This window comes from Arthrobacter sp. SAFR-179 (assembly GCF_059414945.1).
In genome coordinates this window covers 1-55367 of the sequence record NZ_JBPFDM010000010.1, presented here as the reverse complement: position 1 = coordinate 55367, position 55367 = coordinate 1, and the positions used below count along the sequence as shown (strand labels likewise).

Here is a 55367-nt window from a genome sequence, read left to right as displayed (position 1 = left end):
GCAACGGTGATCCGCACCCCGTCACCTTGGTACGCCCGGACCATGATGCCGGCGGCATCGAACGCGTCCACCAGCGTCGCCAGGAGCGCAGCATCGGCGCGGATCCACAGGAAGTTGCCCTGGCTCGGCTGCAGTTTCCAGCCCTGGGCGGCCAGCTCAGCGGCCATCCGGGCGCGCTCCTGCCTCACTAAGGAAACCCGCGCTGCCATCTCCTCCCCCGCGTCCAGCGACGCGACGGCTGCCTTCTGCGCCAGCGCGCTCACGCCGAAGGGAAGGGCGGTCCGGCGCAGGCCCTCGGCGATGGCCGGCGACGCCACGGCGTAGCCCACGCGGAGGCCGGCGAGCCCGTACGCCTTGGAGAAGGTGCGAAGGATGCAGACGTTCGGGAACCGGCGGTAGAGCGCCAGGGAGTCGGGGCCCGCATCGGCGTACTCCACGTAGGCCTCGTCGATCACCACCAGGACACTGGAGGGCACAGTCTGGAGGAAGGCTTCAAGACGGTCGTGGCTGATCGGCACTCCGGTGGGGTTGTTGGGGGTGCAGAGCAGGATGACCTTGGTGCGGTCGGTGACGGCGGCGGCCATGGCCTCGAGGTCGTGGCCCTCGGCCTCGTCCAGCGGAACGCGGGCCGGCCGGGCTCCCGCCAGCTCCACCAGGATGGGATATGCCTCGAAGGAGCGCCAAGCGAAGACCACTTCATCTCCGGCGTCGCACAGTCCGGTGATGATCTGCTGCAGGACTCCCACGCTGCCGGGTCCCACCGCCACTTCCTCCCAGGTCACGCCCAGGTGCAGGGCAAGCCGTTCGCGGAGTTCGACGGCGGCCATGTCCGGGTAGCGGTTCATCCGGCCGGCCGCTTCGGCCACCGCAGCCATGGCTGAGGGCAGGGGATCGTAGTGGCTTTCGTTGCTGGCGAGGGCGGCGATGTCCGCGCCGGCGCTGCGCCGGCCCGGGACGTAGGACGGAAGGCCGGTCACCGCGCCGCGAAGGATGGGCACCGCAGTTTCGGGAACGGCCAAAAGCTGATCACTGGTCATGAGGTCCGATCATGGAAGTGACCCGGACCACAATGCAAGGTAGGCTCCGGTGCTTGGGACTTCTGCTCAACTTCTAGTACCTCTGGTGAAAATATGACCATCGCAAACTCTCGCACCCTCGATTCCCTCGACGGCCGGATCATCCTCGCCCTGGACAAGGACCCCGAAGCCAGCGCCCTGGCACTCTCCCGGACACTCGGCGTCGCCCGCAACACCGTCCACGCCCGGCTGGCACGGCTGGAGCGCAGCGGCGCGCTCCGCTCCTTCAGCCGCAGGCTGGACCCCGCCGCGCTGGGCTACGAGCTGATGGCCTTCCTGTCCCTCTCGATCAGCCAGACCCGGACCGGCTCGGTGGAGAACGGGCTCGCCGCGATCCCGGAGGTCATCGAGGTGCATGCCACCACCGGGGACGCGGACCTCATGGCCAAGGTGGTGGCCCGCGGCACCGCCGACCTCTACCGCATCACCAACGAGATCCTGGAAATCGACGGGATCGAGCGGACCAGCACGGCCATCTCCATCCTGGAACTCATGCCGCCCCGCTACGACGGCCTCATCAGCCGGCTGTCGGAACAGGAGGCGCGCCCTACGGAGTAATCGCAGGTGATAGGCGCCACAGTTGGGCACATTGTCAGCGTCGGCTCCTCCTGCTGCCAAAAATCCCAATAGCATCCAGCGGTATTGCAAATGTGAGATGCAGGACACACGATGCCTGAATGACTACTCTCACCGTCTCCGGCCGCGTGGCACAGGTTCTCAGCAGCTATGTCAGCGACGTCTTCGGCGTCATGGGCAACGGCAACGTCTACTTCCTGGACGCCGCCGAGAAGCAGGGCCTCCGCTTCACCCCCGTCCGGCACGAGGGCGCCGCCATCGCCGCGGCCGACGCCTACTACCGGGCCTCCGGACGGCTGGCCGTAGGCACCACGACCTACGGCCCCGGCTACACCAACGCGCTCACCGCCCTAGCCGAGGCCGTCCAGGCGCAGATCCCCGTCGTGTTGGTCACCGGGGACGCCCCCACCAGCGGCGCCCGTCCCTGGGACGTGGACCAGGCCGCCATCGCCGCGGGCCTTGGCGCGGCCACCTTCACCGCAACCCGCGACGCCGCGGGCGCCGTCACCCGGCAGGCGGTGGAGTACGCACTCACCCGGCGCACCGCCGTCGTGCTTGCCATCCCCTACGACCTCGCCGCACTCGAGGCCGAGGACCAGGAACTTCCGGCGCCGTCGGCACCCCAGGTGATGCACGACGGCGGCACGGACCTTGGGCAGGTTGCCCGCCTGCTCGCCGGTGCCAGGCGGCCGCTGATCCTGGCCGGCCGCGGCGCGCACCTCGCCGGTGCCGGCCCGGAACTCCGCGAACTCGCCGACCGGCTCGGTGCACTGACCGCCGGAACCGCCCTGGCGCTCAACCTCCTCAATGGCGAGGGGTACCTGGGCGTGGCCGGCGGTTTCGGCACCGACACCGCGGCCGGGCTCATGGGTGAGGCCGACGTGGTCCTGGTGGCCGGGGCCAGCCTGAGCCCGTTCACCCTGCGGTTCGGGCACCTGCTGGGCCCGGACAGCACCGTCATCCAGATCGACACCGCCCTGCAGCCGACCAACCCGCGGGTGGACCTGTTCGTTCAGTCAGATGCGAAGGCTGCTGCTTCGCGTCTTCTGGCGTTGCTCGACGGTGAGGCCGCTGTGGCTGGTTGGCGGGCCGAAGCTGCCAAGCGTCTGACTGCGGGACCGGGGCATGAGGCATGCTCTTTGGAAACTTCGGACGGCCGGCTGGACCCGCGGGCCCTCGCCACCGCCCTGGACGCCGTGCTGCCGGATCGCCGCACGGTGGTGCAGGACGGCGGGCACTTTATCGGCTGGGCGCCCATGTACTGGAACATCCCGCGGCCACAGGACCTGGTGATGGTGGGCACCGCGTTCCAGTCCATCGGGCTGGGACTTGCAAGCGCCGTCGGGGCAGCCCGTGCGCTGGAGGACGGCCGCACCCTGGTGCTGGCCTCGGGCGATGGCGGCTTCCTGATGGGCCTGGCCGACCTTGAATCGCTGATCGGCGCGGCCCGCAGCGCGATTGTGGTGATCTACAACGACGCCGCGTATGGCGCCGAGATACACCAGTACGGTTCGCAGGGCCTGACCGAGAAGCCGATGCTGATTCCCGAGGTGGACTTCAGCGGTGTGGCGCGGGCACTGGGGGCCGAGTCCGCCGTGATCCGCTCACTGGACGACCTTTCGGCACTTCAAGACTGGATCGACGCCGGCGCGAACGGAACCTTCGTGGCCGACTGTCGGATCACCTCCAGCGTCCGGGCGCCGTGGCTGACCGAGTGGATGAACGCCACGCGGGCTGCGAAGGCGGCTGTGGCGGGGTAGCTTCCCTCCCTGCGTCCGCTCCCTCAATCTGCCGAATGGTTAACCAAGGGCTGCTACATGGGCATGGGACGCTCGCGATTGAAGAGGGTGATTGTCAGAGCTTGCTCGGCGGTCGCGTAGGTGATCTGAGAGCAGAGCCGATGACTCTCTGGTTAAACAGAACGGTCCGAGTCTGCGCCCAGGTAGTGGCGCAGACTCGGACCGATGAGACTGGATGAGCCCGTTAGAGAACTTCGCAAGCTTTCAGCTCGACGCCGAGGTCGCCGCCATCCTGAAAAGTGCCCCGCACAGTGATCGCGCTCTCGGGCACGATGGTGGCTGCTCGTGCTGCTGGCACGTCGTTGCAGTTGACGTGCAAGAAGTTGTACTTGTCGCCGTTATCGAGCCGCACGATGTACTGATCCTTATCGAGGAATTCAGTGTCGACCTTATCGACGAAGCCGGTGACCTGCAGAACCTTGCCCTTGTACTTCGCGTCGGCAGCGGCCTCATTGCCCTTGAAGTCCGCCAGAAGAGTACCAGCTTCGACTTGCACCACCTCCGGAGCCGCTTTTGCAGGAGCGGGCGCCGCCGCAGGTGCTGCCGCTGCTGCGGGCGCCGCAGCAGACGCGACTGCTGATGCGTCCGTGGCAGGCGTGGCAGTGGCTGAAGAATTGCTCTTGCCGCCATTCGCCATCGAAGAAACGATTGCAATCACCACAATGATCAGTGGGATTATGAAGCGCTTCTTCTTGAACCAGGGGCGAGTCGCTTTGCGATAGGCCTTATCGGCTGCTGCTTGGGCTTTGCCATCACGCTTTGCCTCGGTCAATGTTGCTTTATCTGTCATTGCAGTTCCCCGTATAACTTCGTTGGCTAATTACTCTGGGTGGCTTGTCTTCTCGCGGTATCACTCAGATATAGCCCTGCGTCAAGCAGATGACAGGATCCCCCCGCTAAAACTATAAACGCACATGAAGACGAAATTGGGGAATTTCACCAGAATCATGACCGTACGAGGTCATAAAATTACATTTCACGGTAATACATCAGTAATTGCTCAAGATCTCCGCAGTTTTGGCCAAGGAACTTCACCTGACTGTCTCCGCATACTTCTGGATTTCATTGCTTCGGTCGCGCGCTTTGTTAGCAACAGATCACCAACGCTGCGTATTGGGCCGAGACGAGCGAGATCGCCCTGCCCGCGGTCGGAGATCATGGAATCCCTATCGCCCCTTTACGCTTGGGCGCCGTAGCTCCAGCGCACAACTATTTGACCCGGACCTGATCCGGGTATGTGTCGAAGTGACTTGATATGCATCTTCCAGTGGGATGGATATTGCTCCAATCGCTTTGCCGGGTGGCACCGGAAGAAGGTCACCTGTGGGCGTGGCGCTGGTCTTCGAGATTCCCGTGGTAGCGTTCAACCACTTGAGCCGCTGGGGGTGCGGGTCAGTACATGACTTGGAACGACACTTGAGCCATCTCATGCACCTCTGGTTCGGACGAATTGATGAGCCGGAGGGAAGTATATTGAAAAGGTTTGCTTGCGCCGCTGTGGCCGGGATCTTGATTGTGGGGCTGTCTGGTTGCGGAGGCTCCTCCAGCGAGGCGGCGTCCTCTCCTTCCAGCCCACCGACACCAACGACAAGCCAAGTGACAACTCCCACACGTACTCAAACGCCCACGCCTACACCAACACCGGTGGGACCTCCAAAGAGCATCAGGGGAAACTTGATTGCGCAAGTCGGGGATACGCTTCAACTCACCAACAGGGGCGTAACGATTGTGACCATCAAAGTCACTGGGATCTCTCCTAACGCCACATGCCAATCGGACATCTTCGCACCGGTTCGGGGTCAAACCGTTGTTCTTGATATGGAGATCACGACAGCCCCTGAGCTGGCTCAGGATCAATTCCCTCAATTCACGACTATTGGCGACTGGAAGGCAGTTGCAAGTGATGGAACGACGGTGAACGGGCGCATCGACAACATCAACTGCATAGTTCCGGCCAGTAGGGTTCCGGCTCAGATCGGTCCGAGCGAGAAGGTCGTTGGCCAGATGGCGTTCGACGTGCCGCCCGGGGCCGGCACCCTCATCTGGACCCCCGGAGTGACCAGTGGATGGGAATGGACCTATCCAGCCCAGTAGCAAGCGAGACTATGGTGATTGCTGTTCAAGGTTGCCATCGGTCCGGCGGGGCTGCGCGGGATACGGCGAACAGCATGCCCAATGGCATTCCTCTAGAAGCTCTTTCCATGCGATCGCCAAGGTGGTGCCGGCAAGGCATTTGGCAGCTACAGTCCAGCTCAGCCCAGGCTCGACCAAAAGCTGCTTAACCCCATTCATCGGCCATTGCCTACGCGCCTCCTGCGTCACCGACGCGCTCGGGCTGTTCGAATCCTTTGCCCTCCATCCAAAGAACAACATCCAGGATACGTGGCAATGAGATCCGCTCCAGCTGAGCTGACCCCCCGAAGTTGCTGTAAGCGATCTTTTTTGCCCCATCATTAGATAACGCGTCATGCCACGCCCGCCAAGTTCCGGCGGAAGTACGGAATCCAGTCACGCAGGCAACAACGGAATCATAAATCGGGATAAGTCCGGGCCGTTTGCGAGCCATGACGCCAGCAGCCGTTTTTTGTCGGAGGACCGGCTTAGGATTTCTTCCATGAGGATTGCCGTTGCAGGGGGAACCGGTACAGTGGGCCGCCACGTGGTGGCCATCGCCAGGGAGCGCGGGCACCAGGTGGTCAGCCTCAGCCGCACCGAAGGAGTGGACCTGGTCAACGGGCGGGGGCTCGACCAGGCACTCCAGGATGTCGACACCGTCATCGACGTCTCCGGCATGCAGACGGTGTCCACCAAGAAGGCCGTGGATTTCTTCACCAATGCCACCCAGAACCTGCTGGCGGCGGAGAAAAAGGCCGGCGTCAAGCACCATGTTGCGCTGTCCATTGTGGGCATCGATAAAGCCGATTCAGGACTGTACGCCGGGAAGCTGGTGCAGGAGGACGAAGTCAGGCACGGCGGCATTCCCTGGACCCTCCTCCGGTCCACCCAGTTCCACGAGTTCGTGCCGATGTCCATCAAGGCCGCCTCAGTGGGCCCGCTGGTCTTCGTGCCCACCATGGTCACCCAGCCGGTGGCGGCAAAGGAGGTGGCCGCGGCCCTGGTGGACGCGGCCGAGGCCGGTCCAAAGGGACGCCTCCCGGACCTCGGCGGCCCGCGGACCGAGCAGCTGAAAGGCCTGGTCGCGGCCTACCTGGCCAAGACGCAGCAGAAAAAACGGATCGTTCCGCTGCACCTTCCCGGCCCCATGGGCAAGGCAATGCGCAACGGCGGGCTGATCCCGGCGCCGGGTTCCGCCGTCGGACGCCAGACGTTCCTGGAGTGGCTCGAAGCCATCGAGGCCGCGTAAAAGCCGACGCTATATGGGGCAGTTGCCCCATGCCCTTGCTGTGGGCCGGTCCTAATCTCGGGACATAGAGAAAAGGAGGCGGCCATGACCACCTACCAGCCGCAATCATCAGCAGCGGCAACACCGACACTTGCCGACCTTCCGCAAGACCCGGCGGAGCATTTCGCCGGCTACGCCGTCCTGGGATTACCTTTCACCAGCGGCCATTACCTGGCGTTCCGGGATTTTCCCGTGAGCTCCGTTGGCCCCGGCTACCGTTCCGTCTGGCACCGCACGCCCGGCGGCGAGTGGACCATCTACGCCAACACCGCGCCGGAGTTCAGCTGCGCACGCTACTTTGGGGCGGCCGTGCACCATACGGTGGAGACCGACGTCGACATCCAGTGGAGCGGGCCGTCCACCGCCCTGATCACGGTTCCGGGCGTCATTGACTGGCGCCTGCAGCTGGGCACCTCCGCGGCCACCTCGATGCTGACCGCCATGGCCGTGCGGATGCCCGAAAGCCTGTGGCGCAGTGAGCCCGTGCTCCACGCCATGGGAGCGTTCGCGGGGCCGCTGTTGAACGCCGGCAAGATGAAGGTCTCCGGGATGGTGCCCAACGGCCAGACGTTCCAGGCCCAGCCCCGGCAGCTGTGGATGGTGACCGATTCCCAGGCGACCATCCTGGGTGAGGACGCGGGACGGCCCGGAGCGTTGGAGGTTCAGGACCACCTGGCGGACTTCTGGCTTCCGCAACGTGGACTGTTCGGAGCGCAGGTGGGCGTGCGGTTCCCGTCCACCGCCCGTGCCGGCGGAGCAGAATCCGCCGGCGTGATCGCCGGAAAGGACAAGACGGCATAACGGCGGCGGGCCGGTCCCTACTGCCCGCCGACCCCTACTGCCCGAGGTGATGGCTTCCCTAGAATGGCACGTGTGAAGCAGCCACCGGCTGGACCCCGACGCAGTGAAGTCCTGGCCGCGCTGTCCCTCGCCATCGACCTGGGCCTGGGGCAACCGATGGAGCACATGCTGCGCTCCTGCCTGCTGGCGTTGCGGATCGCCAAGGCAGCGGGCGTTGACACCGCCGGCCAGGGCAGGCTCTACTACGCCAACCAGGTGGCATGGATCGGCTGCCACGCGGATTCCTTCGAACTGGCAGCGCTGTTCACGGACGACATCGCGTTCCGCGCCGATTACTACAACCGCGACCAGCACGGACTGCCCATGTACGCCGGCATGTTCAGCCATGCCGGCGCAGGCCTCCCGCCACTGGCCCGCTTTGCATACTGGACGCGTTTCGCCGCGACGGGCAGTGCCGCGGTGCGCAACATGATTGCCTCGCACTGCATCTCCGCCGGAGTGTTGGCCACCAATGTAGGGCTCGACGGCGGCGTGGCAGGACTGCTTGCCCACACCTTTGAGCGGTGGGACGGCAAGGGCCTGCCGGAGGGAGTAGCGGGGCCGGACATCCCGCTGGAAATGCGGATCATGCACCTCGCGGACACGGCAGAGGTGTTCCTGCGCCAGGAGGGCGTGGCTGGTGCGGTGGCCATGGTGCGGGCGCGGCGCGGCCGCCAGTTCGATCCGGCCCTGGCCGGGCTGTTCATCGACCAGGCCGGGGCGCTCACCCAAGGACTGCTCGAGGTCGACTGCTGGCAGGCGGCCCTTGACCTGGCTCCCAGCGACGCTCCCCTGTCCGGCCCCCAACTGGACGCGGTCCTCAGGGCGGTCGGTGACTTCGCCGACCTCAAATCTCCCTATACCGCCGGGCACTCTCGCGCTGTGGCTGCCCTCGCAGCCGCCGCCGGCGAGATACACGGGCTGCCGGCCGAGGACGTCACGCAGCTCCGCCGGGCAGGGTGGGTCCACGACCTGGGCCGGCTGGGAGTATCCAACCAGGTGTGGGACAAGAAGGAGCCCCTGTCCCGGGCCGACGTGGAACGTATCCATATGCATCCGTACCTGGGCGAGCGGATCCTCAGCCGCGTACCCGGGCTGAAGGGCGAGGCGGCCCTGACCGGCCTGCACCATGAGCGGCTGGACGGGTCCGGCTACCCACGCGGAATTGGCGGAACGGAGCTGGGGATCAAGCAGCGGATCCTGTCGGCCGCGGATTCCTACCATGCCTCCCTGGAACCGCGTCCGCACCGGGCCGCGCTCCCGCCGGCCGAGGCAGCTGCCAGGCTGCGGCGGGAGGTTTCAGCTGTCCGGATCAGCCGCGAGGCTGCCGACGCAGTGCTTACAGCGGCCGGCCAGCAGCCCCACCGCCGGCCTGCCGCCCCGGCCGGACTCACCCCCAGGGAAGTGGAAATCCTCGGCATGCTGTGCCGCGGAATGACTCCGGCCGAGATCGCCTCCAGCCTGTTCCTCGCCCGCAAGACCGTCCGCAACCACGTGGAGCACATCTACTCCAAGATCGGTGCAACCAACCGGGTGGGTGCCACGTTGTTCGCGGTACGGAACGGGCTGACCGATTAGACGCAGGCGACAGCGGCGCCGGCTCGGGCACCCTAGCTGACCGTGTGGATGACCCGACGCCTGCTGTGAAGGAAGAGACGGTGCTGGCGAGCTTGCTGGCGATTTCTCTGGGCTCCAGAGGAACAGCAGTGTTCTCGGATGCTTATTGTCGGTCACTCCGGGTAGCGTCGCCACCATGAGTAACGGTCACGAGGATCCAGACTTCGTAAAAATCCAGGAAGCGATCCTCCAAAAGGAAGAGGACATGAAGCCGTGGTGCCCTTCGAGCGGCGAGAATGTGGGGCGGATGATCGAGTTTCCCGGGAGCGACGAGTGGTACATCGAGTGCCCGTCCTGCGGCATGAAGTGGGCTGGTGGCGGCACCGTGCTACCTGACCATGACCGGCCGGATGCCCGCTGAATGCGTGGGGGCCGTAACGAGCCGGAGAGGCTTCGTGAGAGGCTTGGTGAAAACTGATTTTTGGGGGAGATTGTGGATATTGCGTGGATGCTTTTGCATGCGGCCGTTTTTATTGTGCCGGTGGCACTCGGGGCCACTTTGTTGTACTGGATCATTCGGCTCGGCGTAAAACACGGCCTGCGGTCCTACTATGCAGAGCCGCACCGGGACTCAGAGACTGTCATCTGAGTCCGAGGGGCTGGAAAGCCAGCTCAGTCCAGCACCCAGGCCTCAGAACCGCCCGCCCCGCTGGCCTTCCTGCGCCGCCGCAGCACCACAACCAGCATGGCAGCGCCGGCCAGGAACACAACACCAGAGCCGACGGCGACGGCCGGAAGAGCCACGTCAAAGGAACCCTTGGCAATCACGTCACCGCCTGACCCGCCGCCGTCGTCCACCGCTGCCTCTCCCCCGCCCGTGGCGACCGGCGCGGCAGTGGCGGCCGGCCCGCCGTCGAGCACTGTGAGGGACTTGGAGCGCCTGTTCACCACCACCACGGACCCGTCGCCCCGCTGAACCATCCGGGCAGGATCATCGCCCACAGCGATGGTGCGCGTGGCAGCCGCAGCGCCGGCGGGAATGACCGAGACGGTATCGTCCAGGCTGTTGCTCACGTACACGGTTCCGTCGGCAGCGGCCAGCACCTCCTGCGGCCCGGTGCCCACCGGGATCCGCCGGGCCACCGCAGTGCCGCCGGGCTCGATCACCGCAACATCGTCGGTGAGGATGTTGGCCACATAGATGGTCCCATCCGGCGCCGCCGCAATCCCGTGCGGATTGGCCTTGGCACCCATGTCAATGGTGTGTGACGGCCACGCCGCACCCGGCGGAATCACCGTGACGGTGTCGGCAAGCTGGTTGGCCGCATAGGCCGTCCCGTCTTTGGCCACGGCCACCTTTACCGGATACGGCCCGGCCTGGATGGTCCGTTGCACCCACGCCTCGCCCTGCTTCACCACGGACACCGAATTCTCGTCCGGGTTGGCCACGTACAGCGATCCCTCCGGCCCCACGGCCAGCCAGTGCTTGCCGCCGGACACCTTCATCACCTGTGAGACTTCGTCCGCGCCCGGCGCCACGATGCCGATTTCGGACTGCCCGCCATCGGCCTGCGACACGTACAGCGTCCCGTCCGGCGTGACGGCCAGCGACGTGGGAAACTGCCCGGTCCGGATGGTGCGGGACGGCACGGTCTCCCCCGGCCGGTAGGCGCTGACGCTACCGTCCCACCTGTAGTCGCTGACATACAGCGTGCCGTCCGGCCCGGACGCGACGGCCAAGGGCTGGCCGACGACGTCGATCACCTTCGGGTCGGCCGCGGACGCAGGGGCGGCGACGACGACGGAGGCCAGGAAGAGCCCGGCTGCCACACCCAGCGCTTTCCGGGCAGCCGTGAATGGCTTGGCAAACGGACGTGCAGGCTTGGATGTCATGAAATTCCCCCAAAAAGGTTGCCGACCCCCTCGGCAACCCTCCGATCCTAGCCGCCGTTGACTCCGCACGCGCGCATAAGCCGACGGGCCGCCGTCGTAATTCACGACGGCGGCCCGCGGCAAAGGTGCCTGACTCCCCTACCGTCCTGGTCTACTGTCCCGGGGCGCGGTAGGACGGCGTCTTCTTGGCGGCCTCGTCCAGGTCCTCCACGCTCAGCAGCGGCTTCAGGCGGACATTGACGCTCCCGCTGGAGTTGATCAGCAGCGACAGTGCTGCAGCACTTGCATCATCCGGCACGTCAAAGACGCCGAGGACGTCGTAGTAGCCGAAGGCATAGTAGAAGCTGTCCAGTGTTCCGCCCACGGACTTCAAAGCCTCGGTCAGCGCATCGCGGCGCCTGGTGCCGCCCTCCTGCATGAGCCCCTTGATGCCCTGGCCCATGTAGGTGGCCTCAAACAGATACTTCGGCATGGTTCGTCCTTCCCTGGATCCTCACAACGGTGTGCTGACTACGGTGTGCTGCGGCCATGCGGAAGGTATCTGCGGAGCCTGGATGCGGTTGATGCGGGATGACGTGCGCACAGAAGCCTCCTCACCTGGCTCGATGGCCGAGCAGGAGCGGCCCAGATCCGGCCCCTTATCCGTGGAAACGGGGTGAATGGCCCCGCTAAGGCTGAAGCTATTCCTCCTGCTGCAGGCAGTCAATACGCCGGGATACCTAATGGCGGCCACCTAAGAAGCAACCTGGAAGTGGGTGCACTGCCGGTCCCCCAACCTCCCGGGAATCAGCAGCCCAAGGCCGTTCGGCCCTATCAGGATGCAGCGGCGCGGCGAAGGCTGGAACAGTCAGGCGCCGGGCAGGATGCCCGCGGGCCCCGCGTCAGACATGGCAGAACTGCGGGCTCTGAGGACTCTGCGGACATGTCGATCGGGAAGGGACACCTCCAGCGACGCCGGAGAGCGGCCGCGTCCGAAGGCCCGCGCCGCGATGCCGTGCGAAAGAGCCTCCTGACTGCCGGCCCCTTGTCTTCACTCCTGTACGTGGTGTTCACCGACGCCATAGCGGCCTCCCTGTGGGACGGGTACCGCCGCACCGAACAGATGGTGAGCGAACTGTTTGCCGTCGGCTCCCCCGGCCGCGACGTCCTGGCCCCGTTCACCTGGGTGTACACGGTGTTGTTTGTTGCCTTCGGGGCAGGAGTCTGGACCTCCGTGCGCGGGAACCGGGCGTTCCGGGTGGGCGGCGGGCTGCTCACCGCCTATGGGCTGTGGAACATCATGGGAAGCATCTACCCGCTGAGGCTGGGCGATGACACGTCCATACCCATGCATATCGTCGCCACCAACATCCAGCTGGCCCTCATGGTGGCCGCCATGTGCTTCGTAGCTGCCGGATTCCGCGGCCTGATGCGCGCTTACTCAATCGTCTCGCTGGCCGTATCGGCGTTGATGGGCATGATCGCGTTCATGGCGGCGCCGGGCCCAAACCTTGTACTGGGCATCGGCGAGCGCATCAGCATCGGGGCCTTCCTGCTCTGGGTTGCTGTCCTCGGCGCCGCGCTGTGGAATCGCCCGCCGCCTATCGCTTACCGCAACCATGTGCAGTACGTTGAGCACAGGCCGTATGAATAGGCGCTGCTGGGCGCTGTTGTTCCGGCCATCTCCGCTGGAATTCCAGCCCTCAGCCCACTGCATGACCAATCGAGCCCTAGGTCAGAGCCCGGCCATGCGCCACCGGCTGGACCAGAAAGCCAACCCATGAACATCGCAGCTATTCCCCGTTCCCGTCCCGCCCCCAAGGCCCGCTGGTTCGTTCCAACCGGCCTGATCCTCCTCAGCCTCGTACCGATCCTGGCCGGCACATTTCGCCTGACCCAACTGGCGGGCGGCCAGGTAACACCGGACAACGCCAGGTTCTTCGATTCACCCCTCCCCGTGCTGATCCATATCCCCACAGTCACTCTGTATCTGGTGCTGGGCGCCTTCCAGTTCGTTCCCCCGCTCCGCCGGGGCAAGCGCGGCAGGGCCAGCTGGCACAAGGTTGCTGGCCGCATCCTCGCCCCAACAGGCCTGCTCGCCGCGCTGTCCGGCTTGTGGATGGCCGTCTTCTATGACCTGCCACCCCTGGACGGGCCGCTGCTGCTGGTCCTTCGGCTGGTGTTCGGGTCCGCGATGGTGGCGTTCATCATCCTGGGGTTCATCGCGGTGCGGCGCCGGAACTACGTTCGGCACAGCGAGTGGATGTTCCGGGCGTACGCCATCGGCATTGCCCAGGGAACCATCGTGGTGGTCACCCTCCCCTGGATCGCACTGGTGGGGCCGGTCACCGAGCTCAGCCGGGCCCTGCTGATCGGGGCGTCCTGGGTGCTCAGCCTGGCCGTGACCGAGTACTTCATCCACCGCCGCGCCCGCGGACCCGCTCCCGAAGGACAGACGCTCCGCGACGGCGCCGCGGGCCCTGAGCTGCCCGCCATCACCTAAACCCCTATAGCCCCGCACCGTGGACGGTGCCAGAATGTTGCGCACCAACTTCCTTCATCCGCCCAGGAATCAGGGCACCAAGGACGCAGCCTCATGACGTATGTCAAGGAATTGGGCGATGTGGGTCGGGATGATGTGGCCCTGGCCGGCGGCAAGGCGGTGGGCCTGGGCGGCCTCATCCAGGCCGGGCTGCCCGTGCCGCCGGGGTTTGTCCTGACTACGGCCGCCTACTCCGAGTTCGTCGCCGGGAACCACCTCGACGCGGCGATCCAGGACCTCGCCACGCTCCAGCCGAACGCGTCCCCGCAGGACTACGAGGATGCCTCCGCACAGATCAACGCGCTGTTCAGGAACGGCGCCATGCCAGCCGGAATTGCCGCGGAAGTCGAGGAAGCGTACGCGCGGCTCGGCAGCGGCACAGCAGTATCAGTCCGCTCCTCCGCCACCGCCGAAGACCTTGCCTCCGCCAGCTTCGCAGGGCAGCAGGAAACCTACCTGAACGTCCACGGCACGGAGGCACTCAGCCAGGCCGTCATCAACTGCTGGGCTTCGCTCTGGACGGCACGCGCCATGGCCTACCGTGCCCGCGAAGGGGTGCGGCCGGACCAGGTGCGGCTCGCCGTCGTGGTCCAGCAGATGGTGGAGGCGGACGCCGCCGGCGTCATGTTCACCGCCAACCCCGCCAACGGCCGCCGCGACCAAACGGTGATCAGCGCCGCCTGGGGCCTGGGCGAGGCCGTGGTCAGCGGCGCCGTCACCACGGACGATCTTGTGGTTGAGTCCGCCACGGGCCGGGTCCTCTCCCGGCAAACAGCGGACAAAGATGTCATGACCGTGCCCGCGGAGAACGGGACGGCCGAGCAGCCGGTGGCGGAAGCCCGCCGTCGTGCGCACGTCCTGGACGATGGCGCGGCAGCCGACCTGGCCCGCTACGGACAGCGGAGCGCAGACCACTTTGGCGCGCCGCAGGACATCGAATGGGCGCAGGCCGGCGGCCGGTTCTTCCTGCTGCAGTCCCGGCCCATCACGGCCCTCCCCGAACCTGCAGCCGACGTCCCCGAAACCTGGCCGGTGCCCTATCCCAAGGGCCTGTACTTCCGGGCGAGCATCGTGGAGCAGATGCCGGACCCGCTCACGCCGCTTTTCGCCGACCTCATCGACGGCTCGGTTACCCGCTCGCTGTCGGCCCTGATGAACCAGGCGCTGGGCCGCAACTCCCTGCGCGGGGGCGACGTCCGGTTCCCCACCATCAACGGCTACGCCTATTACTACTACCGCAACCTGGCCATGTTGCGGATGACGGGCCGCACGGTCCCGGCGCTGGGCGCGCTGTTCAGCGGCAAGGCGCACATGGGCATCACCGGCTGGCGCGACTACTCGCACCCGCGCTACGAACGGGTGGTCAGGGACTGGTCCGTGACCCCGACGTCGGAGCTCTCCGGCGACCGGCTGCTGGCCGGCGTGCAGGCGCTCCTGGACGCCGGCACCGTCTACTACACTGCCGTGCAGTCCATCATCCCGCTCGCCGCCATGAGCGAGCTCTCCTTCCGGGCCTTCTATGACAAGGCCGTCCGGCGCCGCGGCGATCCCCCGGCCCAGGAGTTCCTGCTGGGCTTCGACAGCGAACCCATCCGGGCGGAAAAGTCGCTGTACGACCTTGCGGGGTGGGCGTGGAGCGACCCCGCGCTGGTTGCGGCGTTGTTGGAACGGCCGACGGCGGAACTCGCCGGGTGCCAGCGGACCGGTTCCGCGCCGGAAGGGGTGGAGGACGTCCTGTGGCAGGAATGGCGCTTCACCTTCCAGGAGCACCTGGACCTCTACGGCCACGCCGTCTACAACCTGGACTTCGCCACCCCCGTACCGGCGGACCACCCGTCCGCACAGCTCGAAACGGTGAAGTTCTACCTCCGGGGGCAGGGCACCGACCCGCATGAGCGGCAGCGGCAGCTGACCGAGCGCCGGGAATCACTGACACGGGAGATGGCTGCCCGGCTGGGACCGCGCCGCCGAGCCCTGTTCCTCCGCCTGCTCCGGTGGGCGCAGGAAGCCGCGCCGATCCGCGAAGACGCGCTGGCCGACGTCGGACTGGCCTGGCCGCTGCTGCGGCGCATGCTGCTGGAACTGGGGCGGCGGCTGGTGTCCTCGGGCGTGCTTGCCGCGCCGGAGGACGTGTTCTGGCTGCGGCACCAGGAGCTGCGGAGCGCGGTCGACTTCGGCCTCGCCGAGCCCGGTCCGCGTGTGGGCGCTGCCATTACCGGGGCCGACCGTCCGGTCCGGGCCGCCGCGGTGGAGGAGCGGAAGATGCTGTGGCGGGGCCAGGCGAAGGCCGCGGCACCGCAGATGCTGCCCGAGAGCAAGTGGATGGAGCGGTCGTTCGGGTCGTGGATGCCCGCAGGCTCCAAGCACCAGTCCGGCGACGTGATCAAGGGGGCCGGTGCGAGCTCCGGCAAAGTCACCGCGCAGGCCCGAGTGCTGCGGGGCCCCGAGGATTTCGGCCTGATGCAGCCCGGTGAGGTGCTGGTTGCCCGCATCACCACTCCCGCCTGGACGCCGCTGTTCGCGATGGCGTCCGCCGTGGTGACCGACGTGGGCGGACCGCTCAGCCACAGCTCCATCGTGGCCCGCGAGTACGGCATCCCCGCCGTCCTGGGCACCGGGGTGGCGACGCAGCGGCTGGCCACCGTTCAGCAGGTCACAGTTGATGGCGACGCCGGTACGGTCACCATCAGGCATCCTGCCACCAGCGGGCAACGTTAGGAAAGAGGAGCGGGGAGGAGCATAGTTGGAAGATGACCAGTCCTTACACCCGGGGCGACTCCTTCAGCAGCGAGGCTTCCCGGAAACACATCAGGCAGGCGCTCGCGAACTACGGTGCAACGGAGGTTGCGTTCACTCAACGGGGAAACCTGAGTGCCGTGGCATTCAAGGGTGACGGGCGGCAGTTCCGGATTGTCATGCCCATACTGCAGTCCGAAGGCGCCCTGGCGATCCGCGGGGACGTCGCGGACAGCCGGCTCCACGAAGCGAACGCAAGAATCCTGGAACGCGCCAACCGCAAATCCTGGCACGCCCTGGCCCAGGCCATAGACGCCAAGCTCGGCGCGGCGGCGGCGGGCATTGCCACCCTTGAATCGGAATTCCTGGCCCATGTGGTCCTCCCCGGAAACCACACGGTGCTTGACGAACTCGAACCCGTCATCGACTCTGCCTACCGGTCCGGCCGGCGCCCGTCATTCGGCGGTCCGGATCCTTCTGCGCGTGCCGCCGAAGGCGAGGCAGATTTCCCGCAGCTCCGGGCCGTCCCGTCCCCTACGTCCCGGGGCGGCAGCTAACCGCACCGGCTTGGCGGTTGCTTGCCCGGCTACTCCCCCATGCCGGGGTGCACGGGAACGAAGTCGATCTTGTTGCCGGAGTTGGTCCGGCCCGACGGGGCCCGGTTGAACCCCTTCGCATCAAGCCCGTTCCCGGCCCGGAAGTCCGCGAGCGCCTTGTCGTAGGCGTTGTTAAGGGTCCGGCCAGAGAACTCGCCGGTGCTGCCGTCAGCGAAAGCAATCCGGATCCGCACGCCGGCCGGGTAGTGCCGGTTCATCCGGATGTAGCCGTCGGCGTCCTGCTGGAGAGTGATCATGGGAATCCGCTTTCGTTGGTGGGAGCAGTCTCAAGTTTGCCTCAAATCCTGAAGGATGCCGGACCTGCCGATGCCATACTGGGCCATGGCGATTGGGATGACGCGGCGTGGAACCTGGCTGCGGTACGGGCTGCTCTCAGCCCTGCTGGTCGCCATCCACCTGGGCACCCAGTGGTACTTTTCGGAGGGCGTTTACGAAGGCCGCGCGAACGTCCCGCTCCGGAAATTCCCGGAAAACGTGAGCGTCCTGGATCTTCTGACCTTCACGCCGATCTTCATCGGACTCAAGTTCCTGGCTTACGACTCCGCAGTGCGCTCCTTCACCAAGGGCTACAGGCCTCCCGCATTAATGGTCATCTTCATCGCCGGTTACGTGGTGGCCCTGGCGATGGACATCGCCTGCCTCACCGCGGCGGCAAAACCAATTGCAGACTCGGGGTTCGCGCTTCTGGGGCCGATTCTTCAAACGCCGTTTGTACTCTTCCTGGCCGGCGCAATCATCGCAGGTTTGGCACTGCAAAAAGACTTCCCCCCAGAGGCGCAACCGAACAACCCACGTTAACCTTCCCTCCGTACCCAAGGGAGGAGTGCGGCGGCAGGCGGGGCGCTCAGCCCTCGCAGGCCACCCCGTCGCCGTCGCCGTCCAGCCCGGACCGGTAGCCCGCAGTACCGGCATACAGCGGCGCCGCCCCGGCGGTGACCACTTCAGCGCAGTTAGCGTAATAGACAACGGTGCCGGCGGCGGCGGGAGCGACGGACGTTGGCGCCGGTTCACCCGGGCAGCCGGCCAGGATGCCCGCAATGGCATCGTGCTCCGCCTGCGTCACCCACAGGCCGTACCGGGCTTTCACGGACACCTGCCGGGCGACGTACCCGCACCGGAACCCCTTGGCGGGCGGCAACCAGGTGGCGGCGTCGCCGTCGCCCTTTTGCTGGTTGGTGGGCCCGTCGGTGGCCTGGAGGTTCAGCGGATCGTTGGCGAACACCGTCCGCTGCTCCGAGGTCAACTGCTGGGCGCCCTTTTGCCAGGCGTCGCTGAGTGCCACCACGTGGTCGATCTGCACGGCGCTGCTGGTGGTGGTGCCGCGGAGGAAGTTGATGACCGTGCCGGTGTAGGGATCGGCAAGCACTCCGGTTTTGACGGTGCAGGGGACGCTGCTGGTGAAGGTCACCTGGGTCAGGTCCCGCTGGAGGATGTCGTTACGGGTGTCGCAGCCGTTCCGGTCCACGTCCGCCCACGTCGGCCCGAACAGCGACCGCTCGTACCCCGTCTTGGGCGCCCGGCCCTTCACCGGAAGGGTGGCCAGGAGGTCTGCGGCCTCAAGCGCAGCATCCGGCCCGGCCACCGAGGTGCCGTCCAGGGCGTCGGCGGCGTTTGCCGGCAGGCTCGGAATGAAGAGCCCAAGCAGGGCGGAAAGCACGACGGCGGCCATCCAGCGGGTGCCGGACGCGGGCGTTGTTGCGGGCAAGGACGTGTAGCCGGACATGCAGGTTCCCCAGGTTGTGTGCAGGAAGGGTTTGGGGCGTCAGCCCCCCATTGCCGCTGACGCCACGGACGAGCCTAGCGTCCTGCACGTGCCTAAAATGCCGGTTCCGGCCGGAGTGGGCGAATCCTTCCCGACTCCTGCGCTTAACCTGCGACGGAGGCACGCGGTTCAGGCGTCAGATGGTTTCCCGCTTGCTCCTGCCCGTCCTTAAGGGTTCAGGGCCTTTCCAAAGACCCAGCGGTTCCATTTGCTGGGGTCTCCGCCCGGCGGCAGGCCGAGTTTGCGGACTGCCTTCTTCCACCACCGGTTGCTGAGGTAGAAGACCGCCCCGATCAGGACGAGGAGAACGGCCAGGACAACCAGGGACCAGTCCTTCGCAGCCTGGTACTCGTAGTAGCCCGGCTGGCCGTAGGCCAGTTCCCCGGAAACCAGTGGGCCTGTCACATCCAGGAAGTAGTAGAACAGCTGGAAGAACGGCATCGTCAGCAGTGTCAGCGGCACGAACACGATGGCGAAGTATTTGAGCCACAATGTGGCGCAGCGTTTGTTCCAGGCTGCCAATTGCTGTTTCTGGTCAGTGTCGAGCAACCGGTCCATACTCTCCCCCAATGAGTTCCCGCTTTGTGCACAGCTTACGGGAAGGCAAACTCCCGGACTTGAAAAGTAAGCATGCTTGCTATTAAGGTTGGGATCAGCTTCTCCGCCTGGCCCCCATCAGGCGGAGTGGTTGCCAGGAAAGCTCCGCGTACTCAAGTGCTGCGGGGCTTTTCCTGTCTGCCCTCCGACAGCAGCCAGGACGTCACGACAGCTGTTGATGTCAAACACAACGGTGGCACCCAACCGCGTGCCGCCGTCGTTCCTAATTCAGCTGGGTCCGCTCATGGACCCGCAGGCCGCACCACGATGGCCGAGCCGCACTGGTTGACCAGCGTGCCCAGGCTCGAGGCCGCGGTGGCGGTCTTCGTGCCAGTGGCTGACGTATCGGTCAGGGCGAGGGAGTTGACCTCGATGGCCGCGTTCGACTTGGCCGCGATGTTGGATGTTGCGTCGCCCAACTCAGTTGTCCCTGCCGGTGGGGTGAAGGACGTGGTGGCCGAGTTGGTACCGTTCCTGACGCCGTGCGCGGTCAACAGCAGGGCGCCCGGCGTTACCGGCGTGACGGACGGAGCCCTGACATCCGGGTAAGCCACCCCGGTGTTGTTGTCCGTGGCGGGCGTAACGTCGAGCGGTGTGGTGTTTGCCCCCTGCACCGCAACGGTCGACCAGGCGTACCGGGAAGTCGGTTCAGGCACGCTCGGTGCAGTATCGCCGGCCTGCATCACGCGGTACCAGACCGCCTGGTGCGCCGATGCAGAGCTTGCGCTGGTGAAGTCACCAACCGCTCGCGTCCAGCCAGCCGGGGCCGTGACATTGGCCGAACCGGACACCGTGACCTGCGAGAACAGGAAGACCGTGTCGCCGGGTTGCCAACCGGCAGGCAGGCCCGCCGTGTACGAACCCGCCGCCGTCAGCTCGCCGGACCCAGTGGCGGACGACCGGACGGAAACTGCTGATGTCGTCGGCGGAGGCGTCGTCGTTGTCGGCGTTGGCGTGGGGGTTGGCGTAGGTGTTGGCGTGGGAGTGGGGGTTGGCGTGGCGGTCGTTGTCGGTGTCGGCGTGGGGCTCGGCGACGGTGCCGGGCGGGTGATGGTGAATTTATCCGAATAGGTTCCGCCGGAAGCCCGGACGAATGAACCGGTCAAGGTTGTGCTTGTCACCGACACGTTCAAGAACCCGTAGGTGGGGTTGTTGTTGCTGCCCATGAAGCTCTGGAAGTACGGCGCCGTCGTCGTATTGCTCTCACTGTTGATCGACCTGCCGCCTGAACCCACGGTGGCCAGGATGGTCCCGGTCCCGGCCGCGAACTGCCCGTTGGGGTCAGTGCCGGCCACACAGTCGGGGTTGAAGCTGCTGACCGGGATGGCCGTGCAGCTGCCCTTGAGCGCCAGCGGGTAGCTGCGTGCGTACGCATGGTCGTGTGCCTGCAGGTACAGGTCAACCTTCTTGGAGACCAGCATGTTCATCAGCTCGGGGCTGGCGGCGCAGGGGTAGTTGACCATCGACAGGCAGTACATGTGCATGCCCACCACGACAAACGGGATTCCGGCTGCGCGCGCCGAGTCGATGGCCGACGTCACGAACTTGTAGCCCTGGGTGCCGGATTTGTAGGACCAGTCAAGGCCGCTGCCGCTGTACGTCAGCTTCGGGGACACCATGATCAGCCGCACCAGCGGGCTGCTGGCCGGGTAGTCGGTGTAGAACTGCTGGGCATAGTTGCCTACCGACCCGAGTTCATCCGGCAGGCACGAGGCGAATTTGGACCACACACCGTCAGGTCCGTCATCCTCGTGGTTCCCCGTGATGAATTCGTACGGCATGGTCCCGGCGTGCTGCTTGACGAACGAGCACCAGGCCGATTCCGGGGTGATCTGGGAGTAGGACAGGTCGCCAAGGTTGAAAAATGCCGAGGTTCCGGCGTTGCGTGCTGCATCGATGACCTTGCCCGTCACCGTGTTGCCGCCGGTGTCACCGGCGAACCCCAGGCTCACCGACGTTGCGGCCGAGGCCTGCGAGTCGCGTGAGGTGCCCAGGAAGGAGACATTGGCGAGCACGAGGGCGGTGCCCAGCAGGAGGGCCAGCACCGCAGTCACTGGATGGCGCATGCGCCCCTGGCCTTTCACTTGCAGCTCCATTCGGTTGCGCGGCGCAGACCGTTGTCGGCGGCGGAGAAGCCAATGACTACGGCGTTGGCACCTTGGCCTGAGACCGAAGTCGCGGACCCGGACACGCCGGTGAACTGGGCATCAGTTCCCGGCGGCAGGATCCGTGCGCTCTTGCCGATCCAGATCACCGCCTGCGGCCGCGCTGCGCGGAACGACGGCGAGCTGCCCGCGCCCACCGTCGCGCCCGCGATTGCTGATGCGGCGCTGGAGGTGGCGCCGGCGGCGGCTGCCCCGACGTCGGTGACGGCACCGGTCGCGGCCCAAGCCACGGCATGCGTTCCGTCGGCCACGCCACTCTGGCCCACTGCCTGCCCTGTTGAATCGATCCCAAGCACTACACCGCCCTTGCCGCTAAGGGTAGGCAGTGCCTTCGGAGAGCCATCCGGTCCCCAGAGGACCGGAGTGGCGTCGTCCCCCAGGGCCACGCCGCCGGCCGTGCCGTCCGGGCCGACCGCGAAGGCATGTCCACCCCGCGCACCGGAAGGCAGCGTGAGCTCGCGGGGTGCCGTGGTCACGGAAGGCCAGACGGCGGGATGCTCATCTTCGTCGGCGCCCGGCCCGTCTGAATGTTCCTCGTCGGCCACCAGCGCCCCGGCAACCACGCCGCTGTCAGACACCGCCGACGGTATCGCTATATCGCCGGGCTTGACCGGGAGTGGATGGTACTGGCCGTCCTGCCACCACCAGCCCACCAGCACTTCGTTTGCGGCGTCATACCCCGTGCCAACCACCACTCCCGACGAGTTAACCGACGCCGGGGCCGCGGCCTGGAGTGGGATGGCAAGCTGCGTGGGTTGACCGTTCCGCCAGAGCACCGGTGCCGACTCGCCTGCCGCCGTGTCGGCGAGGCCGACCACCAGGCCGTTGCCGCTCGAGGCGACGGCGTTGCTGCCCCGGCCGCCGAGTCCGGGAAGGAGTTTCGGGGTGCAGTTCGTGGCCGCAGGTAGATCAGGACCGGCCGCGGTGGCAGCAACCGGCAGCATCACCATGCCACCCTCAGCGGCCAACAGGAGTGCCGTCAACAGTGCCCCGGGCCGGGCGTCCTTTGACCTGGCAAGCCAGGACGGCCTGCCTCCGCGGCCGGGAGAATCCTTGGCGAAAAATTTTGGCTCTGACACTTTTGCTCCCCGGAGTAAAACCCCATGTCGCCAGCAGCATCTGCTGCAACGCAATCAGCCTTTGCTTAGCCGCACTGTCTTTCGAGACTAGGTTTCGGCCAAGCAGCAGTCACGAGTAACAGGTACTTGCTTCGGGGATTAGGGGGTACTTACGCCGGCGACCTTCCTGCAAAACCCCTACGGCGGCACCCAAGCCGGGTGCCGCCGTCGTCCGTCCTGCCGCAAAGGCTCCTATTTGAGCTTCGGCACCAGTACGGGTGTGTTCCTCTTGTACTCCTCGTAGTCCGCCTGGCCGCCCCATTTCTTGTCCGCCTTCTTCTCCAGGGGCGGCACGCCGCTGCCCTTGATCAGCAGCAGGGCCACGAAGACCGGGGAAACCAGGGCGGCCCACTGCCAGCCCTGCAGGACTGGCAGGGCGATGATGGCTACGCCCACCCAGAGGGTGATTTCGCCGAAGTAGTTGGGGTGGCGGGACCTGGACCAGAGGCCGGTGCTGATGAAACGGCCCTTGTTGGCGGGGTTGTCCTTGAAGCGGTTCTTCTGCACATCCGCCAGGGTCTCAATGGTGATGCCCGCGGCCCACACCAGCAGGCCCACCCAGAAGAACCCGTCCAGGCCAACCTTCGTGTCCGAGGTGATGGCCACCCAGGCCAGCGCCGCCGTGAGGACCACCCACAGGCCCTGGATGGTCCACGTGTTCAGGTACCGGAAGAAGTCCGGCTTGAGTTCATCGAAGCGGTCGTCCTTGCCGTGCTTGCTGATCCGCAGGAACAGGAAACTACCCAGCCGCGCGGCCCACAGCACCACCATGGCCGCCACCAGCATGCCGCGCGCGTCCACGCCCGGGCTGGCGAGCACCAGGAAGACCGTGATGGAAATGTAGGTCAGGGCACCGGTGAGATCGTAAAACTTCTCCGTCTGCGCTTTGTAGGACGGAATGAACACCAGCCACTGGATGACGAATGCGATGGCAACCCCCAGCGCGAATACCGGCAACCCGCCGATCCGGGACCCGCCCTGGCTGCCGGCCAGCGCAATGAGTACTGCCACCACCACGGCAATGACGGTACTGATGAGGGCCTTGCGGCTCTTTTCGTTCACGGACTGGTTCCTTTCCCCTGGCCTGCCGCGCTCTGCTGCACGGCCGGTCCCATCGCGCCCGGGGGCACATTCACATTCAACTACGCATGGCGCAGTCCTCTTAGTCTTCGGAGCGGGGACAGGTTTGTATGGGTCAAGCAATCCGCCGGGTACAACGGCAGCGAACAGCTTGTGGAACCGTTACCGACGCAAGGAGCCCTGCATGAGCCCCCGCACCAAGAACTGGCTGACCACCTACGTTGTCAGCGCCCTGATTTTCGCGGTGCTGGACGTGGCGTGGATCCTGCTGGTGGCCAACCCGCTGTACCAGAACCAGATCGGCCACCTCCTGGCAGCAAAGGCCAACCTGCCCGGCGCGGTCCTCTTCTACGTCATTTTCGTGGCGGGGATGGTGCACTACGGCGTCCGGCCCAACAGCCCTGGGCTCACACTGCGGCAGCGGGTCACGGGCGCCGCCCTGTTCGGGTTCTTCACCTACGCCACATGGGCACTGACCGGGTTCGCCGTGCTGAAGGATTTCACCGCCCTGGTGGCTGCCACGGACATTCTCTGGGGAGCCGCGGCCTGCAGCGTGGTCACCTGGATTTCGGCTACTGTGCTGCGCGGCCGGCTGGCAAAGGTTGCCGAGGCCTGAACCTGCTTCGCGCACACACCCGCGTCACGCAGGGCAGACTTTGGACCTGCCCCCGGGGAGGAAACCGCGGAAAGCCGGGGGCCGGCGTCGTCCATTGGCGTGAAAGCATGCTCAGCGTGACGCAAGGAACGCACAAACTGGCCCAGTTTTCACGGTCAAGCCTTCAAAACCCGCGGCTCCCACCGCAATCGGTCCGTCAAAACTGGGCCACTCTGACACGGCCCGGCGCAGGAGTCAGCCGAACAGCGCCGTTACCTGGGTCAGCGTCTGGAAAACCCCATAGGCCAGCGGGATCCCCACCAGGACCCATGCCACGACCAGTCTGCCGGTGGACTTCTTGTGGGCCGGCTCTTGTGCGCCGTGGTTGTGTGCAGTGCTGCTCATTTCAGGCCTCCCTGGGAAGTTTCGTGCCGCTCGGGGCGGCTTTCGTGGAACCGTGCGTCGACGGGCTTGACCAGCAGGTTGGCCAGGAAGCCCACCACCAGCAGCCCCACCATGGTCAGCAGCGCGGGCTGGTAGGACACGGCATTCAGCTGGCCGGGCTTGCCCTGCGCGTCCAGGATGCTGTTGACGATCAAGGGCCCGGCCACCCCGGCCGCGGACCATGCCGTCAGGAGCCGGCCGTGGATGGCACCCACCTGGTACGTACCGAAGAGGTCCCGGAGGTAAGCCGGCACGGTGGCAAACCCGCCTCCGTAGAACGAGATGATGATGAAGGCGAGCACCACGTAAAGGGCAGTGGCGGTGGACCCGGCAAACGCCAGCACCGTATACAGCACGGCGCCCACGCCCAGGTACATCATGTAGATGCGCTTGCGCCCGGTGACGTCGGAGGTGGCGGACCAGGCGAACCGGCCCGACATGTTGCCGATGGACAGCAGCCCCACGAATCCCGCAGCGACGCCGGCACTCACCAGGGACTTGCCGTCGGACTGCCGGAAGAAGTCCTGGATCATGGGCGCAGCCTGTTCCAGGATGCCGATGCCCGCCGTGACATTGCAGAACAGCGCCACCCACACCAGCCAGAACTGCCTGGTCTTGATGGCGTTCTTCGCGGAGACGTTCTCCGTGGTCACCAGCTTGGCCGCCTTGACTTTGGCGGGGTCGAACCCGGCGGGCCGCCAGCCGTCCGCGGGCACCCGAACGGTGAACGCGCCGAACAGCATGTAGGCGAGATAGACGACGGCGAGGGTCAGGAAGAGCTTGCCCACGGCGTCGCCGCTGGCCACCCAGCCCTGGCCGCCGGAGTTGGGATCGTAGGCCCTGAGCAGGGCCTGGGATACCGGGCTGGCGATCAGTGCGCCGCCGCCGAAGCCCATGATCGCCATGCCGGTGGCCAGGCCGGGCCGGTCCGGGAACCACTTGATCAGCGTGGACACCGGCGAGATGTAGCCGATGCCCAGGCCGATGCCGCCCACCACGCCGTATCCGAGGTACACGAGCCACAACTGGCGCGAGAAGATGCCCAGCGAGCCGATCAGGAACCCGCCCGCCCAGAACATCGCCGAGGTAAACATCGCCTTGCGGGGTCCGTTGGTGTCCACCCAGGTCCCCATGACCGCGGCGGAAAGGCCCAGCATCACGATGGCGATGGAGAAGATCACCCCGATTTCCGTCAGGCTGGCGCCGAAGTGCTTGACCAGCGCGGTCTTGTACACGCTGGTGGCATACGCCTGGCCGATGCAGAGGTGGACGGCGAGCGCGGCCGGCGGCACCAGCCAGCGGTTGAAGCCCGGTGGGGCGATGGAGTGGTCACGGTCCAGGAAGCCCATGGTGATTCCCTTTACTTCTCGATGACGTCGATGTCTGATCGATCCAGAGGCGAAAGGCCCTGTTGAACCCGGGCCCCTTACCTTGGGCAATCATCATGCAAATCATCAGCAAACGTACTGTTGGCGCGCCGAGCGGCAGGAAATGCGCGGCGAGCGGCTGGTTGGCTGGGGCGCTTCCCGGTTAGCCCTGCACCCGCTGACGGTAGTTCCGTGGCGTCTCGCCGGCGTCATTGAGGAAGTGCCGGTTGAAGTTGGACAGGTTGGAAAAGCCCACCTCATAGCAAATCTCAGACACGGGCTTATCGGTGCGCTCCAGCAGGCGCCGGGCGTGGGCCAGGCGGAGTTTGCGGACCAGGTCGCTGAAGTTCTGCCCCGTGGCCCGTTTGAAGTACTTGGAAAAGGTGGGCTCCGGCATCCCCACCAGCGCGGCGGCCTCGGACATCCGCACGCTGCCGGCGTGGTTGCTGAACACGTACTCCAGGACAAGATCGACGACGGCGGCGGCCTGGCTGTCCAGCTGCGGCCGGAACCACTCTTCCGCAAGGTAGCGCCGCTCCCCTTCCGGGGCACCGGCCAGGATTCCGAACAGCTCGAACAGGTGCTGGAGCCGGGCGAGACCGGTGGTGGATCCCATGGCTTCAATGGCTTCGGCGGCCGCCAGCGCAGACTGCCCCAGGAATTCGATCCCCCGCGCCGACTGTTCCAGCAGCGGCTTCACCTCGGCCAGTTCGGGGACCAGGGCCGAGGCCTGCTCAACCCATTTGCCGTCGAACTGGATCACCGCGTCCCGGTTCTCCAGCACCTCGCCGGGCTCCAGGTCGCTGACCCAGTCGTGCGGGAGCCCGGAGCCGACCAGCGACACGTGCCCTGCCTCGAAGGTGCCGATGTGGTCCCCCACGATGAACTTTCCCATGCCCTTGCGGATCAGGTGGATCTCATACTCGGGATGGTAGTTCCACCGCGCCACCGGGCTGGGGTAGCTGTGCTGGTGCCACCGGACGGAGTGATTGGGATCCGGCGGGATCACCTCACGGTTGGCCCGCATTCCCAGTAGCCTCTCGGCCAGCCTGGCGGTGGCTCCGTGGGCGGTGTCCGCGCTGGTCATGGTGCTCTCCCGTGCATCCGGTGGTTATGAATTCCGGACGGCTCCCCGGCCGCCTTTCCCCAGAGTAGCGCCTGCGGCCTCCCGGCGGGACGGAAAATAAGTATCAGAAACAGGCAACCAGGGCGCTAGTTGTGGCCTATGGCCCGGCCCTAATCTTGAGGAACACCGAACGTCCTCCGGCTTCCCGAAAAGCCCGGAGCCGCCCCAAGCCTCTCCCCCGGCGCAGCCGCCGGCGGACCGTGCAGTTCATGGGAACACCTCGTCCCGTGAACGGCACACGCAATCCCTTGAAGAACAAAGGAGTCCTTAATGCGCCCAAAAATGCGCGCTGCGAGCCTGGCCGCCGGCGCTTTGTGCGTCGCGCTGAGTGCCTCGGCCTGTGCAGGGGCCGGCGGAGGAAACGCCGCCGGAGACCCGAACAGCATCAACGTCCTGATGGTCAACAACCCCCAGATGGAGGACCTCCAGCGGCTCACCGCGGACAACTTCACCAAGGAAACCGGCATCAAGGTCAACTACACGATCCTGCCGGAGAACGATGTCCGCGCCAAGATCAGCCAGGAGTTCTCCAGCCAGGCCGGCCAGTACGACGTCGCGTCCCTGTCCAACTACGAAATCCCGTTCTACTCCGCCAACGGCTGGCTCGCCCCGCTGGACGCGGTGGCCAAAGATCCCGCATTCGAACAGGACGACATCCTCCCCGCCTACACCGCCTCCCTTACCGGCACGGACGGGAAGCTCTACGGCGAACCCTTCTACGGCGAGTCCTCCTTCCTCATGTACCGGAAGGACATCCTGGACGCCAAGGGGCTCACCATGCCGGAGAAGCCAACCTGGGACGAGGTGGCAGACATCGCCGCGAAGGCCGACGGCGCCGCACCCGGCATGAAGGGCATCTGCCTCCGTGGCCAGCCTGGCTGGGGCCAGGTCTTCGCCCCGCTCACCACCGTGGTGAACACCTTCGGCGGCACCTGGTTCGACAAGGACTGGAACGCCCAGGTCAATTCCCCAGAGTTCACCGCGGCCACCGATTTCTACACCAAACTGGTCCGCGAGCATGGTGAAGCGGGTGCCGCCCAGGCCGGCTTCACGGAGTGCCTGAACAACATGAGCCAGGGCAAGGTGGCCATGTGGTACGACGCCACCTCCGCCGCCGGAGCCCTCGAAGCCGACGCCTCCCCCGTCAAGGGCAAGATCGGCTACGCCCAGGCACCGGTGAAGGAAACCTCGTCCTCCGGCTGGCTGTGGACCTGGTCCTGGGCGGCGCAGGCTGCCTCGAAGAAACAGGACGCGGCCGCCAGGTTCATCGCCTGGGCCAGCTCCAAGGACTACGAGCAGCTCGTGGCCGCCAAGCTCGGCTGGGCCAAGGTCCCCTCCGGCAAGCGCATCTCCACCTACGAGAACACCGACTTCCAGAAGGCCGCGCCGTTCTTCAAGGCCGAACGCTTCGCCATTGAGAACGCCGATCCCAAGAACCCCGGCACCCAGCCGCGTCCCGCCGTCGGCATCCAATTCGTGGGCATCCCCGAGTTCGCGGCGCTGGGCACCAACGTCTCGCAGGGCGTCAGCTCCGTCATCGCCGGCCAGGGCACCGTGGCCGACGCGCTGGCCAAGGGCCAGGAAGCGGCCCAAAAAATCGGCAACAAGTACAAGCAGCCCTAACCGAACCGCAGGAGAACATCATGACTACCGCAACGGCGCGCATCTCCCGCCCGGGACATACCGCAGCCAAACCCGCACGAACCGCCAAATCGCGTGAACGGGCCCTGGCCTGGGCCCGGCGTGCCCCGCTGCTCCCGGCCCTCATCTTCCTCATCGTCGTCACCCAGCTTCCGTTCGTGGTGACGCTGATCATCTCGTTCCTGAACTGGAACAGCCTGAGCCCCACCAAGACCGCCTTCGCCGGCCTGGAAAACTACGTCACGGTCCTCACCGACCCCGACCTCCGCCAGGCCATCTTCACCACCATCATCCTCACCGTCTCCGTGGTCCTGGCCAGCCTGCTCATCGGGCTGGGCCTGGCGCTGCTGCTGGACAAGAAGTTCATCGGCCGCGGACTGGCCCGGACCCTCCTGATCGCACCGTTCCTGGTGGTACCCGTGGCCGCGGCCCTGATCTGGAAGCACGCGCTGCTCAACCCCGCCTACGGCCTGATCAACGGCATCCTGACCTGGCTCTGGTCCCTCTTCGGCAGCGCCACAGCGCCTCAGTTGGACCTGCTCTCGCAGGCACCGCTGGCCGCAGTGACCGTCTCGCTGGTGTGGCAGTGGACCCCGTTCATGATGCTCATCCTGCTGGCAGGCCTGCAGTCCCGCCCGATGGACACGGTGGAGGCGGCGCAGATGGACGGTGCCACGCCCTGGGCCATCTTCCGGCACCTGACACTCCCGCACCTGCGCCAGTACCTGGAACTCGGCGGCCTGCTCGGCGCAATTTACATCGTGCAGAACTTCGACTCCGTCTTCACCCTCACGGCCGGCGGCCTGGGCACCGCCAACCTGCCCTACGCCATCTACCAGACCTTCTACTACGCCAACGAGTACGGCCTGGCCTCAGCAGCCGGCGTCGTGGTGGTCATCGGCACCATCATCGTGGCCACTTTCGCCCTCCGCACCGTCTTTTCACTCTTCAAGAAGGAGGCAGCACGATGAGCACCCTCACCCCCGCCGCACCCCCCAACCCCGTCCAGGCCGCAGCCGGGAACACGGCTTCACGCCGCCGCGGCAAGACCCGCATGGACCCCACCCGCAACAGCACCGCCGCCGGAATCACCGCGTGGCTCCTGGCCCTGCTGTTCGCGTCCCCGGTGGTGTGGATGATCCTGACCTCCTTCCACTCGGAGACGGACGCGGCCACCAACCCGCCGTCGGTCGCGGCCAGCCTGACCCTGGACGCGTACCGGGAGTTCTTCGGCGAAACCTCCGGCGTCAGCCCATGGCCGTCCCTGATCAACTCCGCCACTGCCTCCATCCTGTCCACTGTGCTGGTCCTGGTCCTGGCCATTCCGGCGGCCTACGCACTGTCCATCCGGCCAGTGAAGAAGTGGACGGACGTGATGTTCTTCTTCCTGTCCACCAAGATGATGCCCGTGGTGGCCGCAATCCTGCCGCTCTACCTGTTCGCCCGCACCGTCGGGGCGCTGGACAACATCTGGTTCCTGATCCTGATGTACACGTCCATGAACCTGCCCATCGCGGTGTGGATGATGCGCTCGTTCCTGGCCGAGGTGCCCGAGGAAATGCTGGAGGCCGCCCAGATCGACGGCGCCAACCTGCTGCTCATCCTGCGGAAGGTCATCGCCCCCGTCGCCATGCCGGGCATCGCCGCCACCGCCCTGATCTGCTTCATCTTCAGCTGGAACGAACTGCTCCTGGCCCGGGTCCTCACCGGCGTGGTGGCCGGCACCGCCCCGGTGTTCCTCACCGGCTTCGTCTCCGGCCAGGGCCTCTTCCTCGCCAAAGTCTGCGCGGCCGCCGTCGTCATTTCCCTGCCGGTGCTGTTCGCCGGGTTCGCTGCCCAGGACAAGCTGGTCCAGGGCCTCTCGCTCGGCGCCGTCAAGTAACCCTTCAACCTCTGCAAAGGAACATCCCGATGACCACCACCGTCCAGTCCCCCACCGCCACCGCCGGCATGCCCGCGACCATGCGCGCCGCCATCCTCAAGAGCCAGGGCGACATGGCCCTGGAAACACTGCCCGTCCCGCAGCTCGACGCCGACCAAGTCCTGGTGCAGGTGGCCGCCGTCGGCGTCTGCGGCAGCGACGTCCACTACTACGAGCACGGCCGGATCGGCCCCTACGTGGTGGACCACCCGCTGATCCTGGGGCACGAACTATCAGGCCGGATCGCTGCCGTCGGAAGCGCCGTGGACCCGGCCCGCATCGGCAGGCGCGTGGCGGTTGAACCACAGCGGCCCTGCCGTAAATGCACCCAGTGCAAGGCCGGCCGCTACAACCTCTGCCCTGACATCGAGTTCTACGCCACGCCACCGGTGGACGGCGCCTTCGCCGAATACGTCACCATCCAGTCCGACTTCGCGTACGACATTCCGGACAGCGTCAGCGACGAAGCCGCAGCCCTCATCGAGCCACTCTCCGTGGGGCTGTGGGCCTGCGAGCGCGCCGGCATCCGGCCCGGCAGCAGGGTGCTGATCGCCGGCGCCGGTCCCATTGGCATCATCGCCGCCCAGGCTGCCCGGGCGTTCGGCGCCACGGAAATCTACATCAGCGACATCGCCGAGGACCGCCTCGCGTTCGCCCTCCAGCACGGGGCCACACACGCGCTGAACGCCCGGACGGACAGCGTGGAGGGGCTCGACGTCGACGCGTTCATTGACGCTTCCGGCGCACCGCAGGCGGTCCGTTCCGGGATTAAGGCCGTGGCCCCGGCGGGCCGCGTCATCCTGGTGGGACTGGGCGCCGACGACGTTGAACTCCCTGTCAGCTACATCCAGAACCGTGAGATCTGGCTGTCCGGCGTCTTCCGCTACACGAACACCTGGCCGCTGGCCATCCAGCTGATCGCCGACGGCAAAGTGGACCTGGACATCCTGGTCACCGGGAAATTCCCCCTGGCCGAATCCGAAGCGGCCCTCAAAGCAGGCAAGCAGCCCGGCCAGCTCAAGGCCGTGGTCTACCCGGGCCGCTGACCACGGCACCACATCCCAGCAAGAACACTGCAAGGAAGCAGCCATGCCAACACGCCACAAAGCACCGGATTACGACGGCGGTCCCCTGGTCACCGTGATCGGCGAGTCCCTCATGGACATCATCGATGACCCGCGCCGGGGAACCTCCAGCCGGCAGGCCCATCCCGGCGGCAGCCCCCTCAACGTGGCAGTGGGAACTGCCCGGCTGGGCCTTCCTACCAGCCTGGTGACGCACTACGACGACGACGCATACGGGCTGATGATCGAAAAGCACCTGCAGTCCAACGGCGTTGCCCCGGTCAGGGGCGGCGATGCGTCCACATCCACGGCGACGGCAACGCTGGGCCGGGACGGTGCCGCAACCTACGCGTTTGACATCACCTGGGACCTTAATGGTGCGGCGCTTCCAGCCCTTGCAGCGGTGCAGGCTTCACGCCACGTGCACACCGGGTCCATCGCGGCAGTCCTGTCCCCCGGTGACGCGGCCGTCCGGAGCCTGATCGATGTCGCCCGGTCGCACGCCACTGTCAGCTTCGATCCCAACTGCAGGCCCGGCATCAGTCCCGATGTTGCCGCGGCCCGCGACCGGGTTGAGGCTTTTGTCGCCGCCAGTGACATCGTCAAGGCAAGCGACGAAGACCTGTCATGGCTCTACCCGGACAGGACCCCGGAGGAGTCACTGGCCGCCTGGCTGGAGCTCGGCCCGGCAGTAGTGGCCCTGACCCGAGGCGCGCACGGGCCCGTACTCCTGAACAGGCAGGGCCGCGTGGAACTGCCGGGCGAGACCGTCAATGTGGCGGATACCGTCGGGGCCGGAGACTCCTTCATGGCCGCCCTCATCTCCGGCGTGTCACAGTTGGACCTCCTGGGGGCAGCCGCCAGGCCACGTCTGGTGGCACTCACCCCAGCTGACCTGCCCGCCCTGGCCGGCTATGCGAACAGGGCAGCCGCCATCACCTGCTCCCGCCCGGGCGCCAACCCACCCGGGATGGTGGAGTTGGGCGCACTGGCACCTCCCCTTCGCGTCTGACCGGCCGCCGCCCTGCTTTCGGCCAGCGGGGGCGGGTGGCAGAGTGGGACGATGAGTGAGCAACCTGCCGCGCTGGTCCTGAACCTTGAGTGCACGGTGGCGTCCGCGCCGGAGGCAACGTTCCGGCTGCTGACGGACCCGGTCCGGCTAGCCGAATGGTGGGGCCCACACGGTTTCAGCATCCCTGAAGTGGACGTCAACCTGGTGGTGGGCGGCCGCTACCGGTTCCGCATGGCCCCGCCCGAGGGCGAGCCGTTCCACCTTTCCGGGGAGTTCCTGGAGATCGACCCGCCATGGCGGCTGGTCTACACCTTCGCCTGGGAGGAACCGGCGCCGGACGACCGGGAAACCGTCGTAGACCTCTCCCTCGCCAGCGCCGGAACCGGCACCCGGGTGGCGCTCTCGCAGGGACCGTTCCTGACGGAGGAGCGGCTGGCCCTGCACCGGGACGGGTGGAGCGACTCGTTCGAGAAGCTGGTTCTCGCCGCCCGAAGCGCCGGTTAGGGAACCCCCCGCGTCACGCAGAGCATGCTTTGAACCCACGCGTCATGACGAAACCCCGGAAACCCGGGGCCCGCCGTCGTCCGTTGCCGTGAAAACATGCCCTGCGTGACGCCGGGCGCGCAGAGTGGCCCAGTTTTCACGACAAAACCTCGAAAATCCGTGGCTCCCGCCGCCGTTTGTCCCCAAAAATGGGCCAGTGTGAACATGCGGACCCCTCACTCCGCCGCAGATCGCAATTGGGCGGGCCGGCGGCAAGCAACCCAGCGGTGCGGTAGCTTGACCAGTATTCACAGCAGCTTTCGAATCCCGGGGCAGGTACGGCATGGACGCGGACGTCATCATCATCGGCGGCGGGCTGGCGGGGCTGGTGGCGGGCAATGAACTCGTGCGTGCCGGCAAGCGCGTGGCCATCGTGGAACAGGAAAACGCGGCGAACCTGGGCGGGCAGGCCTTCTGGTCCCTGGGCGGGCTCTTCCTGGTGGACACCCCCATGCAGCGGCGCCTGGGCGTGAAGGATTCCTTCGAGCTGGCGTGGCAGGACTGGCAGGGTTCCGCGCAGTGGGACCGGCTGTCCGGGCCGCTCCCCGAGGACGAGTGGGCGCAGCAGTGGGGCCGCGCCTACGTGGAGTTCGCCGCCGGTGAGAAGCGCGCGTGGCTGCGGGAACAGGGCATCCGCTTCACGCCGCTGGTGGGCTGGGCCGAGCGCGGCGACGGCCGGGCCGGCGGCCACGGCAACTCGGTGCCCCGCTTCCACGTCCCGTGGGGCACCGGCACCGGGGTCTCGGAACCGTTCGCGGACAGGGCCCGGGAGGCGGCTTCGGCGGGCAGCGTCCGGTTTTTCTTCCGGCACCAGGTGGACGCTTTAACGTACGACGGCGGCACGGTCACCGGAGTGCGCGGCGTGGTGCTCGCTCCTGATGACTCCCTGCGGGGTGTGTCCTCCAACCGGAATGTGGTGACCGGGTTCGAGCTGGGGGCGCAGGCCGTGGTGGTGGCATCGGGCGGAATCGGCGGCAACCATGAGCAGGTGCGGCGCTGGTGGCCCGACCGGCTGGGGACGCCGCCGCGGAAAATGGTCACCGGGGTGCCGCAGCACGTGGACGGGCGGATGCTGGACATCGCAGATGAGTCGGGCGTCCGGCTGGTGAACCGCGACCGCATGTGGCACTACAACGAGGGCATCCAGAACTGGAACCCCATCTGGCCGGACCATGCCATCCGGATCCTGCCCGGACCATCGTCGATGTGGTTCGACGCCCTGGGCCGCAGGCTCCCCGCCCCCGGCCTGCCGGGCCACGACACCCTGGGCACCCTCCGCCTCCTCCGGACCACCCCGGAGCTGCAGCAGCACAGCCATTCCTGGTTCATCCTCAACCAGCGCATCATCGAAAAGGAATTCGCCCTCTCCGGCTCGGAGCAGAACCCGGACATCACCAACCGCGACCTCAAGCTGCTGCTGCGGACCCGGCTGGGGCGCGGTGCAAGCGCCCCCATCGAAGCATTCAAGGAGCACGGCGTGGACTTCGTGGTGGCGGACAACCTGGCGGACCTGGTCCGCGGCATGAACGGGCTGACCGAGGAACCGCTGCTGGACCATGCGCTGCTTCGGCGGCAGATCGAGGAGCGCGACGCCGAGATCCGGAACCCTTACTCCAAGGACAGCCAGGTCGCCGGTATCCGCAACAGCCGCCGCTACCTGGGCGACCGGCTCTTCCGGACCGTCAAACCGCACCGGATCCTGGACCCCGCCGCCGGCCCGCTCATCGGCGTCCGGCTGCACACGGTCACGCGGAAAACGCTGGGCGGCATCCAGACGAACCTTGACGGCCAGGCCCTGGGTCATGACGGCTCCCCTATTCCCGGCTTATATGCCGCCGGTGAAGCTGCCGGGTTCGGCGGCGGCGGCGCCCATGGCTACAACGCGCTGGAAGGGACGTTCCTGGGCGGTTGCCTCTTCACCGGCCTGACCGTGGGACGTTCCCTGGCCGCCGAATTGTAGGACTTACGGCACCGCGGCCAAAGCTAGTGCCCGCCGCGCCGGACCAGCCGGAATTCCGGCAGCGACTCCCACTCGCGCGGAAGGGTATTTCGTTTGCCGTCGGGCCGGAACCCCTGCTTCAGGTAGAAGGCCAGGGCCCGGGGATTGTTCTCCACTACCCAGAGATAGGCCGGGCCGGAGCCGACGGCGGCGCTCGCCAATGCTGCGCCTAGGCCCGTCCCGTAGGTCCGCCGGAGGGTGTAGATCGAGTAGAGTTCCAGCGCTTCGGGAGCGTCGTCCTCCCTGCCGGGTCCGGCGTCCGCATAGCCCACCAGTTGGTTATCGGCGTCCAGGGCGAGGAGCCGCGGCTGGTCGGTGGCCAGGAACGACCGACGCCGCTCCACCCGCTCCGGGATGCTGGCCCTGCGCCTGCGGAAGAACTCCGGCGAGAGCAGGTGCGGGTAGCACTCCTCGTGCGCCTGCGTCTGCATGAGCACCACTGCCTCCGCGTCCTCCGGGGCGGCCTGGCGGAGATGAAAGTCCATGCCGCCAGCCTAGCCAGTACGCTCCCAAGCCGTGCGCCGCCGTCGTACCTTCCATCATGCCCCCATCGGCCGGCAGTACCGCGCACGTAGCCTGCGCTCCCGGGCACTTAAGATGGGGCATGACCTTTGAGGGCGCGCTCCTGACGGCGGTTGGCGCCGGGCTGATTCTGCTGATGGTCTCCGACGTCTTCCAGACCCTGCTGTACCCCCACGGCTCGGGTCCGGTGGGCCGGACCATCATGCGCGGGTTCTGGCTGCTGTCCAGGAAGCTCAGGGGCGGGGCTTCCTCGGTGGCCGCGCCGCTGGCCATGGCGGCAGTCATCGCCGCGTGGGCCGCCCTGGCTGCCGTGGGCTGGGCGCTGCTTTACCTCCCCCATTTGCCGGGCGGATTCACGTACTCGGCAGATATCCCCCGGCAGGCTGACTTTGCCGAGGCGCTGTACATCTCCCTGGTGGCTCTCTCCACGGCGGGATTTGGCGAGATCGTGGCCACGCACCCGCTGCTTCGGCTGGTGATGGCGTTCCAGGCCGTGGCCGGTTTTGGCCTGCTGACCGCCACCGTCTCGTGGATCCTGCAGACGTATCCCGCGCTGAGCCGCCGGCGGGCGCTCGCCCACCGGTTGAACCTGGTCCGGGAAGCGGCGGGACCGTCCGGCATCGCCTCGCTTGAAGCCCGGCACGCGGCGGGGCTGCTGGAATCGATGGCGGAAAACGTGGCGTCGGTGAGCATCGATCTTCTGTCCTTCCACGAGACCTATTACTTCCATGAGGTGGAGCAGAGGGGTTCGCTTCCCGCCACCATCGCCTACGCCCACCAGCTGGCCTCGGACGCGCAGGGCAGCGACAACGCCGAGCTTCGGTTCGCCGGGCGGATGCTCTACGCAGCACTGGATGACCTGGCGGATGTGCTGCGCGGGAAGTTCGGCCACGTGGGCAGCACCTCCTCCGACGTGTTCGACCACTACGAGCTCCACCACCGACACCGGCGGCCCCCGGAACCGCGGCCATAGCCCCGGCTCCGGCCGCGCCCGGCTGTTGAAAAACCCGTTGTTGCCCTGAGGGCCCCGGCGTAGACTCGCCCCACCATCCACGCGGAGGCGGGAAGCCATGAAGAGCATCCGGGCGCAGGCCCTTGAGGTGGAACAAAACGCCAGGCTCACCCCCGGCGACGACGAGCGGTTCTCCGGTTACGGCGTCATGGGCCTGCCCTTCAGCTCCGGCTACGTCCTGGCCATGCGCCGCTTCCCCGTCACCAGTGTTGGGCCCGGCTACAGCTCGGTCTGGCTGCGCCGGCCTTCCGGCGACTGGACCATCTACGCGGACGCCGCACCGGAGGCTTCCTGCGCCCGCTATTTTGCTGCCGGGCTTGCGGACGCCGTCCACTGCGACGTCGGCGTCAACTGGACTGCCGACGACGCCTTCACGGTAACCATCGGCGGGGACGTGGACCTGATATGGCAGGTGGAACTGGCGTCAACCCCGGTGACCGCCGCCATGAGCGCGTTCATGACGGCGCTGCCCAACACCCTCCTGGCCAACAAGCCGTTCCTGAAAGCCATGGGCTCCGCCGCCGGGCCCGTGCTCAGCGCCGGACGCTTGGGCCTGGCCGGGAGCGCGCCTAACAGGCAGGGTTTCCGCGCCAAACCCCGGCGCATGTGGTTCATCTCCCGAAGCTCGGCCACCCTGGGCGGCGATGATCTTGGCAGCCCGCAGCCGTTGCCCGTCCAGACTCGGTTGGGCGACTTCTGGATCCCCCAGCGGGGCATTTTCGTGATCGGCTCTTCGGCCTTCGACCGGTTCGACCCCGCGCAGCATCTGCCCGCCTCCGCCCGCAAGGCGGCATAAGCCCCCCGAGCTGCGCCGTTGACCGCCCGGGTTGCGGCGGTGCCCGGGTAGGGTGTGGACCATGACACGCGAAGGCCGCCCCTGGACGTTCGCCGCGGTGTGCATCATGGTGATCGCCATGACGGTCCTGCTGTTCGGGCTGTCCTGGGGTCCGGCGAATGCGTTGACGCCGGTGTATTTTGCGGCCTACCTTCTCATCGGCGCCTGCATCTTTGGCCCCGCCGGGAAGTGGCCGTCGCTGGCGCAAGCCGCGGCATTCCTGCTTCCGGGCGTGGTGCTGGCCCTCCTTGCGCTCCTCGGGGCAGGCTTTTGGTGTGGGCTGTGGCTGCTGGGACTCCCGGGCTGGGGTGTGCTGCTCGCCCGGCGGACCAGCGAAGGGCGGCTTCCCGTAACCCGGATCCTCACGTTCCTGGGATTGCTGATTGTGGGCTCCCTGGTCCTGGTGCTGACGGGCTTCTACCTGTTCCTCTTCGCACCCGCCGTGCTAATTCTTCCGGTGGTCAGCCTGGTCCGTGTCGCCCACCCGTACTACCGGGAAAAGCCCCTGCGTCCGGCCCTGGAGATCTTCCTGGCCGTGGCCGCCGTCGTCCTGGCCATCACCCTTCCCAACCAGCCGGGGTCCTGGACGTCGCTGTTCACCTACGCCGGGGGCGCCACGGTTGCCGGGCTGATGATCGGTTACTGGGCCACCAGGACCCCGCTCCGTTTTGAACAGCGCCGGGTGAACCACGGCGTCCGGCTGTAGGACGGCCAGTCACAATGCCCGTCAGGCCGTGAGCCGGGCCACCAGCTCCCCCCGGCTGCCGACGCCCACCTTTTCGAACAGCGACTTCAAGTGGTCGTGCACCGTGTGCGGGGAGATGAACAGGTGCCGGGCGATCTCCGCCGTTGAACTTCCGGCCAGTACCTCCAGGCAGACGTCCCGTTCGCGCGCAGTGACGCCGAACGCCATCAGCAGCAGGGCCAGGAGGTCGTGGGTGGTTGCCGGTTCCACGGTGACCACCATCTGGTCGGGGTCATCGCCGGTAATCAGGCGGCTGGCCTGCAGCACCACCCAGTTGTTCGCGGCGTCACGCATCCGGGCCCGCGCCGTCCCGGAGGCGGCAGCGTGCGCCTGGGCCACCACCGAATACAGCGTTTGGCTGAAACGGCCGGGTGCAGCGTCCTCCACCCCCGCAAGCCAGGAGGCGGCGGCGGGGGTGGCGGCGCGCAGGTCGCCGTGCAGCCCGGCCAGGACAATGACAGGCCCGACGGCGGCCGGTCCCGCCGGGCGCGCCACGCGGACGGCCGCCCTGGTGGCCGCCGCCAGGGTGGCCGTGACCGCGCCCAGGAATTCCACCTCCCGGTCGCTGAAGTCGGGGCCGCCTTCCCGGAAGATGCTGCCCACGCCCCAGCACAGGTCGTCCACCCGGAACGCGGCCCGCAGCTCATGGTCAAGGCCCAGCGGTTTGAGCAGGTCGTTGATCCGGACGCTGCGGACCACCTCCCGGTGCGGCGCATCCGAAATCCTGGCGATGGGTCGCGGCCGCCGCAGCAGCTCCACGAAGGTGTTGGGTTCCTGGCCTGTGTACTCGGACTGGGCAAAACGGAGGAAGTACTCCTTGAACTGGTGCTCCCCCACGGGCCACGGCCGCCAGTTGGTCACGGAGGTCATCACCATCGAGACGGGGTCGACGCCGGCCCAGCACCCCTGCTCGAACGGCACCTCCCGCTGCACCACGGCAAGCGCCGAGGCATAGAGGCCCGGCAGGTCCATCCCGCCGGCGGCCATGGCGGCGATGTCCCGCCGGGCACGCTCCGCGCGCTCCTCCCACATACGTCCAGTATCCGCCCGGAAGGGGGCGCGGCAATCCCCCAAACCGGGGGTTTTGGAGGCGGCCCGAAACCCCCGGTGGGGGGATCGCGGCGGCGCGTGCCGCCGTCGTACCTTTCCTCCATAGGCGCCGCACCAAGGCGGGCGTCCGAAATAAAGACCCAGGGAACCAAGGGAGGCTGCAATGGGACAGGCACGCGAGGTCATGGACCGGCTGATGACGGCCATGGATGCAAAGGACAAGGAGGAACTGGCACGCTGCTACGCCGTCGATGCCGTGATCCAGACCCCTGACCAGGGCGAGGTCGCCGGGCGTGAGGCGATCGCCACCTACTTCTTCCACTTTTGGGAGGCCATGCCGGACGTCAGGTACGAGCAGTTGGCCACTCACGAGGCGGGGAACGTTGCCATCATCGAGGGCTTCGTGGCGGGCACGAACACCGGGCCGTTAAGCCTGCCCACGGGCGGGACGCTGCCGCCCACCGGCAGGCAGGTCCGGGTGCGAAGCTGCGACGTGGCCAGGGTGGAGGCAGGCCTGATCACAGCGCACCATGCCTACTTCGACCAACTGGAACTTCTTGGCCAGCTGGGGCTGCTTCCGGAACTGTCCAAACAGTGAGGGGCAGCTCCGCCACGGCGTTCCGGCCGTGGCGGAGCCGCCCCCTAAAGCAGCAGCGTTACCGGTCAGACGGCCGCGGCAACCTCCACGCTGTTCGCCACGCCGCTGTCCGGCGCAACCTCTGATACCCCGGCAAGCCGGAGCCAGGTGTCCACCACGGTGTCCGGGTTCAGGGAGATGGAGTTGACGCCTTCCTTCACCAGCCACTCGGCGAAGTCCGGGTGGTCGCTGGGGCCCTGGCCGCAGATGCCAACGTACTTTTCGCGGGCCCGGCAGGCCTTAATGGCCATGCTGAGCAGCTTCTTCACGGCCGCGTCCCGCTCGTCAAAGCTGTTGGCCACGATCGCCGAGTCCCGGTCCAGGCCCAGGGTCAGCTGGGTCATGTCGTTGGAGCCGATGGAGAAGCCGTCAAAGAACTCCAGGAACTCGTCGGCGAGGAGCGCGTTGGACGGCAGTTCACACATCATGATCACCTCCAGGCCGTTCTCGCCGCGGCGCAGCCCGTTTTCGGCGAGCAGCTCGATGACGCCCTGCGCCTCGTCCAGGGTCCGCACGAACGGGATCATGAGCTTGACGTTGGTCAGGCCCATCTCGTTGCGCACGAAGGACAGCGCCTCGCATTCAAGGTCGAAGCAGTCCCGGAAGGACGGCTCCAGGTACCGGGACGCGCCGCGGAAACCGATCATCGGGTTCTCTTCGTGCGGCTCGTAGGCCGGGCCGCCGATCAGGTTGGCGTACTCGTTGGACTTGAAGTCGGACATCCGGACGATCACCGGTTCCGGCGCAAACGCGGCGGCGATGGTGGCTACGCCCTCGGCCAGCCGCTTGATGTAGTAGTCGCGCGGGCTGCTGTAGGCGCTGATCCGCTCCCGGATCTCGGCGGCCACATCCGCCGGCTGGCTGTCCAGGTTCAGCAGGGCCTTGGGGTGGATGCCGATCTGCCGGTTGATGATGAACTCCAGCCGGGCCAGGCCCACGCCGTGGTTGGGCAGCTGCGCGAAGGTGAAGGCCTGCTCCGGGGTGCCCACGTTCATCATGACCTTCACCGGCGCCTCAGGCAGCTGGGTGACGCCGGTTTCCTCAACGCTGAAGTCCAGCAGGCCCTCGTAGATGCTCCCGGTCTCGCCGTCGGCGCAGGACACGGTGACTTCCTGGCCGTCGGACAGCGCGTCCGTGGCGTTGCCGGTGCCGACGACGGCGGGGATCCCCAGTTCGCGGGCGATGATGGCTGCGTGGCAGGTACGTCCGCCGCGGTTGGTGACGATGGCGGAGGCACGCTTCATGATCGGTTCCCAGTCGGGGTCGGTCATGTCCGCCACCAGCACGTCGCCGGTCTGGAATGATGCCATCTGGTCAATCGCCGTGAGGATCCGGACCTTGCCGGCGCCAATCCGCTGGCCGATCGCGCGGCCTTCCACCAGCACGGGGCCGGTGGCGTTCAGGCGGAAGCGGCTCTGGCTGCCGGGGGCGCGGCGGGACTGCACGGTTTCCGGGCGTGCCTGCAGGATGTACAGGCCCCCGTCAATGCCGTCCTTGCCCCACTCAATGTCCATCGGACGGCCGTAATGCTTCTCAATGGCGATGGCGTGGCGTGCAAGCTGCTCCACGTCGTCGTCCGTCAGGCTGAAGCGCGAGCGCAGCGAAGCCTCCACTGGCACGAAGTCAATGGTGCGGCCGATCTCGCTGTTGTTGGTGTACGTCATCTGCAGGGCCTTCTCGCCCAGGCCGCGCTTGAGGATCGCGGGACGGCCGGCCTCCAGGGCGGGCTTGTACACGTAGAACTCGTCGGGGTTCACGGCGCCCTGCACCACGGCTTCGCCCAGCCCGTAGGAGGAGGTGACGAAGACGGCGTCCTGGAAGCCGGACTCGGTGTCCATGGTGAACATGACGCCGGACGCGCCGACGTCGGAGCGCACCATGCGCTGGATGCCCGCCGAGAGTGCCACGTCGGCGTGTTCGAACTTGTGGTGCACGCGGTAGGCGATGGCGCGGTCGTTGTAGAGCGACGCGAAGACGTCCTTGATGGCCTGCAGGATGTTCTCGATCCCGCGGACGTTCAGGAAGGTTTCCTGCTGCCCGGCGAACGAAGCATCCGGAAGGTCCTCGGCCGTGGCGCTGGACCGGACCGCCCAGGACAGGTCCGCGGAGCCGGCGTGCTTGTCCACCAGCTGCTGGTACGCCTCGCGGACCTGCGCCTCAAAGTCGGGCAGGAAGGGGGTGTCCCGGACCAGGGCGCGGATTTCCTGGCCGGCCGAGGCCAGGGCCGTCACGTCATCGGTGTCCAGTCCAACGAGCCGGTCGGCGATCTTCTGGTCCAGGCCCGAGTCGGACAGGAACCGGCGGTAGGCGTCTGCCGTGGTGGCGAAGCCGTCCGGGACCTGGACGCCGGCCGAGGTGAGGTTCTGCACCATCTCCCCCAGGGAGGCGTTCTTGCCGCCCACCTTGTCCAGGTCCTTGAGTCCAAGTTCAGAGAACCACAGAACGTCTGTCGTCATAATTGCTGCTCCTTTGCAGTGTTTGGCGTAGGCAATGCCGGCCGCCACGGTAGTTCCGGCCGGAAGAAAAAACCCTGCTAACAGTTTCAGGTCTGCAGCGGACTTTCCACATGATGTGGGCCACGCCACGTTTATGAAACAACTGCTAGTGCTTGAGGTTCATCCGCTGCAGGATGGTGGCTGCCATTTCCTCAACCGAGACGGTGGCGGAGTTCAGGTACGGAATCCGGTGGGAGACGTATAGCTGCTCGGCGCTGCGCAGCTCAAACCCGCACTGCCGCAGGGACGCGTAGGGCGAGCTGGGGCGGCGCTCCGTCCGGATCTGGCTCAGGCGCAGCGGGTTGGAGGACAGGCCGAAACACTTGGACACGAATGGCCGCAGCGGTTTGGGCAGCCCGTCCCGCTGGAAGTCCTCATCCACCAGCGGGAAGTTGGCGGCGAAGATCCCGTGCTGCAGCGCCAGGTACATGGTGGTGGGCGTCTTTCCGCACCGGGACGGGGCCACCAGGATCACCTGGGCCTTCTCCAGCGCACGCAGGCTCTGCCCGTCGTCGTGCTCCATGGCGTATTCGACGGCGGCCATCCGGGACTGGTAGCGCGCGGCGTTCCCCAGCCCGTGCGCCCGGCCCGGCTCACCGCTGGCGGGCGTGCCCAGCGCCGCTTCCAGGACGCCCACGTGGGTGCCGATCAGGTCCACGATGACAGCGTTGCAGCCGGCCAGGATCTGCCGGATCTCGCCGTTGACCGCGGTGGAAAACACCAGGGGCCGGGGTCCGGCCGCGGCCAGGCCATCGATGGTGCGCACCACCGACCGCGCCTGTTCCGGAGTGGTGATGAAGGGGATGGTGACGCGATCAAAGTTGTCCACGGGGAACTGCGTCAGCAGCGTATTCCCCAGTGTTTCCGCGGTGATGCCGGTACTGTCCGACAGGAAGTAGACGGGACGTAGAGCAGCAGTGGTCATGAAATGACCTTAGCGTCCTCCTGGTGAGGCAGTTGCGGGTCAGGCCGCCTTCACCGGTGCCTTGCTGCCGGAGGACGCCGCCTGGCCTTCGCGGGCCAGGAATGCAGAGAGTTCACCGATGGTGCTCATGAGCGGGGCCGGGAAGACAACCGTGGTGTTCTTGTCGACGCCGATTTCCACCAGCGACTGCAGGTTACGCAGCTGCAGCGCCAGCGGGTGGGCCATCATGGTGTCGGAAGCGTCTCCGAGGGCCGCGGCCGCAATGGCTTCGCCTTCGGCGGCGATGATCTTCGCCCGCTTCTCACGTTCCGCCTCAGCCTGACGGGCCATGGCGCGCTTCATGCTTTCGGGCAGCTGGATGTCCTTCAATTCCACCAGGGTGACCTCCACACCCCATTCGACAGTGAGCACGTCGAGGATTTCCCGGATGTCCACGTTGATCCGTTCTGTCTCGGACAGGGTCTGGTCCAGCGTGTGGCGGCCCACGACCTTCCGCAACGTGGTCTGGGCTATCTGGTCGATCGCCGCGGCCACATTCTCGATGGCGATGACAGACTTCACGGCGTCCACAACCCGGTAATAGGCAACCGCGGACACGTCGACGCTCACGTTGTCCTGGGTGATGATGCCTTGGGACTGGATGGGCATGGTGACGATCCGCAGGCTGACCAGCGGCAGCCGGTCGATGACAGGGATGATCAGCCGCAGGCCAGGATCCCTGACGCCGACTACCCTCCCAAGCCGGAAGAGCACGCCCTTCTCGTATTGGCGCACGATCCGGATAGCCATTTTCGCCACGATGAGCAGCAGGACGGCGAGAACGACGAGAACAATAATGGTGGGGTCCATCAGGATCCCCTCCTGTTGAGCTGAGCCGGACATGCCGGTGCAGGGCCGGCCCCGTGGCAGTTGTCCTGGCTCCATTCTCCCACCAACGGCGGCAGTTAGACCCGGGCCGGTCATCCCCCGTCACCGTCCCGAACGTCAAACGGCCGGCACGCAAACACGGAGGGCTAGACTGGCCGGGTAAGGACGGGTTGGGGGATCCAGGGCGGCTGTGCCGCCGTTCCGCTGGTCGGTCGCAGCCAGCGGACCCTAGGATCATCAATGACCTTCTTCCAGGACTTTCCCATTCCTCCCCTGCCGCCCCGGTCGCGCTCGCAGCGGTACGTCCCGCCGCCGTGGGCCGCCGCCCCGGCCTACGAACTTCCCGTCGCCGTCCAGCTGGGACAGTTCGTGCGCCGGACTCCGGAGATGGTGGTGGCAGTCAAGAGTGCGGACGTGTTCTCCACGGGCTGCGTGTTCAGCGTGTCCTGGCTCTTCCGCCGCGGCACACAATCCGACGACGACTGGGCGGACCTGCAGCACCTGTTCTTCCAGCCGCGGATGGGCCCCCGCCGCGGCAGTGGACAGCAAACGGGTCAGCTGTTCGGTGTCCAATTCCCCGACGGCTCCAAAGCCAGCACCGGCACCCTTGGGCCGCACGGTTTCATGGAGCGTGGCCAGCAGCCCGAGCCACCTGTCCTGGCGCTGAACAACGGCGGCGGCAGCGGCGGCGAGGACGAGTACTCCGGAACCGGCACGCTCTGGCTGTGGCCGCTTCCCCCTGCCGGCGATCTCCGGCTGGTGGCCCAGTGGACGGACTTCGGCCTGCAGGAAACGTCATTGATGCTCGACGGCGGGCGGTTGCGGGACGCCGCTGCAGGCGTTCAGGAGTACTGGCCTGAGGAGGGCACCACCCATGGCTGATTTCACGGGGCTGGTCCTGTTTGCGTTGGTCGGAGCAATCTTCTTCTACATCCTCTACGGCGTGATCCGCGCCGCCGTCCGCGACGGAATCCTCCAGGCGGACGAACGCCGCAGACGGCGCTACGAGGAAGAATCCAGCGCGGACACGATGCTTCCGTAGCCCTGGAGGAACATCCGCCGGCCCTGGCCTTCGTCGGTCCACACCCAGATGATGGAGTAGTCGGAGGTCACGGCATCCACCACTCCGGTGCCGGCCAGGGTTCCTTCGGCGAACCGGACCCGCTCCCCCACCGCCAGCCGGGGATGCCTGGTCCGCTTCCTTCGAGGCTTTAGCGTTTCTGCTTTCCCTGCCATTGCAGGGTTGGAAAGGCAGGGGGTTGTGTGCTGGCGCATCGGCTTCCTCGGGCTCGCGGGCGGATGGTCAGCTCATTACAACCCTGCCCGCTGCTCCCAGGTCACGCACCGGGCGTGGTGGGAAAAGACTAACGCGGCGGTACCCCTGAATGCACCAGCGGCCGCCTCGGGACGGAGTATGACTGCTCCGTCCCGAGGCGGCCGCTGACCCGCTACCGGAATTACTTACGGCGCCGGTTACTCGTCCAGCGCCGCCACGGACCCCAGCGCGTCCCATGCGAAGCTGGCCAGCCAGTGGGTGGACATGAAGTCGCCGCTTTCCAGCCCGGACAATCCGGCTTTCAGGAGCGGATCCAGCGCCTCGGACAGCACGGCCGCGGCGGCGGAAGCCCCGGTACCGGAAGACTGGCGAAGCGTGGTGATGATGCGCGCCACCTGCCCCGCACGGGTCAGGTTCAGTCCGTGCAGGTGCACCAGGTAGCCGTCGGTCTCGTCCGTCACGCCCACCGGCTGCAGGATGCGCGACTCGACAGAAAGCCCTGGGAGGAACCCCGCAAACCATTCGGCGAACTCGTCCGCTGACAGTACCCGGCGCATCAGGTCCGCCTCGCTGAGTCCTGCTGAGAGGAAGTCCTGGCCGCTGAGCTCCCAGTCGCCCGGCCAGCCGCGGTCGTTGCCGAACCACTCACGTGCCGCTTCCTCACAGGCCTTCGCCGCATCGGTGCGGCCCAGCGAGCGGAACGCATCCAGCATGTAGCCCACGCCGAATGCGGCGTTGGTATGCAGCCCGTGCCGGACCGGGTATTGGGCCTTGGCCATCCAGGCCACGCTCAACCCGGCCACCGCATCCACCAGCGGTTCCAGGGCTGCGCCCCATTCGCGGAGCTGCGGATCGGAGGACGCGGAGCACGTGGCGGCCAGCCGCATCAGCCACGCCCAGCCGTACGGGCGCTCCCAGGACGGGTTGGCCAGCAGGTAGTCCCGCTCCACCGCCAGCTTGGCCGGGGTCAGGTTGGCGCCCACCGCTTCCCGGAGTGACGCCTCGGTGGGGCCGTCCACCCAGGCCGCCGGGCCGGCGTCGGACGCTCCTTCAATGGGAGCCCCACGAAGGGGCGACCAGGCAGTCCCACCCAGCAAGCTGGCGCCCAGCCAGTGCATATGGACGCAGGAGTGCCAGTCGAAGGAGGTGTAGAAGGCGGGGTGGATCTGCTCGGGGGTGGGCCGGTCGTCTGCGGAGACCTGGGTGTGGTGGGCCGAGTGCGGGAAGGGCTCGCTGAGGTTGCCCAGCACCACGGCCGCATAGTCGGGCGCCGCCTGTGCGCGAAGATCGTTGTCCATCATGCTCCTTTGAAAAACAGGGTTAGTGGAAGGCCAGGAAGTACATCAGAGCGATATTGACGGCCAGCAGCGGGATGGCCGTGCCCACCTGTGCCGTGATGACGCCGTACTTGTTGTTCATCTCCAGCAGTGCGGACGGCACCAGGTTGAAGTTGGCGGCCATGGGTGTGCAGAGCGTGCCGCAGAAGCCGGCCAGCATGCCGATCGCGAAGACGATGGCGGGGTCGCCGTGGAAGGTCTCCACCAGCACGGGCCAGCCGATGGCCGCGGTCATGATGGGGAACGCGGCGAAGCCGTTGCCCATCAGCACGGTGAACAGGAACATGCCGATGCAGTAGACCATCACGCCGGCGATCAGTGAGCCCTTGGGCAGCAGCCCGGACGCGAGGTTGCCCACCGCGGTGCCCACGCCGGCTTTGGTGAAGAGGATGCCCAGGGTGGTCAGCATCTGTGGCAGCAGCGCGGCCCAGCCGATGGATTCGAGGATCCGGCGGCTTTCGAAGATGGGCGTGGCAGGGTTCTTGGGCTTGAGGATCACCAGGGCGACGACGACGGCGGCCAATGCGCCGATGGCCAGGGCCACCAGCGTGGTGTTCTTGGGATCCAGCAGCGGGGTGCCGCCAATGGACAGTAGGGGCGCTGCGAGCACCAGGATGACGGTGACCAGGGGCAGCGTCAGGGCCGGGATGAAAAGCTTGTTGCCGAAGCGCTTGGCGAATGCCTCGCGCTCGGGGCCCGTGGAGGTCCGGTGCTTGCCGTGGCCCAGCAGGCCGGTGGAGGCCAGCACCACAAGGACCAGGACGGCGATGCCCAGGACCCAGCCCGGCGCCGTGCCTGCCTGGACCCAGGTGCTGTAGAAGAAGCACAGGCCCAGCAGGCCCCAGAAGGAGGAGCTGCCCCAGCGGCGGGGGTGGTGGGTGTCGGCGGCAATCAGTGATGCCCAGGCGACGAACAGAATGCCGATCAGCCAGTAGACGGCTTCAACGTTGATCATTTTGCTTCTCCTGCGGTTTCCTTCTGGGCGGTGAGCTCGTATTCGCGGTATTCCTTGTCCAGCTGCTTGTCCAGGCGCAGCAGCCGGAAGCCGTGGATGAGGAAGGCCGCGATGGCGGTGGGGATGGCCCAGAGGGCCAGCTGGAGCGGTTCCAGGTGCAGGTGGTACGTGGTGTCCACGAACGTGGTGATCAGCAGGATGGAGCCGACAGCGACGAACACGTCCTCACCGAAGAACACGCCCACGTTGTCCGCGCCGGCGGAGTGGCCCTTGATCTTTTCGCTGATCTTGTCCGGGACGTGGCCATACCGGCGCAGCGCCGCACCCTCGGCCATGGGGAACACCAGCGGGCGGACGGTCTGGGCGTGGCCGCCGATGCTGTTCAGGCCGACGGCTGCGGTGATCTGGCGGACGGCCAGGTAGCCGATCAGGACGCGGCCTGCCGTCAGCTTGGCGAGCCGGCCGATGAGGACCTTGGCCTGCTCCTGCAGGCCGAAGTACTCGATGATGCCCACTACCGGCAGCACCGCCACGAAGATGGTGACGGAGCGGCTGCTGGCGAAGCCGGTGCCGAACGAGTCAAGGATCTGCGCGGGGTTCATTCCGCCCAGCAGTGCGGTGACGATGCCGGCGACGGTGACGACAATCAGGGGGTTCAGGCGGATGGCGAAGCCAACGATCACCAGCAGCACCCCGATGAGTACAAGCATGATTATCCCTTCCCAGGGGACCCGTGACGGGTCTGCGAAAGTGGGGGCCGGCGCGTCCGTTGGGGTTGATCATTGGGGGTGACGGCGCCGGGGGGGCGGGAGCCCCGGTCACGTTAGGGCTGCAGGGTTAAGTGAGCTGCAGGACAACGGTGTGATCTAAAGCATAGCTTTTTGTTCAACAATCCTGCAACCCCCTTTGAGGCCCGGTTTGGTTAGCGGCCGACGGCGGCGAGCAACTGGGCTTCAGCGCGGTCCAGGTAGGCGGCCAGGAAGTCCGCTGCCGCGGCCAGGTCGCCGGCCTCCATGAGGTCTACGATCCGGGCGTTGTCCTCCACATAGGGCTCGTGGAAGGCCGGGTTGGCCGCCATGGAGTGGAATACCAGGCGCATCTCGGCCAGGACCTGGTCCATGAGGCTGTTCAGCCGCTCACTGCCGCTGCGGTCAACGATGGCGCGGTGGAAGTCCTGGTTGGCGCCCGCCATGCCGGGGATGTCGCCCTCCGCGGCGGCTACCCTGGCGGCTTTGACGATTCCGGCCAGGGGCTCAACGGGGGCATCGGTGGCCCACAGGACCGCGGCGGGCTCCAGGAACCGGCGGACCCGGTAGATCTCGCGGATGTCATCCGCCGTGGGGTGGGCCACGAAGACACCGCGGTTGGGGATGCGGGTGACGATGTGCTCCGCATGCAGCGCCGTGAAGGCCTCCCGCAGGGTGTTGCGGGACACGCCAAGGGCCTCGCGGAGGGCTTCCTCCGCGAGCTTGGATCCGGGCGCGAGCTGGCCGGCGGCGATGCGGCTGCGGAGCTGGGCGGCCACCCAGAGACCTGTTTCGGCGTGCTTGGTGGTCCTGGCCTGGGCTTGGAGATCGGCCAGTACCTCGTCAAACGTCATGGCACCACGATATCCGGCCGGATGCCGGCACCCTGTCCGCAGCGGACGTATTCCGCCATCATGGTGACCATGACGTGGCTTGACTGCCTACGGTTCGACCCCCTCGCCCCGTTGCTGTCGAGCGGGCATCCGGCCGTGCGCTCCTGGGCCGTCCGGGAGCTGCTCCCGGGACCGGCGGGGCTGCCGCCGGCCCCGGCGGAGGCACCCGATGAAGGTCTCTGGGACCTTCCGGTCCCCCGCCGGATCCTGAGGCGCCAGGCGGCCGACGGATCGTGGACCTACCCAGGAAGACGGCCCCGGGCCAGGATGGAGTACGACCTGCTGGAGACCTACCGGCACCTCGGGTTTCTCGTGGAGATGTTCGGCCTGACGCACCGGCATCCGGCCCTCGCCGCAGCAGCCGGCTATGTGCTCTCCCACCAGTCCGCCGACGGTGATCTTCGAGGGATTTACGGCAACCAGGTGTCTCCCAACTACACCGCGGCTTTCATCGGGCTCCTGAGCAAAGCGGGGTACGGCGACGACCCCCGCGTGGAACGGGCGTTCAGCTGGCTTGAGGCGTCGCGGCAGGACGACGGGGGCTGGGCCCTTCCGTTCCGCACGCGGGGGAGGAATCTGGATGCGCTTGAGGAGCCGCTGACTATCCCCGGCGATCCGGCGCAGCCGTTCTCGCATCTGGTTACCGGGGTGGTGCTCAGGGCGTATGCGTCCCATCCCCGGTACCGCGCAAACGCCTCGGCACAGAAGGCTGCGGAATTGCTGGCGCGCCGCTTGTTCGAGCCGGATGCCTATCCGGATAAGGGCCGTGCCGCCGACTGGACCGAATTCAGCTTTCCTTTCTGGATGACGGACATCGTTTCCGCCCTCGACGCCATCAGCATCGTCCGTCCCGGGCTCAGATCGGAAAAAACCGACCAGGCGCGCGACTGGCTGGCCGCACACCAGGAACCGTCCGGGCTCTTCACTGGCCATCTGCTCCGGGACAGGTACCACGACCTCCAGCTATGGTTCAGCCTGGCAGTGTGCCGGGTCTTCGCGCGTATGCCCTCGTGAGGTTCGCTCACCCGATGGTGGCGAGCACCTGTCCGGGCGCGACGGCGTCCCCCGCCGAAGCGAGCTGCTCGCCCAGGGTGCCGGCACGGTGCGCGGGCACGGCCGTTTCCATCTTCATGGCCTCAAGCACCAGCACGGCCTCCCCTTCCTCGACCGTTGCCCCGGGCTCAGCCAACCACTTGACCACGGTGCCGGCCATGGTGGCCAGCAGATCGCCGTCGTTCTTCTCCGCCGCGGCCTCCCCGCTGCTCTCCGGAGCCTCCGTGCGTGCCCGGCCACCGCCGTCCAGCAGGGAATCCAGCAGCGCCTTGGGAAGTCCCAGCTCCATCCGCTTGCCGTCCACCTCGATGCCGATGGTCCGGCGGGGCTCTTCCGGCGCGGCAGGGCTGAAGGCAGGGTCCGCCGCGAGGGCGGTGGTGAACTCGTTCTCGATCCAGGTGGTGTAGACGCCAAGCGTGTCGGTGCGGGTGAAGTCCGGCGCCTCCACTACCGCCCGGTGGAACGGCAGAACGGTGGCCAGGCCTCCGATGCGGAACTCACGCAGGGCACGGCGGGCTCGGCGGAGGGCCTGCTGGCGGTCCGCGCCGGTCACCACGAGTTTGGCCAGCAGGGAATCGAACTGCCCGGGGACCACGGAACCGGACCGGACGCCGGTGTCCACGCGGATCCCCGGCCCGGTGGGCACCTCGAACAATTCCACACCGCCGGGTGACGGCAGGAAGCCGCGGCCCGGATCCTCAGCGTTGATGCGGAACTCAAAGGCGTGGCCGCGCGGCTCCGGGTCCGCCAGGACGGGAAGCTTTTCCCCTGCTGCGATGGCCAGCTGGGCGGCCACCAGGTCCACGCCGGAGGTCTCCTCGGTGATGGGGTGCTCCACCTGCAGGCGCGTGTTGACCTCCAGGAAGCTCAGGAAGCCTGTCCCGTCCAGCAGGTATTCCACGGTGCCGGCGCCCACATAGCCGGCCTCGCGGCAAATGGCCTTGGCCGAGGCGTGAATGGCCGCCCGCTGCTCAGGGGTGAGGAAAGGTGCGGGGGCTTCCTCCACGAGCTTCTGGTGGCGGCGCTGCAGGGAGCAGTCGCGGGTGCCCACCACCACCACATTGCCGTGCGTGTCCGCGATGATCTGGGCCTCCACGTGGCGCGGCCGGTCCAGGAACTTCTCCACGTAGCATTCGCTCCGGCCGAAGGCGGCCAAGGACTCCCGGACCGCGGAGTCGAAGCTTTCCTCGATGTCCGCCATGTTGCGGACCACCTTGAGGCCACGTCCGCCGCCGCCGAAGGCAGCCTTGATGGCCACCGGAAGGCCCACCTGTTCGGCGAAGGCGCGGACTTCCTGAGCGCTGGCCACCGGCCCGTCGCTTCCGGGTGCCAGCGGGGCGCCGGCCCGGACCGCTACCTCGCGGGCGCTGACCTTGTCGCCCAGCAACCGGATGGTTTCCGGGGACGGTCCGATCCAGGTCAGTCCGGCGTCGAGCACCGCCTGGGCGAAGCCGGCGTTTTCGGACAGGAAGCCGTAGCCGGGGTGGACGGCGTCGGCGCCGCTTTTCGACGCAACCGCGAGGATCTTTTCGATGTCCAGGTAGGTTTCCTGCGGCCGGGAGCCGGCCAGCGAGTACGCCTCGCTGGCGGCGGAAACGTGCAGCGCGTCGGCGTCCGGATCGGCGTAGACTGCTACGCTCTCCAGGCCTGCATCGTCGCAGGCGCGGGCAATCCGCACGGCAATTTCGCCGCGGTTGGCAATGATGACTTTACGCATGGGATTCCTTAAGTGTTTCGGGCAGTTCTGCCGAGGATGCTGCGGCGGCGAACCGGACGGTGCTGCCCGGGGGAAGCTGGGCGGCCTTGTCCAGGTCGGCATGGACGACGACGGCAATCACCGGGTACCCGCCGGTCACCGGGTGGTCGGAGAGGAACAGGACGGGCTGGCCTTCCGGCGGCACCTGCACGGCGCCGCGGACAGTTCCTTCGCTGGCGAGTTCACCGTCCCGGCTGCGGGTGAGCGGCTGACCGTTGAGGCGCAGGCCGATGCGGTTGGACTGCGGCGTGACGGTCCATTCCCGGGCCAGGAAGTCCTGAAGGGTTTCAGCGCTGAACCAGTCCTGCCGGGGTCCGGGCACCACCCGCAGCACGGTGGCCGCGCCCTGGTCCGGGAGGGGCGATATTTCCGGGTGGCCCACGATGCTGCCCGGTTTGGCGGCCTGCACGGACAGGATGGTTCCGGCTTCGAGCGGTTTGGGGCCGATCCCTGACATGGTGTCCGTGGAGCGGCTGCCCAGGGCAACAGGTCCACCGATTCCCCCGCGGATGCCGATGTAGGAGCGGAGCCCTGCGCTGGGGTTGCCCACGGTCAGCCTCTCCCCTGCCAACAACGCGAAGGGGGCGTCGCACGCGGGGTGCCGTACCGTCGTCGTCCGCTGTGATGCCTCCCTTGAATCTGAACCGGGTGTGACCTCCAGCGGGACGGCCGCGCCGGTGACGGCCAGGACCTGGTCGGTGAGGGCTTCGAGTTCAAGCCCGCCGAAGAGGAGTTCGATTCCGGCGGCGCCCTCGGCGTTGCCCACCAGGCGGTTGGCGCGGCGCAGCGCTCCCCGGTCCATGGCGCCGGCGCTGCTGACGCCCAGCGAGGCGAAGCCCGGCCGGCCCAGGTCCTGCACGGTGGCCTGCAGTCCGGGTTTGCGGACGGCCAGGCCGGGAGTGGCGCGGTCGGTCACCGCGGGCTCGGAGGCGACCGGCCCGGACTTTTCCGCCCCGGGCTGTTCGGGCACACATTGTTCGGTCACGACGGCGTGGGCGCGGACGGCCTGGAAGCGGACTGTATCGCCGGGGCGGACAAGGGCGGGATTGTCCCGGCCCAGGTCCCACATGGCCGCCTCGGTCCGGCCGATCAGCTGCCAACCGCCCGGCGACTGCCGTGGGTAAACGGCCGAGTACGCCCCACCCAGGGCCACGGCTCCGGCGGGAACGGCCGTCCGCGGTGACCGGCGCCGCGGCACCTCCAGGCTGGCGTTCTCGCCGGTGAGGTAGGCAAAGCCGGGCGCGAATCCGGCAAAGGCGGCGGTCCAAAGCTGACCGGTGTGGGCGGCCACCACGGCCTCGCGGCCCAAGCCGGTGAGCGATGCAACCTCGTCCAGGTCCTCGCCGTCGTACACCACGTCGATGGTGACCAGCGCGCTCTCGGTGTCCGCGGGCGCCTCCAGGTCGAGGCTGCGGACGTGCGCGGCCACGGCCTGCACCGCCTCCGGCGAATCCGCCGTGATGAGGACGGTGGTGGCGGCGGCGATGACGTCGATCTGGCCCGGTTGCGGATGCGCTGTGAGTTGCGCTTGGAGGCTGAGGACCGCTTCCAGGGAGGGCAGCTCCACCAGGATGGCGCGGTCACCGGCGGGCCGGATCCCGGTCAGTTCCGCGTGGGGGTCAGTACCTGTACGCTGCAGTTGCATGGCGGCCATGCTAGGCGAAGCTTTGGATCCGGATGCCGGCGTCCACCAGCGCGGAACGGACGGCGGCGGCCTTGGCCACGGCGCCGGGGGTGTCACCGTGCAGGCAGATGCTTTCGGCTTTGACGGGGACCAGCGATCCGTCAACGGCCCGGACAACACCGTCCCCGGCCAGACGCAGGACATGTTCGACGACGTCCTCCACCGAGTGCAGCACGGCGCCGGGTTCACGGCGGGAGACCAGGGTGCCGTCCGGGTTGTAGGCGCGGTCAGCGAAGGCCTCCGCCACTGTCCGCAGCCCGGCCGCTTCGGCCTGGCGCTGGATCTCGGAGTTGGGGAGCACCATGAGCGGCAGGCTGGGGTCCACCGCGACGATGGCGGCCACCACGGCACCGGCCTGCTGGGGGTGGTTCACAATGGTGTTGTACAGCGCGCCATGCGGCTTTACGTAGCGGACGGCGGTTCCGGTGGCGAGGGCCATGGCCTGCACGGCGCCGATCTGGTAGACCACGTCTGCGGTCAGTTCGGCCGGGCTCATGTCCATGAAGCGGCGGCCGAAGCCGGCCAAGTCCCGGTAGCCAGGGTGGGCTCCCACGGTGACGCCTGCCTTCGCGGCGGCCTGGCAGGTGGCCATGATGCCCATGGGGTCACCGGCGTGGAAGCCGCATGCCACGTTGGCGCTGGATACGCTCTCGAAAATGGCGGCGTCATCGCCGAAGGACCAGTTCCCAAAGGACTCGCCGACGTCGCTGTTCAAGTCGATGCTGGGCATTGTGATCTCCGTCTCGGATTGCTGTTCATCCAAGAATGCCCTAAAAACTAAGATTGTTCAACAATCCCATGACCCTATTACCGGGACTCCCCCGTGACGCTCCATCACATCCTGCAGGTTTACCGGGATGCCCCATCACTTCCCGCAGGTTTTCCCGGGACGCCCGCTCACATCCTGCGGGTTTTCCTGGGACGCCCGCTCACATCCTGCAGGTTTTCCTGGGACGCCCGCTCACATCCTGCAGGTTTTCCTGGGACGGGCCATGGGGCTTGGGGTGCTTAAAGCAGTAGGACCCTGACGTTCCGTTGTCAGGGTCCTACTTAATGTGTGTCCGGCGGTGACCTACTCTCCCACACCCTCCCGGGTGCAGTACCATCGGCGCTGTGGGTCTTAGCTT

The 55367-nt window shown here is 66.9% G+C and carries 54 protein-coding genes (1 of these 54 running past the window's edge); 27 read left to right on the top strand and 27 right to left on the bottom strand.

The window, feature by feature from the left end; translation table 11 throughout:
- Positions 1-1037, bottom strand: the 5' portion of a protein-coding gene (gene hisC, locus ACR65K_RS15340) for a histidinol-phosphate transaminase (RefSeq protein ID WP_440153802.1). It extends 55 nt beyond the left edge of the window; the window shows 1037 of its 1092 coding nt (coding positions 1-1037); it begins with the start codon at positions 1035-1037; its stop codon lies off the left edge, out of view.
- Positions 1038-1130: 93 nt separating this feature from the next.
- On the opposite strand from hisC, the gene ACR65K_RS15335 reads away from it, so the two are divergent.
- Positions 1131-1634: an Lrp/AsnC family transcriptional regulator gene (locus ACR65K_RS15335; RefSeq protein WP_440153801.1), complete on the top strand. Its 504-nt coding sequence runs from the start codon at positions 1131-1133 to the stop codon at positions 1632-1634.
- A gap of 119 nt (positions 1635-1753) precedes the next feature.
- The gene (locus tag ACR65K_RS15330; RefSeq protein WP_440153800.1) at positions 1754-3412 is read left to right on the top strand and encodes a thiamine pyrophosphate-binding protein; all 1659 of its coding nucleotides are present in this window, start codon (positions 1754-1756) and stop codon (positions 3410-3412) included.
- 223 nt (positions 3413-3635) lie between these two features.
- On the opposite strand, the gene ACR65K_RS15325 is transcribed toward ACR65K_RS15330, so the two are convergent.
- Complete coding sequence (locus tag ACR65K_RS15325) at positions 3636-4241, bottom strand: OB-fold protein (protein ID WP_440153798.1); 606 nt, start codon at positions 4239-4241, stop codon at positions 3636-3638.
- Positions 4242-5179: 938 nt separating this feature from the next.
- On the opposite strand from ACR65K_RS15325, the gene ACR65K_RS15320 reads away from it, so the two are divergent.
- Complete coding sequence (locus ACR65K_RS15320) at positions 5180-5545, top strand: hypothetical protein (RefSeq protein WP_440153796.1); 366 nt, start codon at positions 5180-5182, stop codon at positions 5543-5545.
- A 208-nt stretch (positions 5546-5753) separates the two neighbouring features.
- On the opposite strand, the gene ACR65K_RS15315 is transcribed toward ACR65K_RS15320, so the two are convergent.
- Positions 5754-6110, bottom strand: coding sequence for a DUF6308 family protein (locus tag ACR65K_RS15315; protein ID WP_440153795.1), 357 nt, complete (start codon positions 6108-6110; stop codon positions 5754-5756).
- Between ACR65K_RS15315 and ACR65K_RS15310 the strand changes: the two genes are divergently transcribed.
- From ACR65K_RS15310 to ACR65K_RS15295, 4 genes are all read left to right on the top strand, one after another.
- A complete protein-coding gene (locus tag ACR65K_RS15310) occupies positions 6066-6815 on the top strand; it encodes an SDR family oxidoreductase (RefSeq protein WP_440153794.1) in 750 nt (249 codons plus the stop codon). The two genes, ACR65K_RS15315 and ACR65K_RS15310, sit on opposite strands and share 45 nt — an antisense overlap.
- A gap of 84 nt (positions 6816-6899) precedes the next feature.
- Complete coding sequence (locus ACR65K_RS15305) at positions 6900-7655, top strand: hypothetical protein (RefSeq protein ID WP_440153793.1); 756 nt, start codon at positions 6900-6902, stop codon at positions 7653-7655.
- 72 nt (positions 7656-7727) lie between these two features.
- Positions 7728-9272 (top strand): HD domain-containing phosphohydrolase, encoded by a 1545-nt coding sequence (locus ACR65K_RS15300; protein ID WP_440153791.1) that lies wholly within the window; start codon positions 7728-7730, stop codon positions 9270-9272.
- Between the two features lie 175 nt (positions 9273-9447).
- Positions 9448-9672, top strand: a complete 225-nt coding sequence (locus ACR65K_RS15295) for a hypothetical protein (RefSeq protein ID WP_440153790.1) — start codon at positions 9448-9450, stop codon at positions 9670-9672.
- Between the two features lie 251 nt (positions 9673-9923).
- Here ACR65K_RS15295 and ACR65K_RS15290 read toward each other — a convergent pair whose 3' ends face one another.
- Together ACR65K_RS15290 and ACR65K_RS15285 are read right to left on the bottom strand one after the other, a co-directional pair.
- Positions 9924-11144 carry a Vgb family protein gene (locus tag ACR65K_RS15290; RefSeq protein ID WP_440153788.1) on the bottom strand — a complete coding sequence of 407 codons (1221 nt, stop codon included), beginning with the start codon at positions 11142-11144 and terminating at the stop codon, positions 9924-9926.
- Between the two features lie 151 nt (positions 11145-11295).
- Positions 11296-11616 (bottom strand): GYD domain-containing protein, encoded by a 321-nt coding sequence (locus ACR65K_RS15285; RefSeq protein WP_142030459.1) that lies wholly within the window; start codon positions 11614-11616, stop codon positions 11296-11298.
- Positions 11617-12066: 450 nt separating this feature from the next.
- Here ACR65K_RS15285 and ACR65K_RS15280 point away from each other — a divergent pair, with 450 nt between their 5' ends.
- The 4 genes from ACR65K_RS15280 (at position 12067) to ACR65K_RS15265 (ending at position 16958) form a co-directional block, all read left to right on the top strand.
- Complete coding sequence (locus tag ACR65K_RS15280; protein ID WP_440153786.1) at positions 12067-12777, top strand: DUF998 domain-containing protein; 711 nt, start codon at positions 12067-12069, stop codon at positions 12775-12777.
- Between the two features lie 126 nt (positions 12778-12903).
- On the top strand, positions 12904-13626 hold the full coding sequence (locus tag ACR65K_RS15275; protein WP_440153785.1) for a DUF2306 domain-containing protein: 723 nt from the start codon (positions 12904-12906) through the stop codon (positions 13624-13626).
- A gap of 93 nt (positions 13627-13719) precedes the next feature.
- Complete coding sequence (locus ACR65K_RS15270; RefSeq protein WP_440153784.1) at positions 13720-16383, top strand: PEP/pyruvate-binding domain-containing protein; 2664 nt, start codon at positions 13720-13722, stop codon at positions 16381-16383.
- A 32-nt stretch (positions 16384-16415) separates the two neighbouring features.
- On the top strand, positions 16416-16958 hold the full coding sequence (locus tag ACR65K_RS15265) for a hypothetical protein (protein ID WP_440153783.1): 543 nt from the start codon (positions 16416-16418) through the stop codon (positions 16956-16958).
- Between the two features lie 29 nt (positions 16959-16987).
- Here the strand turns inward: ACR65K_RS15265 and ACR65K_RS15260 are convergent, their stop codons facing one another.
- Positions 16988-17254 (bottom strand): hypothetical protein, encoded by a 267-nt coding sequence (locus tag ACR65K_RS15260; RefSeq protein WP_440153782.1) that lies wholly within the window; start codon positions 17252-17254, stop codon positions 16988-16990.
- Positions 17255-17309: 55 nt separating this feature from the next.
- Here ACR65K_RS15260 and ACR65K_RS15255 point away from each other — a divergent pair, with 55 nt between their 5' ends.
- The gene (locus ACR65K_RS15255) at positions 17310-17816 is read left to right on the top strand and encodes a hypothetical protein (protein ID WP_440153781.1); all 507 of its coding nucleotides are present in this window, start codon (positions 17310-17312) and stop codon (positions 17814-17816) included.
- A 46-nt stretch (positions 17817-17862) separates the two neighbouring features.
- Here ACR65K_RS15255 and ACR65K_RS15250 read toward each other — a convergent pair whose 3' ends face one another.
- The 5 genes from ACR65K_RS15250 to ACR65K_RS15230 all read right to left on the bottom strand — a co-directional run bounded on the left by ACR65K_RS15250 (position 17863) and on the right by ACR65K_RS15230 (position 23722).
- Positions 17863-18741, bottom strand: a complete 879-nt coding sequence (locus ACR65K_RS15250) for a GmrSD restriction endonuclease domain-containing protein (protein WP_056332819.1) — start codon at positions 18739-18741, stop codon at positions 17863-17865.
- A gap of 207 nt (positions 18742-18948) precedes the next feature.
- Positions 18949-19338 (bottom strand): hypothetical protein, encoded by a 390-nt coding sequence (locus ACR65K_RS15245; protein WP_440153779.1) that lies wholly within the window; start codon positions 19336-19338, stop codon positions 18949-18951.
- A 281-nt stretch (positions 19339-19619) separates the two neighbouring features.
- Positions 19620-21443 carry a metallophosphoesterase gene (locus tag ACR65K_RS15240; RefSeq protein WP_440153777.1) on the bottom strand — a complete coding sequence of 608 codons (1824 nt, stop codon included), beginning with the start codon at positions 21441-21443 and terminating at the stop codon, positions 19620-19622.
- Positions 21444-21457: 14 nt separating this feature from the next.
- The gene (locus ACR65K_RS15235) at positions 21458-22621 is read right to left on the bottom strand and encodes a hypothetical protein (RefSeq protein WP_440153775.1); all 1164 of its coding nucleotides are present in this window, start codon (positions 22619-22621) and stop codon (positions 21458-21460) included.
- Positions 22622-22852: 231 nt separating this feature from the next.
- Positions 22853-23722, bottom strand: a complete 870-nt coding sequence (locus tag ACR65K_RS15230; RefSeq protein WP_440153773.1) for a DUF1295 domain-containing protein — start codon at positions 23720-23722, stop codon at positions 22853-22855.
- Between the two features lie 202 nt (positions 23723-23924).
- On the opposite strand from ACR65K_RS15230, the gene ACR65K_RS15225 reads away from it, so the two are divergent.
- Positions 23925-24356, top strand: coding sequence for a DUF2177 family protein (locus ACR65K_RS15225; protein ID WP_440153772.1), 432 nt, complete (start codon positions 23925-23927; stop codon positions 24354-24356).
- 234 nt (positions 24357-24590) lie between these two features.
- Here the strand turns inward: ACR65K_RS15225 and ACR65K_RS15220 are convergent, their stop codons facing one another.
- The 3 genes from ACR65K_RS15220 to ACR65K_RS15210 all read right to left on the bottom strand — a co-directional run bounded on the left by ACR65K_RS15220 (position 24591) and on the right by ACR65K_RS15210 (position 27233).
- The gene (locus ACR65K_RS15220) at positions 24591-24740 is read right to left on the bottom strand and encodes an MFS transporter small subunit (protein WP_440153770.1); all 150 of its coding nucleotides are present in this window, start codon (positions 24738-24740) and stop codon (positions 24591-24593) included.
- Positions 24737-26128 (bottom strand): OFA family MFS transporter, encoded by a 1392-nt coding sequence (locus ACR65K_RS15215; protein WP_440153768.1) that lies wholly within the window; start codon positions 26126-26128, stop codon positions 24737-24739. Before ACR65K_RS15215 ends, ACR65K_RS15220 begins: the two co-directional genes overlap by 4 nt.
- A gap of 181 nt (positions 26129-26309) precedes the next feature.
- Complete coding sequence (locus ACR65K_RS15210; RefSeq protein WP_440153766.1) at positions 26310-27233, bottom strand: AraC family transcriptional regulator; 924 nt, start codon at positions 27231-27233, stop codon at positions 26310-26312.
- Positions 27234-27542: 309 nt separating this feature from the next.
- Here ACR65K_RS15210 and ACR65K_RS15205 point away from each other — a divergent pair, with 309 nt between their 5' ends.
- The 7 genes from ACR65K_RS15205 (at position 27543) to ACR65K_RS15175 (ending at position 35413) form a co-directional block, all read left to right on the top strand.
- Entirely contained in the window at positions 27543-28895 is a 1353-nt protein-coding gene (locus ACR65K_RS15205) for an ABC transporter substrate-binding protein (RefSeq protein ID WP_440153764.1), read from the top strand.
- A 20-nt stretch (positions 28896-28915) separates the two neighbouring features.
- Complete coding sequence (locus tag ACR65K_RS15200; protein WP_440153762.1) at positions 28916-29884, top strand: carbohydrate ABC transporter permease; 969 nt, start codon at positions 28916-28918, stop codon at positions 29882-29884.
- A complete protein-coding gene (locus tag ACR65K_RS15195) occupies positions 29881-30795 on the top strand; it encodes a carbohydrate ABC transporter permease (RefSeq protein ID WP_440153761.1) in 915 nt (304 codons plus the stop codon). The genes ACR65K_RS15200 and ACR65K_RS15195 overlap by 4 nt, the downstream gene beginning before the upstream one ends.
- A gap of 29 nt (positions 30796-30824) precedes the next feature.
- Positions 30825-31880, top strand: a complete 1056-nt coding sequence (locus tag ACR65K_RS15190) for an NAD(P)-dependent alcohol dehydrogenase (RefSeq protein WP_440153760.1) — start codon at positions 30825-30827, stop codon at positions 31878-31880.
- A 43-nt stretch (positions 31881-31923) separates the two neighbouring features.
- Positions 31924-32910, top strand: a complete 987-nt coding sequence (locus ACR65K_RS15185) for a carbohydrate kinase family protein (protein WP_440153758.1) — start codon at positions 31924-31926, stop codon at positions 32908-32910.
- 51 nt (positions 32911-32961) lie between these two features.
- Positions 32962-33414: an SRPBCC family protein gene (locus ACR65K_RS15180; protein WP_440153757.1), complete on the top strand. Its 453-nt coding sequence runs from the start codon at positions 32962-32964 to the stop codon at positions 33412-33414.
- Between the two features lie 322 nt (positions 33415-33736).
- Positions 33737-35413, top strand: coding sequence for an FAD-binding dehydrogenase (locus tag ACR65K_RS15175; RefSeq protein WP_440153755.1), 1677 nt, complete (start codon positions 33737-33739; stop codon positions 35411-35413).
- A 23-nt stretch (positions 35414-35436) separates the two neighbouring features.
- Here the strand turns inward: ACR65K_RS15175 and ACR65K_RS15170 are convergent, their stop codons facing one another.
- A complete protein-coding gene (locus ACR65K_RS15170; RefSeq protein WP_440153754.1) occupies positions 35437-35937 on the bottom strand; it encodes a GNAT family N-acetyltransferase in 501 nt (166 codons plus the stop codon).
- Between the two features lie 119 nt (positions 35938-36056).
- Here ACR65K_RS15170 and ACR65K_RS15165 point away from each other — a divergent pair, with 119 nt between their 5' ends.
- The 3 genes from ACR65K_RS15165 to ACR65K_RS15155 all read left to right on the top strand — a co-directional run bounded on the left by ACR65K_RS15165 (position 36057) and on the right by ACR65K_RS15155 (position 38527).
- A complete protein-coding gene (locus ACR65K_RS15165) occupies positions 36057-36947 on the top strand; it encodes a potassium channel family protein (RefSeq protein ID WP_440153752.1) in 891 nt (296 codons plus the stop codon).
- Between the two features lie 97 nt (positions 36948-37044).
- Positions 37045-37782: a hypothetical protein gene (locus tag ACR65K_RS15160; RefSeq protein WP_440153751.1), complete on the top strand. Its 738-nt coding sequence runs from the start codon at positions 37045-37047 to the stop codon at positions 37780-37782.
- Between the two features lie 61 nt (positions 37783-37843).
- Positions 37844-38527, top strand: a complete 684-nt coding sequence (locus ACR65K_RS15155; RefSeq protein ID WP_440153749.1) for a hypothetical protein — start codon at positions 37844-37846, stop codon at positions 38525-38527.
- Between the two features lie 21 nt (positions 38528-38548).
- Here the strand turns inward: ACR65K_RS15155 and ACR65K_RS15150 are convergent, their stop codons facing one another.
- Positions 38549-39598: a response regulator transcription factor gene (locus tag ACR65K_RS15150; protein WP_440153747.1), complete on the bottom strand. Its 1050-nt coding sequence runs from the start codon at positions 39596-39598 to the stop codon at positions 38549-38551.
- A gap of 181 nt (positions 39599-39779) precedes the next feature.
- Here ACR65K_RS15150 and ACR65K_RS15145 point away from each other — a divergent pair, with 181 nt between their 5' ends.
- Positions 39780-40214: a nuclear transport factor 2 family protein gene (locus tag ACR65K_RS15145; protein WP_440153746.1), complete on the top strand. Its 435-nt coding sequence runs from the start codon at positions 39780-39782 to the stop codon at positions 40212-40214.
- A 65-nt stretch (positions 40215-40279) separates the two neighbouring features.
- Here ACR65K_RS15145 and ppsA read toward each other — a convergent pair whose 3' ends face one another.
- The 3 genes from ppsA to ACR65K_RS15130 all read right to left on the bottom strand — a co-directional run bounded on the left by ppsA (position 40280) and on the right by ACR65K_RS15130 (position 44522).
- Positions 40280-42709, bottom strand: coding sequence for a phosphoenolpyruvate synthase (gene ppsA, locus ACR65K_RS15140; protein ID WP_440153744.1), 2430 nt, complete (start codon positions 42707-42709; stop codon positions 40280-40282).
- A 145-nt stretch (positions 42710-42854) separates the two neighbouring features.
- Positions 42855-43673: a pyruvate, water dikinase regulatory protein gene (locus tag ACR65K_RS15135; protein WP_056332885.1), complete on the bottom strand. Its 819-nt coding sequence runs from the start codon at positions 43671-43673 to the stop codon at positions 42855-42857.
- 39 nt (positions 43674-43712) lie between these two features.
- Positions 43713-44522, bottom strand: coding sequence for a slipin family protein (locus ACR65K_RS15130; RefSeq protein ID WP_056332888.1), 810 nt, complete (start codon positions 44520-44522; stop codon positions 43713-43715).
- 258 nt (positions 44523-44780) lie between these two features.
- Between ACR65K_RS15130 and ACR65K_RS15125 the strand changes: the two genes are divergently transcribed.
- On the top strand, positions 44781-45422 hold the full coding sequence (locus tag ACR65K_RS15125) for a hypothetical protein (RefSeq protein WP_440153742.1): 642 nt from the start codon (positions 44781-44783) through the stop codon (positions 45420-45422).
- Positions 45415-45582, top strand: coding sequence for a hypothetical protein (locus ACR65K_RS15120; protein WP_200946217.1), 168 nt, complete (start codon positions 45415-45417; stop codon positions 45580-45582). Before ACR65K_RS15125 ends, ACR65K_RS15120 begins: the two co-directional genes overlap by 8 nt.
- Here the strand turns inward: ACR65K_RS15120 and ACR65K_RS15115 are convergent.
- The 5 genes from ACR65K_RS15115 to ACR65K_RS15095 form a co-directional block, all read right to left on the bottom strand.
- Positions 45543-45776 carry a hypothetical protein gene (locus ACR65K_RS15115; RefSeq protein WP_235565150.1) on the bottom strand — a complete coding sequence of 78 codons (234 nt, stop codon included), beginning with the start codon at positions 45774-45776 and terminating at the stop codon, positions 45543-45545. The genes ACR65K_RS15120 and ACR65K_RS15115 overlap by 40 nt on opposite strands.
- A gap of 237 nt (positions 45777-46013) precedes the next feature.
- A complete protein-coding gene (locus ACR65K_RS15110) occupies positions 46014-47114 on the bottom strand; it encodes a DUF2891 family protein (RefSeq protein WP_440153740.1) in 1101 nt (366 codons plus the stop codon).
- A gap of 22 nt (positions 47115-47136) precedes the next feature.
- Entirely contained in the window at positions 47137-48108 is a 972-nt protein-coding gene (locus ACR65K_RS15105; protein WP_440153738.1) for a DUF979 domain-containing protein, read from the bottom strand.
- The gene (locus tag ACR65K_RS15100; RefSeq protein WP_056332900.1) at positions 48105-48818 is read right to left on the bottom strand and encodes a DUF969 domain-containing protein; all 714 of its coding nucleotides are present in this window, start codon (positions 48816-48818) and stop codon (positions 48105-48107) included. The genes ACR65K_RS15105 and ACR65K_RS15100 overlap by 4 nt, the downstream gene beginning before the upstream one ends.
- Before the next feature lie 212 nt (positions 48819-49030).
- Positions 49031-49708 carry a GntR family transcriptional regulator gene (locus ACR65K_RS15095; protein ID WP_440153736.1) on the bottom strand — a complete coding sequence of 226 codons (678 nt, stop codon included), beginning with the start codon at positions 49706-49708 and terminating at the stop codon, positions 49031-49033.
- Between the two features lie 69 nt (positions 49709-49777).
- On the opposite strand from ACR65K_RS15095, the gene ACR65K_RS15090 reads away from it, so the two are divergent.
- The gene (locus ACR65K_RS15090) at positions 49778-50761 is read left to right on the top strand and encodes an adenosine deaminase (protein ID WP_440153734.1); all 984 of its coding nucleotides are present in this window, start codon (positions 49778-49780) and stop codon (positions 50759-50761) included.
- Positions 50762-50768: 7 nt separating this feature from the next.
- Here ACR65K_RS15090 and ACR65K_RS15085 read toward each other — a convergent pair whose 3' ends face one another.
- Genes ACR65K_RS15085 through ACR65K_RS15075 form a run of 3 tightly spaced genes read right to left on the bottom strand, consistent with a single transcriptional unit; the run spans position 50769 to position 54970 of the window.
- Entirely contained in the window at positions 50769-52517 is a 1749-nt protein-coding gene (locus tag ACR65K_RS15085; RefSeq protein ID WP_440153732.1) for an acetyl/propionyl/methylcrotonyl-CoA carboxylase subunit alpha, read from the bottom strand.
- Entirely contained in the window at positions 52510-54210 is a 1701-nt protein-coding gene (locus ACR65K_RS15080; protein ID WP_440153731.1) for a 5-oxoprolinase subunit B/C family protein, read from the bottom strand. The genes ACR65K_RS15085 and ACR65K_RS15080 overlap by 8 nt, the downstream gene beginning before the upstream one ends.
- Before the next feature lies 1 nt (position 54211).
- The gene (locus ACR65K_RS15075) at positions 54212-54970 is read right to left on the bottom strand and encodes a LamB/YcsF family protein (protein ID WP_440153730.1); all 759 of its coding nucleotides are present in this window, start codon (positions 54968-54970) and stop codon (positions 54212-54214) included.
- Positions 54971-55367: the final 397 nt, after the last annotated feature.

Bases quoted from the DNA above. Each gene is read 5' to 3' on its own strand.
- ACR65K_RS15335 (WP_440153801.1), top strand. From the start codon at position 1,131: ATGACCATCGCAAACTCTCGCACCCTCGATTCCCTCGACGGCCGGATC.
- ACR65K_RS15330 (WP_440153800.1), top strand. From the start codon at position 1,754: ATGACTACTCTCACCGTCTCCGGCCGCGTGGCACAGGTTCTCAGCAGC.
- ACR65K_RS15325 (WP_440153798.1), bottom strand. From the start codon at position 4,241: ATGACAGATAAAGCAACATTGACCGAGGCAAAGCGTGATGGCAAAGCC.
- ACR65K_RS15310 (WP_440153794.1), top strand. From the start codon at position 6,066: ATGAGGATTGCCGTTGCAGGGGGAACCGGTACAGTGGGCCGCCACGTG.
- ACR65K_RS15305 (WP_440153793.1), top strand. From the start codon at position 6,900: ATGACCACCTACCAGCCGCAATCATCAGCAGCGGCAACACCGACACTT.
- ACR65K_RS15295 (WP_440153790.1), top strand. From the start codon at position 9,448: ATGAGTAACGGTCACGAGGATCCAGACTTCGTAAAAATCCAGGAAGCG.
- ACR65K_RS15290 (WP_440153788.1), bottom strand. From the start codon at position 11,144: ATGACATCCAAGCCTGCACGTCCGTTTGCCAAGCCATTCACGGCTGCC.
- ACR65K_RS15285 (WP_142030459.1), bottom strand. From the start codon at position 11,616: ATGCCGAAGTATCTGTTTGAGGCCACCTACATGGGCCAGGGCATCAAG.
- ACR65K_RS15280 (WP_440153786.1), top strand. From the start codon at position 12,067: ATGTCGATCGGGAAGGGACACCTCCAGCGACGCCGGAGAGCGGCCGCG.
- ACR65K_RS15275 (WP_440153785.1), top strand. From the start codon at position 12,904: ATGAACATCGCAGCTATTCCCCGTTCCCGTCCCGCCCCCAAGGCCCGC.
- ACR65K_RS15270 (WP_440153784.1), top strand. From the start codon at position 13,720: ATGACGTATGTCAAGGAATTGGGCGATGTGGGTCGGGATGATGTGGCC.
- ACR65K_RS15265 (WP_440153783.1), top strand. From the start codon at position 16,416: ATGACCAGTCCTTACACCCGGGGCGACTCCTTCAGCAGCGAGGCTTCC.
- ACR65K_RS15260 (WP_440153782.1), bottom strand. From the start codon at position 17,254: ATGATCACTCTCCAGCAGGACGCCGACGGCTACATCCGGATGAACCGG.
- ACR65K_RS15255 (WP_440153781.1), top strand. From the start codon at position 17,310: ATGCCGGACCTGCCGATGCCATACTGGGCCATGGCGATTGGGATGACG.
- ACR65K_RS15250 (WP_056332819.1), bottom strand. From the start codon at position 18,741: ATGTCCGGCTACACGTCCTTGCCCGCAACAACGCCCGCGTCCGGCACC.
- ACR65K_RS15245 (WP_440153779.1), bottom strand. From the start codon at position 19,338: ATGGACCGGTTGCTCGACACTGACCAGAAACAGCAATTGGCAGCCTGG.
- ACR65K_RS15240 (WP_440153777.1), bottom strand. From the start codon at position 21,443: ATGCGCCATCCAGTGACTGCGGTGCTGGCCCTCCTGCTGGGCACCGCC.
- ACR65K_RS15225 (WP_440153772.1), top strand. From the start codon at position 23,925: ATGAGCCCCCGCACCAAGAACTGGCTGACCACCTACGTTGTCAGCGCC.
- ACR65K_RS15220 (WP_440153770.1), bottom strand. From the start codon at position 24,740: ATGAGCAGCACTGCACACAACCACGGCGCACAAGAGCCGGCCCACAAG.
- ACR65K_RS15215 (WP_440153768.1), bottom strand. From the start codon at position 26,128: ATGGGCTTCCTGGACCGTGACCACTCCATCGCCCCACCGGGCTTCAAC.
- ACR65K_RS15210 (WP_440153766.1), bottom strand. From the start codon at position 27,233: ATGACCAGCGCGGACACCGCCCACGGAGCCACCGCCAGGCTGGCCGAG.
- ACR65K_RS15205 (WP_440153764.1), top strand. From the start codon at position 27,543: ATGCGCCCAAAAATGCGCGCTGCGAGCCTGGCCGCCGGCGCTTTGTGC.
- ACR65K_RS15200 (WP_440153762.1), top strand. From the start codon at position 28,916: ATGACTACCGCAACGGCGCGCATCTCCCGCCCGGGACATACCGCAGCC.
- ACR65K_RS15195 (WP_440153761.1), top strand. From the start codon at position 29,881: ATGAGCACCCTCACCCCCGCCGCACCCCCCAACCCCGTCCAGGCCGCA.
- ACR65K_RS15190 (WP_440153760.1), top strand. From the start codon at position 30,825: ATGACCACCACCGTCCAGTCCCCCACCGCCACCGCCGGCATGCCCGCG.
- ACR65K_RS15185 (WP_440153758.1), top strand. From the start codon at position 31,924: ATGCCAACACGCCACAAAGCACCGGATTACGACGGCGGTCCCCTGGTC.
- ACR65K_RS15180 (WP_440153757.1), top strand. From the start codon at position 32,962: ATGAGTGAGCAACCTGCCGCGCTGGTCCTGAACCTTGAGTGCACGGTG.
- ACR65K_RS15175 (WP_440153755.1), top strand. From the start codon at position 33,737: ATGGACGCGGACGTCATCATCATCGGCGGCGGGCTGGCGGGGCTGGTG.
- ACR65K_RS15170 (WP_440153754.1), bottom strand. From the start codon at position 35,937: ATGGACTTTCATCTCCGCCAGGCCGCCCCGGAGGACGCGGAGGCAGTG.
- ACR65K_RS15165 (WP_440153752.1), top strand. From the start codon at position 36,057: ATGACCTTTGAGGGCGCGCTCCTGACGGCGGTTGGCGCCGGGCTGATT.
- ACR65K_RS15160 (WP_440153751.1), top strand. From the start codon at position 37,045: ATGAAGAGCATCCGGGCGCAGGCCCTTGAGGTGGAACAAAACGCCAGG.
- ACR65K_RS15155 (WP_440153749.1), top strand. From the start codon at position 37,844: ATGACACGCGAAGGCCGCCCCTGGACGTTCGCCGCGGTGTGCATCATG.
- ACR65K_RS15150 (WP_440153747.1), bottom strand. From the start codon at position 39,598: ATGTGGGAGGAGCGCGCGGAGCGTGCCCGGCGGGACATCGCCGCCATG.
- ACR65K_RS15145 (WP_440153746.1), top strand. From the start codon at position 39,780: ATGGGACAGGCACGCGAGGTCATGGACCGGCTGATGACGGCCATGGAT.
- ppsA (WP_440153744.1), bottom strand. From the start codon at position 42,709: ATGACGACAGACGTTCTGTGGTTCTCTGAACTTGGACTCAAGGACCTG.
- ACR65K_RS15135 (WP_056332885.1), bottom strand. From the start codon at position 43,673: ATGACCACTGCTGCTCTACGTCCCGTCTACTTCCTGTCGGACAGTACC.
- ACR65K_RS15130 (WP_056332888.1), bottom strand. From the start codon at position 44,522: ATGGACCCCACCATTATTGTTCTCGTCGTTCTCGCCGTCCTGCTGCTC.
- ACR65K_RS15125 (WP_440153742.1), top strand. From the start codon at position 44,781: ATGACCTTCTTCCAGGACTTTCCCATTCCTCCCCTGCCGCCCCGGTCG.
- ACR65K_RS15120 (WP_200946217.1), top strand. From the start codon at position 45,415: ATGGCTGATTTCACGGGGCTGGTCCTGTTTGCGTTGGTCGGAGCAATC.
- ACR65K_RS15115 (WP_235565150.1), bottom strand. From the start codon at position 45,776: ATGGCAGGGAAAGCAGAAACGCTAAAGCCTCGAAGGAAGCGGACCAGG.
- ACR65K_RS15110 (WP_440153740.1), bottom strand. From the start codon at position 47,114: ATGGACAACGATCTTCGCGCACAGGCGGCGCCCGACTATGCGGCCGTG.
- ACR65K_RS15105 (WP_440153738.1), bottom strand. From the start codon at position 48,108: ATGATCAACGTTGAAGCCGTCTACTGGCTGATCGGCATTCTGTTCGTC.
- ACR65K_RS15100 (WP_056332900.1), bottom strand. From the start codon at position 48,818: ATGCTTGTACTCATCGGGGTGCTGCTGGTGATCGTTGGCTTCGCCATC.
- ACR65K_RS15095 (WP_440153736.1), bottom strand. From the start codon at position 49,708: ATGACGTTTGACGAGGTACTGGCCGATCTCCAAGCCCAGGCCAGGACC.
- ACR65K_RS15090 (WP_440153734.1), top strand. From the start codon at position 49,778: ATGACGTGGCTTGACTGCCTACGGTTCGACCCCCTCGCCCCGTTGCTG.
- ACR65K_RS15085 (WP_440153732.1), bottom strand. From the start codon at position 52,517: ATGCGTAAAGTCATCATTGCCAACCGCGGCGAAATTGCCGTGCGGATT.
- ACR65K_RS15080 (WP_440153731.1), bottom strand. From the start codon at position 54,210: ATGGCCGCCATGCAACTGCAGCGTACAGGTACTGACCCCCACGCGGAA.
- ACR65K_RS15075 (WP_440153730.1), bottom strand. From the start codon at position 54,970: ATGCCCAGCATCGACTTGAACAGCGACGTCGGCGAGTCCTTTGGGAAC.